Here is a 57,251-nt window from a genome sequence, read left to right as displayed (position 1 = left end):
CTGTAAACCCAGCCAGCATGTTGTCAACATGGTGGTCCTGGTCAACCCCCGCGGCCCTGGGGACACTGGGGTCATGTCGGAACTCCTTGCACGCCACCGCGCGGTCATGCCCTCCTGGTTGCCCCTCTACTACGAGTCCCCGCTGGAGATCGTGAGCGGAAAGGGCGCCCGTGTCACGGACGCCGAAGGCCGCACCTACCTGGACTTCTTCACCGGCATCGTGACCAACATGCTCGGTTACGACGTCGCCGAGGTCCGCGAGGCGGTGGAACGCCAGGTGGCCAGGGGCGTCGTCCACACCTCCACCCTCTACCTCATCCGCTCGCAGGTGGAACTGGCCGAGAAGATCGCCCGCCTGTCCGGCATCCCCGACGCCAAGGTGTTCTTCACCAACTCCGGCACCGAGGCCAACGAGACGGCCCTGCTCCTGGCCACGCACGCGCGCGGCAGCGACGAGGTGCTGGCGATGCGCGGCAGCTACCACGGGCGGTCCTTCGGCACCGTCGCGGTCACCGGGAACCGCGCCTGGAAGAACTCCTCCCTCTCCCCCCTCAACGTGCACTACCTGCACGGCACCGACCACGCCGCCCCCGCGTTCCGGCACCTGAGCGAACGGGAGTACGTCGACGTCTGCGTGGCCGACCTGCGCGCGGTCCTGGACACCGCTGCGCCCGGCGTGGCCTGTCTGATCGCCGAGCCCGTCCAGGGCGTGGGCGGGTTCGCGATGCCCCCGGACGGCCTGTACGCCGCCTACAAGGAGGTGCTCGACGAACACGGCATCCTCTTCGTCTCCGACGAGGTGCAGACCGGCTGGGGCCGGACCGGGACCAGCTTCTTCGGGATCGGCAACCACGGGGTCACCCCGGACGCCATGACCTTCGCCAAGGGCCTCGGCAACGGCTTCGCGGTGGGCGGTGTGGTGGCGCGCGGCGACCTCATGGACGGCCTGACGGCGCTGGGTGTGGCCACCTTCGGCGGCAACCCCGTGTCGATGGCCGCGGCCGGGGCCACCCTCGACTACGTGCTGGAACACGACCTCCAGGGCAACGCCCTCCGCCAGGGAGCCACCGTGATCGAGGGCCTGCGGGCCCTGCGCGAACTCGACTGCGTGAAGGACGTGCGCGGCAGGGGCCTGATGTTCGCGATCGAGATGGCCGACCCCGCCACCGGCGCGCCCTCCTCGCCCCTGGCGGGGAAGGTACTGGAGGCCACTCGCGAACGGGGACTGCTCGTGGGCAAGGGCGGCGTGCACGGCAACGTGCTGCGGATGGCGCCGCCGCTGACCCTGACGACCGAGGAGGCCGCCGAGGGCCGCGACCTCCTGCTGGACGCCGTCCGCGCCGTCGCCGCCCAGGCCTGAAGACCGCCCCAGGAGGAGCAAGCATGAGCAAGCACGTCACCCACTGGATCGGCGGCGCCGCCCACGAGGGCCCCGCCGGGCGGACCGGCGACATCCACAACCCGGCGACCGGAGCGGTCACCGGAACGGTGGCCCTGGCCGGGCCCGAGGAGGTCGGCGCCGCCGTGGCCGCGGCCAGGGCGGCCTTCCCCGCCTGGCGCGACACCTCCCTGTCGCGGCGGGTCCAGGTCCTGTTCCGGTTCCGGGAGCTACTGAGCGCGAACAGCGAGCGGCTCGCGGAGGCGGTCAGCGCCGAGCACGGCAAGGTCCTCTCCGACGCCCGGGGCGAGGTCGCCCGGGGGCTGGAGGTCGTGGACTTCGCCTGCGGCATCCCCCACCTGCTCAAGGGCGGGTACTCCGAGAACGTCTCCACGGGGGTGGACGCCTACTCGATCCTCCAGCCGCTCGGCGTGGTCAGCGGCATCACGCCGTTCAACTTCCCGGCCATGGTGCCGATGTGGATGTTCCCGGTGGCCATCGCCTGCGGAAACACGTTCGTGCTCAAGCCCAGCGAGAAGGACCCGTCCGCGTCGGTGCTCCTGGCCGAGCTGTGGGCCGAGGCCGGGCTGCCCGACGGGGTCTTCAACGTCGTGCACGGGGACAAGGCCGCGGTGGACGCGATCCTGGAGCACCCGGACGTGGCGGCGGTGAGCTTCGTCGGCTCCACCCCGATCGCGCGGTACGTGTACCGCACCGCCGCCGAGCACGGCAAGCGCGTCCAGGCGCTGGGCGGGGCGAAGAACCACATGGTGGTGCTGCCCGACGCCGACCTGGACCTGGCGGCGGACTCGGCGGTCTCGGCCGGGTTCGGCTCGGCGGGCGAACGCTGCATGGCCGTGTCGGCGGTGGCCGTGGTGGAGTCGGTCGCCGACGACCTGCTGGAGCGCGTGCGCGAACGCGTCTCGCGGCTGCGGGTCGGCCCCGGCGACGACGAGCGCAGCGAGATGGGTCCGCTGGTCACCCGTGAGCACCGCGACAGGGTGGCGTCCTTCCTGGAGTCGGGCGTGCGCGAGGGCGCGACCCTGGCGGTGGACGGCAGGGTGCACCCGGTCCTGGGCGGGGAGGCGGACGGCTTCTGGCTGGGCCCCTCGGTCCTGGACCACGTCACCCCCGCGATGTCCTGCTACCGCGAGGAGATCTTCGGTCCGGTGCTGAGCGTGCTGCGCGTGCGCGACTACGACGAGGCGGTCCGGTTGGTCAACGAGAACCCGTACGGGAACGGGACGGCCGTCTTCACCAACGACGGCGGGGCGGCGCGGCGGTTCCAGAACGAGGTCGAGGTGGGGATGGTGGGGATCAACGTGCCCATCCCGGTGCCGATGGCGTACTACTCCTTCGGCGGCTGGAAGCAGTCGCTGTTCGGTGACTCGCACGCGCACGGCACCGAGGGGGTGCACTTCTACACTCGGACCAAGGCGGTCACGGCCCGCTGGACCGACCCGGGACGGCGCCCCGAAGGCGGCGTGGACCTGGGCTTCCCTACCAACGGTTAGCCGGTGCCCAGGGGAAATAACCGGCGGATGTCTCTCACTGACGGTCGACGGCGGGCCACACGGAGTATCGTGGTCCACTGACACCCCTCGCGGGGTGCGGCCGCGACCGCGCGAGCCACGCCTAGACCATCCTGGAGAGACGCGCTCAATTCCCCTCCTCCCCATGGAAGCGGGCGCGTCTACGGAAGCGCTCCGGGTCCTCGACTCCCCCTGGACCCGGAGCGCGACCGTCTGCGACCGCCGTGCGCCTAGGGCGTGTTCCGCGGATCATTCCGGGCTCGCGACCACCAGGCTGCCTCTCGCTGCGCCGACTTCGCTCGGACAGCCAAACCCGGGCGGGCCCCCGCTGTGCGACACTGCGGAGCTTGCGGAGCAGAGCACAGTAGGGGCAGCTTCGCTCCTCGTCTTGCGAGAGATTGCCTGGAGGCCGCTCGCGTCGATCGGCGCAAGCGCCGAACCAACCGAAAGCATCAACGGAACACGCCCTAGCGCACCGCGATCAGCGAACCGCCCGCGGCGACCGGCTGGTGGCCGATGATCCCCGCGCACTCGTCGCATCCGTACACGTGGCTGCCGTCGGGCAGTTCACCCAGGACCCGGCGGGGCCGCGGCCACTTGGCGTGGCAGACGACGCAGGCATCCCCCATGCACTGCGCCCCGCTGAGCCAGCCCGGGTCGTAGACGTGGACCTCGGTCGCGCCGTCAGGCCTCGTGTCCCGTTCGCACATCGTGCTCGTTCCGCGCAATGTCCCTGCTCCCCCCGTGGTTTAGGACAGTCTGGCGGGCCGATAGTTACCGGCTCTTAATTGAATCAGAAGCTCTTGGCGCCTGGAAGGGTCTGGACCGATCTAAATCACTCCGCGCATGGAAAGCATAACCCTAAGTGACGAACCCTGGGAAGACCCCAGTTCTCAGAGGTGCCTAATGGGGACGAGTCAGACATCTCCGGGCCCGTACCGGACCGGGACTCAGTCCCGAACGCGCGGAACCACCGAGAAACGGCGCAGGGACAGTGCCGGGTTGGTGACACGAACCGCTTCCACCCGCGCGGCCGAAACCTCCGCGGTCGCCACCTCGAAGGTCTGCTCCCCCAGGGAGGCCAGCGCGGTCCCCATCGGGTCGACCACCATGCCGTTGCCCGCGCCGGTGGGCGCCGCCTGCCCCGACGCGGCCACGTAGACGGTGTTCTCGATCGCGCGGGCCCGGGCGAGCGTGCGCCAGTGGTCCTCCTTCAGCGGACCCGGAACCCACTGGGCGGCGAGCAGCACCACGTGCGCCCCCGCGTCGGCGATCCGCCGCGTCACCTCGGGAAATCGCAGGTCGTAACAGGTCTGGAGGCCGAAGACCACGTCGTCGACGGTGAAGGTCTCCGGGGCGTCGATCGGCCCGGGGGCGACCACCTCCGACTCCCTCGCCCCGAACGCGTCGTAGAGGTGGACCTTGCGGTAGAGCGCGACCCGCTTCCCCTCCGGGGAGAGCGCGACCAGCGTGTTCGTGAAGTGCGTGGCCCCCTCCCCGCCGGACTCGTTCACCCCGAGCACCAGGTGGACGCCCTCGCGGCGGGCCGTGTCCGCCGCGTCGGCCAGGAAGGGTCCGTCCAGTGGCTCGGCGGCCTCGACGAAGCGGTGGTCCGTGCGCGGAGCGGTGAACATCGCGTACTCGGGGAACAGCACCACCCGCGCGCCCCGGGCGGCCGCCCGCGCGGTGAGCTCCGCGACCGCACGCTGGTTCTCGGCCTTGTCCTGCCCCGGCGCGAACTGGGCGACCGCGACCTGCACCATCGAACTTCCCCCTCGTGACCTGGGATCGGACCGCGGGACGGCCCCGAACGTGCCCCGAGTGTACGCCCGCACGCGACGCGGCCCCCGTGCGTACACCGCCGACACCGTCGGCGGGAGAACGCACGCGGCCGCCCGGGACGCCTCCACGCCCCGGGCGTCCTCCGCCCCCCGGTACCGGCGGGGGCTACTCGTCGACCTGGATCTCCCACTCCACGTTCCCGCCGTCGACCGAGGTCACGGTGAGGGTCACGCCGAGCGTCTCACCTCCGGCGCTGAGCTCACAGCGAATCTCGGCGCCCTCCTCCGCGGGGAGGTCGTCCTCGCAGGTGAAGTCATCGGGCTCCTGACCGACCTGCTCGGCGAGCATCTCGCTCGACACCCGGGCGGCCTCGTCCGCGGACACGGAGCCCCCGAGAAGGGAGCAGCCGCTGACCAGGACCAGAGCCCCCAGGGCCGTCCCGGCGACGACACTTCCGCGTCCGACGTTGAGCATCGCGATCTCCTTGGTTCTGGATGGCAGTACACAGAAGGAGACGCGGCCCGGGTCGCCGGGGTTCCGGTGGAATCGCCCCGATACGCGCTCCGGGTCGTTAACATCGACAGACCAGTCGGTCTATTAATGAACGAACCCCCCGGGACGGCGCATGGACGAGGCGAACGGCACGACGAAGCGGGGTTCGGGGAACTCCGGGCGGAAGGGGACCCGGCGACGCTTCCTGCGCGGGCTCACGGTGGTGGGCGGTGTCGGCCTCCTCGGCGGGGCCGGGGCCGTGGGCCACTACCTCGGCACCCTGTACCGCCCGCGCGAGGAACCGCAGCGGGGCGTCCTCGCGCTGACCGGGGCCACCGTGCTGGTCGGCGAGGATCTGGAACCCCGCCAGGACACGACGGTCCTGGTCACCGACGGGGTCATCACCGGGATCACGGACGGCGGCGACCCCCTCCCCTCGGACGCCCGCACCGTGGACCTGTCCGGGCACACGCTCATGCCCGGTCTGATCGACCTCCACGTGCACCTGGGGTTCCCGCAACAGGAACCCGAGGACGAACCGGGCCTGACCGACATGCCGCGCGTGGTCTACCAGATGGCCCGCTACGCGCCCTCGGCCCGGCGGGCGCTGCTGGAACACGGCGTGACGACCGTGCGCGACCTGGGGTCCGACCACGCCTGGATCACGCAGATGCGCCGGATGCTCCGCGACGGTGAACTGGAGGGGCCACGGCTCTACACTGCGGGGCCGCTGTTCACCACCCCCGGAGGACACCCCGTGGTCACCTTCGGCGTGGAGGCCGGGTCCGGCACCGTCGAACTACCGTCCACCCCCGAGGAGGCCCGCGCCGCCGTACGCCGTCTCGCGACCGGCGACGAACCGGTGGACCTGGTCAAGGTCGTGCAGGAACGCGGTGACGCCGGGCACCTGGAACTCGACCCGATCCCCGCCGAGGTCCTCACGGCCGTCGTGGCCGAGGCGCACGGGCACGGACTCACCGTGACCGCCCACTGGGGTTCGGAGGCGGACCTGGCCGAGGCCCTGGCCGCCGGAGTCGACGGGCTCGAACACCTGGAGGCCCGGGGCGTCCTCGACGGCTGGCCCGAGGAACTGCTGACCGCGCTGGTCGAGCGTGACATCCCGGTCACCCCGACCCTGGCCGTCACCGAGGTGGCCGCGTCCCCGGAGCAGCACCGGCTGATCCGGGAGAGGCTGGCGGAGCTGCACTCCGCCGGAGGCCGGATCGTGGCCGGGAGCGACGCCGCCGTACCCGGCGTCCGTTTCGGCGACGGCCTGCACCGGGAGTTGGAACTGCTGGCGGAGAGCGGCCTGGGCGCGGACGGGGCGCTTCGGGCCGCGACCAGCGGGGCCGCCCGGGTGCTCGGCACCGACCGGATCGGAGCGATCGAGGTGGGCCGCGCCGCCGACCTGCTCGTCCTCGGGGCGGACCCGCTGACCGACATCACCCGCGTCCGCGACGTGGTCGGGGTCTACCGGGACGGTCGCGAGGTCGTGCGAGGGTAGGGCCATGCGCAAGGTCGATCCCGCCCGGCACCAGGCCCGACGCCGACACATCATGACGGCGGCGGCGCCGCTGTTCGCCGCGCACGGACTGGAGGGCACCTCCACCGCGCGGATTCGCGAGGCCGCGGGGGTCAGCTCCGGCACACTGTTCCACTACTTCCCCAGCAAGCGCGCGATCCTGGTGGCCCTGCTCACCGACGACGACGGCGACGGCGCCGCGCACCTGGCCGCGGCGCGCGAGGGCGCCGACCCCCGGGCCTCCCTGCTGGACCTGGTGGAACGTCTGGCCGCTCCGGTGGCGAGCCCGGTGTCGGCGGGTCTGGTGATGGAGGGGCTGCGCCAGGCCCAGCACGACCCCGAGCTGGCCCGTGCGCTGGAGGCGGGCAGCGCCTCCGAGTCGGAGGCCCTGACCCACCTGCTGGACCGGGTCGCCCGCGAGGGCCGCGGCCGACCCGTGCTGGGCGCGCGGGCCACCGCCGCCTGGATTCAGACCCTGATCGGCGCGCTCTTCCTCCGCGCGGCCACGGAGACCGGGTTCGACGCGACGACGCACCTGCGCGACCTGCGGCCGGTGGTGGGGCGGCTGGTGGGCGGTGATGACGGACCGCCGGCCGAACGCTGAGGGCCGCCCGGTTCAGGGCAGGAACGACATCGCCCAGGCCGGGGCCAGGACCAGGAGGAGGAAGCGCGCGAAACGGGTGGCGAAGGTGACCGCGCAGAACAGTCCGAAGTGCATGCGCACCACCCCGGCCAGCACGGAGACCACCATGAACGGGGGCACGCTCGCGAAGGAGCTCAGGGCGAGCAGTCCCGCGCCCCAGGCCGGGCGCGTCTCCGCCCTGGCCCGCCAGCGCTCCATCCGCTCCGCCCACTTTCCGGGGGTGGCGGCCCGTCGCCTCAGCCACGGTGTGGACAGGGTCCCGCGGCCGACGTAGTAGTACGGGACCTTCCCCAGAGTCTGGCCCACGGCGGCGGCGAAGGCCATGGCCACCAGGGCGCCGTCGTCCAGGAGGGCGACGGCGCCCAGCAGGTACAGCTCGATGTTGATGAGCGGGACCAGCCCGGCCGCGGTGGCCACCGCGAAGGCCAGGGCGGTCTCGACCACGTCGGGGCTACTTCTCGGCGGCGGCGAGCTGCCCGCAGGCGCCGTCGATCTCCTGGCCCCGGGTGTCGCGGACGGTCACCGAGACGCCGTGCGACTGGAGGCGCCGGACGAACTCGCGCTCGTCCTCGGGGCGCGAGGCGGTCCACTTCGACCCCGGGGTGGGGTTGAGCGGGATCAGGTTGACGTGCACCAGGTGGCCCTTGAGGAGCTTGCCGAGGAGGTCGGCCCGCCAGGCCTGGTCGTTGATGTCCTTGATCAGCGCGTACTCGATGGACACGCGGCGGCCGGTGGTCCCCGCGTAGCGCCAGGCGGCGTCCAGGACCTCGTCGACCTTCCACCGGGTGTTGATCGGCACCAGTTCGTCACGGAGCTCGTCGTCGGGGGCGTGCAGGGAGATCGCCAGGCGGACCTGCATCCTCTCGTCGATGAGCTTGTTGATCGCGGGGACCAGACCCACCGTGGAGACGGTCACGCCGCGCTGGGAGATGCCCAGCCCATTGGGGACCGGATCGGTGATCTGGCGGACGGTCTGGAGGACCCGCTTGTAGTTGGCCATGGGCTCGCCCATGCCCATGAACACGATGTTGCTGATCCGCCCCGGGCCCCCCGCGACCTCGCCGCGCGCCAGGTCGCGGGCGCTGGCCACGACCTGGTCGACGATCTCGCCGGTGGAGAGGTTGCGGGTGAGACCCGCCTGGCCGGTGGCGCAGAACGGGCAGTTCATGCCGCACCCGGCCTGGGAGGAGATGCACAGCGTGACGCGGTCCGGGTACCGCATGAGCACCGACTCGAACATCACCCCGTCGAAGGCCTTCCACAGGGTCTTGCGGGTCATCCCGTCGTCACAGGTGATGTGGCGCACCGGTGTGAGCAGGGTGGGGAGCAGCGCCTCTCCGAGCCGTTCCCGGGAAGCCTCGGGGAGGTCGGTCATCTTCGAGGTGTCCGACTCCAGCCCGCCGTAGTAGTGCTTGGCGATCTGCTTGGCCCGGAAGGGCTTCTCGCCCAGCTCCCTGACCACCTCCAACCGCTCTTCGGGGCTGAGGTCGGCCAGGTGCCGGGGCGGCTTGGCGCGGCGGGGTGCGACGAAAGTGAGCTCGGCGGGCATAAGAATCCGTAAGGAGTGGAGTCGGTGGTCTGCGCCCGGTGCGGGGAGGGATGTGACGGCACGGGTCGTTATACGACCTATACGCGACTGCGGTGCTGCTCCGACCATCAGGGCACTACCGTCGATTCTACTGAGCTCGTGGACGGGCCGGGCGGGTCCGCCCCGGGCCGACGGGCACGAGCGACACGACAGCACGTCGGCACGTGGGAGGGCCGGTGACCGAGATCGACGTCCTGCTGGACGAGGTCAGTCCCTACCAGAGCCGTCGCGTCGTCATCGAGTGCGACTCCCACACCACGGCCGCGTACCTGCTCGACGCCCGGGAGCGGGTGCGGGTGCCGGTGTGGTTGGCCAACCACGAGGCCGCCCCGCGCGCCAGCGGCTCGGCGGGCCTCCACCGGGGCCGGGCCCCGCTGATGCCGGAGGCCCACACCAAGCACCCGCAGGGCCGCCCCCGCTTCGACCCCGGCGCCCTGCGCGCGGTGTGGTTCGAGGAGGGCGACGGGGTGGCCCTCATGGACGAGGAGGGCCTGCTCGCGGTGATCCCGGGCTGGGCCGAGGCCGACAGCGGCCTGCCCGGCTACGCGCGCGAGGCCATCGGGCGCAGCGCCTACGCCTGGGAGCTGGACGCGGTCCGCGACCAGCTGTGGCCGCGCGTGGTACACGCCGAGGCCTACTGGGACTGGCGGCGGGCCTCCGGGGCCTGGCGCAGCGTGCAGCGGACCGTCCTCAGCCACCTGAACCGCCGTGTAGGCGAGCCCGGCCACTACTGGGACGTCTCCGACGGGCACCCGCCGCTGCTGCGGGTCTCGGAGCGCCCGCCCTCGGCGGAGCGGCCCTTCACGGTGCTGTCCACCGTGGGCATGTGCGGGCAGCGGATGCCCACCCTGGACCGCTACATGGCGGACACCTCGCACCACGCGCGGGTGGAGCTGGCCCTGGCCACCACGTTGCCCGCTCACCACGCCGCGCGGATCTTCCGGTGGATCGGCGCGTTCCCCTGGCGGGCGGTCACCTGGTTCGGGACCGGGCACACCGTCAAGTGGCTCGACAACCCCGAGGACCGCTCCATGCGGGGCGGGGCGGGCGCGGTCCTGCTCCTGGAGGACCCGGGCCCGCTGGTGACCGATCCCGCGCGCGTCCCGCCCGACACCTCCGGGCTGTCCTTCCAGGGCGACCCCGTGCGGTGGCTGTGGATCGTGCCGATCACCCGCCCCGAGCACCTCTTCGCCAAGGAGCACGACAGCGCCGCGCTGGTGGAGAAACTGGCCGCGGAGGGCCGTAGCTGGGTGCTCGGCCGCTGAGCGCCGGTCCCGTCAAAATCGGTTGACACCCGTCGCCGCCTCGGAGAGGGTTCCCCGGTGGGTCGGCACGGTGGAGGGCGGAACGGATGACAGGCACGAGCGGCCCCGGACCCGGGATCACGGCACCCCTGGCCCACGCTCCCTTCCGCACCCTGGTCACCGGCCGGGTGTTGATGCTCTTCGGCAACGGCATGGCCCACGTGGCCCTCGCCTTCGCCGTCCTGGACGTGACCGGTTCCCTGGCCCAGGTGGGCCTGGTGGTGGGGGCACGGTCGATCGCCAACGTGGCCCTCCTGCTGTTCGGCGGCGTGCTCGCCGACCGGTTGCCGCGCGCCCTGGTGATCCGGGGCGCCTGCGTGCTGGCCGCGGTGTCCCAGGCCCTGTTGGCGCTGGCCCTGCTCACCGGGCAGGCCAGCCTCGGGCTGATGGTGGCGCTGAGCGTGCTCAACGGGGCGGCGGCCGCCGCCAACCTGCCCGCGATCGCCGCGCTGACCCCGCAGACCGTGCCCGCCGCGCTACTGCGCCAGGCCAACGCGCTGGCGGGGATCGCCAAACAGCTGGGCATGTTCGCCGGGATGTCGTTGGGCGGGGTCGTGGTCGGCCTGGCCGGTCCGGGCTGGGCGATCGCCGTGGACGCACTGCTGTTCGCGGTCGCCGGGGCGGTCTTCCTCTTCCTGCGGGTGCCGTCCACGGCGGCGCGGAGCCGGGGGGTGCTGCGCGACCTCACGGACGGGTGGAGCGAGTTCGTGGCCCGCCCGTGGGTGTGGATCATCGTGTTGCAGTTCATGGTGGTCAACGCCGGGTGGTCGGCGGTCACGTCGGTGCTGGGCCCGGGAATCGCCGACGACACGTTCGGCCGCACCACGTGGGGCCTGCTCATGGCCGCCAACAGCGTGGGGCTGGTGGTGGGCGGGGTCCTGGCGGCGCGCTGGCAGCCGCACCGGGCGCTGTTCTACGGAACGGCCCTGGTCACGCTCCAGACCCTGCCGTTCTTCGTGATGGCCGGGCCCGACCCCCTGGTGCCGCTGCTGTTCGCCGCGATGTTCGCGGGCGGGGTGGCCGTGGAGCAGTTCACCGTGGCGTGGGAGGTGTCGTTGCAGGAGAACGTCCCGGCCGAGCGGCTCTCCCGGGTGTACTCCTACGACGCCCTGGGGTCGTTCGTGGCGATGCCGGTGGGACAGATCGCGATCGGCCCGGTGGCCGAGGCGATCGGGGTGCAGCGGTCCCTGCTGATCGTCGCGGGGCTGACGCTGGCCGCCACGCTCGCCGCGGTGGCCGCCCCCAGCGTGCGCGCGCTACGGCGTCGGTGAGGTGCGGGTGCGGCCTCCGCCGCGCCGGTCGCGCACCTGGCGGAAGACGTGGTGCAGCCGCGCCATGTCCTCGTCGCTGAAGCGCTCCACGAACCGCAGCAGGGTCGCCCCGGGGTCGGGGCCGGTCTCCAGGACCTCGCCCATGACGCGGGCCGTGTACTCGGCGTGGCTCTCCCGGGCCCAGTAGGCCCAGGCCCGCCCGTCCTTCTCCCGGTCCACCAGCCCCTTGTGGAAGAGGATGTTGGCCACGGTCATGACCGTCGTGTAGGCGACCTCGCGGTCGTAGACCATGTGGTCCCGGACCTCGCGGACCGAGAGCGGGCCCCGCGCGCTCCACAGCGCCCCCATGATGGCCGCCTCCAGTTCTCCGAGTCCCTTCATGGTCCTCCCCACCCGACTTGTCGCGTTCGTAGGGGTGATCGTAGGCATCGACGCCGTCGCCGTGGGGCGGAACGGAGAAGAGCGCGCAGATCCGTGCCCGCCCCCCGACGACGACCGGCGTTTCACGGCTCGGAACCGGCCGGTCGCCGTCGGTTGCTCTCCGGTGGCGCTGCTCACTGCGCCGGAGGGCGAACGTGGCGCGCGCCACATCGACCCCGACCGGTCGCGGTCACAGGAACGCGCACCGAAAACCCCGTCAAACACGAACAAACGCACCATGTTGACCACGCAGCGCAAAGTGACCAGCGCGTAGCGACAAGGTTCGTGTGAAAGATTGTTAGGTATCTCCCAGTTTCAACTACACCGATGTTCCCGTCAGGGAGGCCGGTACAAGTAGCCTTGTATCCGACGAGTGCTGGCCAGGTCAGATTCTCCCCTGCGAAGGGGAGCGACTCCGTGCTTCTTCGAGCCCGCCTTGCCAGCAGCCACCCGTCTTTCCTAAACATTCACAAGCGAGCTGCGGAAGTGGGCGATCTCCGCCGTGTCGTCTGAGGCGTCTCAACCCCTGACAGATTTCGGCCCGAACGAGTGGCTGGTCGAGGAGCTTTACCAGAAGTACCTCACCGACCCGAATTCGGTTGACAAGGCTTGGTGGAACTTCTTCGCGGACTACAAGCCCGCGGACTCGGCCAACGGGAAGGGTGGGGGCACTGCGACCGCAAAGGCGCAGCCCGAGAAGACCCCCGCCGCACCCGCGCCGAAGAAGAAGGCCGCCGCGGCCCCGGCACCCAAGAACACCGACGATGCACTCCGGGTCAACGAGGAGCGGCTGCGTGGAGCACCCGCCCGCACCGCGACCAACATGGAGTCGAGCCTGACCCTGCCCACCGCGACGAGCGTGCGCGCGGTGCCGGTCAAGCTGCTGTTCGACAACCGCATCGTCATCAACAACCATCTCCGGCGCGGCCGTGGTGGGAAGGTCTCCTTCACCCACCTCATCGGCTACGCCATGGTCAAGGCCCTCAAGGCCATGCCGGCGATGAACCACTCCTACACGGAGATCGACGGCAAGCCCGGCGTCGCCAAGCCCGAACACGTGAACTTCGGCCTGGCGATCGACCTCCAGAAGCCGGACGGTACCCGGCAGCTGGTCGTGCCCTCCATCAAGAAGTCCGACGAGATGGACTTCAACGAGTTCTGGAGCGGCTACGAGGACCTGGTCCGCAAGGCCCGCAACAACAAGCTGGGCGTGCCGGACTTCCAGGGCACCACGATCAGCCTGACCAACCCGGGCGGCATCGGCACCGTGCACTCCGTGCCGCGCCTGATGCCCGGCCAGGGCACCATCCTCGGCGTCGGGGCCATGGAGTACCCGGCCGAGTTCCAGGGGGCGTCGCAGGACACCCTGAGCGAGCTCGGCATCAGCAAGGTCATGACGCTCACCTCGACGTATGACCACCGGATCATCCAGGGCGCCCAGTCGGGCGAGTTCCTGCGGCGCATCCACCAGCTGCTGCTGGGCGACGACGGTTTCTACGACGAGATCTTCAACTCGCTGCGCATCCCGTACGAGCCGGTGCGCTGGGTCCAGGACATCCACGTCAACAAGGCGACCCAGCTCGACAAGACCACCCGGGTCCAGGAGCTGATCCACGCCTACCGCGTGCGCGGCCACCTCATGGCCGACACCAACCCGCTCGACCACGAGCAGCGCAAGCACCCGGACCTGGACGTGCTGGAGCACGGCCTGACCCTCTGGGACCTGGACCGCGAGTTCCCCACCGGGGGCTTCGGCGGCAAGCAGGTCATGAAGCTGCGCGACGTGCTGGGCGTGCTGCGCGACACCTACTGCCGCACGGTGGGTATCGAGTACATGCACATCCAGAGCCCGGAGGAGCGGGAGTGGATTCAGTCGCACGTCGAGCGCGAGCACGAGAAGCTCGACCGTGACGAGCAGCTGCACATCCTGCACCGGCTCAACAGCGCGGAGGCCTTCGAGACCTTCCTCCAGACCAAGTACGTCGGTCAGAAGCGCTTCTCCCTCGAGGGCGGCGAGTCGCTGATCCCGCTGCTGGACGGCGTGATCTCCAAGGCCGCCAAGGCCGAGCTGGACGAGGCCGTCATCGGCATGGCCCACCGCGGCCGCCTGAACGTCCTCGCCAACATCTGCGGTAAGTCCTACGGGCAGATCTTCGGTGAGTTCGAGGGCAACCTCGACCCGCGCAGCGCGCACGGCTCCGGTGACGTCAAGTACCACCTGGGCACCGAGGGCACCTTCCAGACCCGCGACGGCGACGCCATCCAGATCTCCCTGGCCGCGAACCCGTCCCACCTGGAGACGGTCAACCCGGTCGCCGAGGGCATCGTCCGCGCCAAGCAGGACGTGCTGGACAAGGGCCCGCACGGTTTCACCGTGCTGCCCATCCTCATCCACGGTGACGCGGCCTTCGCCGGTCAGGGCGTGGTCGCGGAGACGCTGAACCTGTCCCAGCTGCGGGGCTACCGCACCGGCGGCACGGTCCACGTCATCGTGAACAACCAGGTCGGCTTCACCACCTCGCCGACCGACAGCCGCTCCAGCGTGTACGCCACCGACGTCGCGCGGATGGTCCAGGCTCCGATCTTCCACGTCAACGGGGACGACCCCGAGGCCGTGGTCCGGGTCGCGCACCTGGCCTTCGCCTACCGTCAGGCGTTCAACAAGGACGTCGTCATCGACCTCGTCTGCTACCGGCGCCGCGGTCACAACGAGAACGACAACCCCGCGTTCACGCAGCCGCTGATGTACGACGTCATCGACGCCAAGCGCTCCACCCGCAAGCTGTTCACCGAGTCCCTGGTCGGGCGCGGCGACATCACGGTGGAGGAGGCCGAGCAGGCCCTGCGCGACTACCAGTCCGAGCTGGAGCGGGCCTTCACCGAGACCCGCGAGGTCGAGAAGAAGCCGATCGAGCCGGGCGCCGTGGTCAAGCCCGAGGTGTTCACCGAGGCGCGCCTGGACCACTCCAAGGTCGAGACGGCCATCAGCACCGAGACGGTCAAGCGGATCATCGACACCCAGGTGACGATGCCCGAGGGCTTCACGCCGCACCCGCGTCTGGCGCCCCAGCTGACCCGCCGCGCCACGATGGTCGAGACCGACGCGATCGACTGGGCCACCGGCGAGCTGCTGGCCTTCGGCTCGCTGCTGCTGGACGACCACCCGGTCCGCCTGATCGGCCAGGACAGCCGTCGCGGCACCTTCGGTCAGCGCCACGCCTCGATCATGGACCGCGACACCGGCGAGTCCTACACGCCGCTGAAGCAGTTCGACAACGGCACCACGAAGTTCCACGTCCACGACTCGCTGCTGAGCGAGTACGCGGCGCTGGGCTTCGAGTACGGCTACTCGCTGACCCGCCCGGACTCCCTCGTCATGTGGGAGGCGCAGTTCGGTGACTTCGTCAACGGCGCGCAGACCGTCATCGACGAGTACATCAGCTCGGGTGAGCAGAAGTGGGGGCAGCGCTCCAGCGTCACCATGCTGCTGCCGCACGGCTACGAGGGCCAGGGCCCGGACCACTCCTCGGCCCGCATCGAGCGGTTCCTCCAGCAGTGCGCGCAGGAGAACATGACCGTCGCGATGCCGAGCACCCCGGCGAGCTACTTCCACCTGCTGCGCTGGCAGGCGAAGTCGCCGATCGAGCGTCCTCTGGTGGTGTTCACGCCCAAGTCGATGCTGCGTCTGAAGGCCGCCACCTCGGCCGCCGACGACTTCACCTCGGGCCACTTCCAGCCGCTGATCGGGGACGACTCGATCTCGGCGGACAAGGTCCGTCGCGTGGTCATCTGCTCGGGCAAGATCTACTACGACCTGGACGCGGCCCGCCGCAAGAGCGGTGACAAGCACACCGCCATCATCCGGGCGGAGCGGCTCTACCCGCTGCCGATCGAGGAGATCCGCGAGCAGCTCAAGGCCTACCCGAACGCGGGCGAGGTCCTGTGGGTCCAGGAGGAGCCCGCGAACATGGGCCCGTGGCCCTTCGTCGCTCTGGTCTTCTCCGAGCAGCTCGACCGCCCGTTCACCCGGATCTCGCGTCCGGCCTCCTCCTCGCCCGCGGCCGGTTCGGCCAAGCGGCACGAGGCCGAGCAGCGTGCCCTGGTGGACACGGTGTTCCCGCCCGCCGAGTAGGACGGTCCCCATGTACTACACCGATCGCGGGATCGAGGAACTGGAGAGCCGCCGCGGCGAGGAGGAGGTCAGCTTCGCCTGGCTCTCCGAGCAGCTGCGGGTGTTCACCGACCTCAACCCCGAGTTCGAGACCCCGGTCGAACGACTGGCCACCTGGCTGGCCCGGTTGGACGACGAGGACGAGGAGTAGTTCACAGACGGGGGCCGCGCGGAGCGGCACCATCCGGCCGAGGGCCCGGGTCTTCACCGACCCGGGCCCTCGGCCGTCGCCGTATCCGGGCCCCGGCCCGGGTACGGACCCCGAACCTCCCCTGAACCGACCCTGAGATCCGCGACATATCTTGAGTTCGGCAGACACGCGACATATCGTGAAGTCATCGAGATCGAGCGGAAGGGATTCACGATGGCACGCTGGTCCATCGACAGCCCGACGAGCCACACCCTGGACGGCATCGTCGCCCTCAAGGTGCGCATCGTCAGCGGGCAGGTCAACATCATCCCCACGGACGACCCGGTCACCTTCGAGATCTCCGAGATCGAGGGCGAGCCCCTGGAGGTCACCCAGGAGGCGGGCATCCTCACCATCCACTACGAGGACCTCACCGGCCAGGGCCTGCTGGACCGGCTCAAGCCGATCCAGCTCGGCAGCTACCGCAACATCGCCTCGCGGCGGGCCACGGTCGACCTCCGGGTCCCCCGCGCCTGCCCCGTCGAGGTGACCACGGCCGGCGCTCCGGTGGTGGTGGCCGGGCTGACCTCGCGCACCCGCGTGCGCACCGCCACCGGCGAGGTCACCCTGGACGGCGTCTCCGGCGAGACCGAGGTGAACACCGCCTCCGCGAACGCCTCCGTGCGCACCCCGGGCGGCACCCTCTCCTTCCACAGCGCCAGCGGGCAGCTCGCGGTGGCCGGCGGAAGCCTGGCCGAACTGCGCGCCAAGACCGCCTCCGGGCACGTGCTCGTCGACACCGACCTGGCGGCCTCGGCCCGGGTCCGGGTGACCACGGTCTCCGGCGAGGTGGCACTGCGGGTTCCCTCGGAGAGTTCGGCCGACGTGGAGCTGCGCACCGTCACCGGCAAGGTCGACTCCGACTTCGGCCTGGACAGGCGCAGCGCACCCGCACGCACCGCGCTCACCGGGAAGATCGGCGTGGGCGTGGACCCCGCCTCCATCACCGTCCACACCGTCTCCGGCCGGACCGCGCTGCTGCGGCGCGCGCCCGAGGCCCCGGCCGCGATCCCCGAGGGGGCCTGAATGACCACCATCTTCGGCCACGGCAGACTCCGTCTGTACCTGCTCAAGCTGCTGGACGAGAGCCCCCGCCACGGTTACGAGATCATCAGCCTGCTGCGCGACCGCTTCCTCGGCGTGTACTCGCCCTCGCCCGGCACCATCTACCCGCGGCTCGCGCGGCTGGAGGAGGAGGGGCTGGTGACGCACACCGAGAAGGGCGGTCGGAAGGTCTACAGCCTCACCGACAAGGGCCGTGAGGAGCTGCGGGCCCGCGAGAGCGACCTGGACGACCTGGAACGGGAGATCACCGACTCGGTCCGCGACATCGCGCGCGCGGTGAAGCAGGACGTGCGGGAGACCATCAGTTCGCTGCGCGACGAACTCAAGTTCGCCTCCCGCGAGGGGTCCGACCGGGAACGGGACCGGGACTCCGCACGGGACCGGGACCGCGACCGCCGTGACGACGACGGGGTCTGGGCCCGTGAGTGGGAGCGGTTCGCCCAGGGGTTCGGGGCCTTCGGCGCCTCCTGGGGCGGACGCGGCGACTCCGAGCGCTCCGACGACGCCCCCGGGGACTCCGGGAGCTCCGGCACCGCCGGGCCCGGCGACGACACGGGGACCGCCCGCGGGGACCGCTCCGAGTTCGAGCACGCCCTGCGCGACTTCTCGGTGAAGGTCCGCGACATGGTGCGCGGAGCCGGGCAGGTGGGCGAGTCCGCCGGCAACGACCTGCGCCGCATCCTCGACGAGACCGTCGAGGTGATCCGCCGGGACATGGGCCGGTGGGGGCCGCCCGACCGCGAGGAGGGCCCCGCGTCCTCCGACGGGCCCAGGGCCGCTGACCGGACCGGGCCCGAGCCGGAGACCGCGCCCGAACCCGGGCCGGAACCACAGGCCCGACCGATGCCGCCGTCCGGCGGGGACCCCTGGTCCACCGCCACCGGCGAGGACGACCAGAAGAAGGACTGACCCCGGTACGGGGCCCGGAGGACCGCGCGGGGGCGTGGTCCTCCGGGCCCCTTCGCGCGGCCTGAGGAGGAGGAACCCCGTGTTGGTTCCCTACACGATCGAGCAGGACGGGGACGGGGTCTGGTGCGCCCGCGCCGTGCTCCGCGCGGGGGTCTGCGCCCAGGGCGAGGGAAACACCCCGGACGCCGCCCTGGCCGACCTGCGCACGGCCTTCGCCCGGCTCACCCAGGAGGTCGGCTCCCCCGCCGAGCTGCTGTGATCCGGGGCCCGCGTGAGCCACCGGCTCAGACGAGGGCCAGGGCGACCAGCAGCGCGGGCCCGGCCAGTGTGGGCGGGACAGAGGTCCAGCGTGACGGGCCCAGGTCGGCGAGGGGCATTCCCGGGAGAGCAATACACAACTGCGCTAAATTGTGTACATCGTTGAGAGGGGGTCCGCATGTCCCGAACCGTGCACGTCCCGTACACCATCGAACAGGACGAGGACGGGATCTGGTGCGCTCACTCCCAACTCCGTCCCGGAGTGGGTGCTCACGGTGAGGGCGACGATCCCGAAACGGCCATCGCCGACCTCAGAGAGGCGCTCACGCTCCTGATCGAGGAGTTCGGCCCGCCCCAGGAACTCGAACTGACCGTGAGCGTGGCCTGAGGCCCCCAGTACCGGCCCTTCCCGGAGAACAGCTCGTCAAGATCCTCGAACGCGCGGGGGTTTCGACGAGTACGGGTCCGCGGCAGCCACCATGTGCTCCGGCACCCTGACGGCCGCGGAACCACCGTCCCCGTGCATCGCGGTCGCGACCTCGCCAAGGGGACCCTCAGGGGAATCCTCAGGATTGCGACATGACCGTCGAGGAACTTCGGGAACTCATGTGAACGGCGGGGGCCCGGGGACCGTACTGGTCCCCGGGCCCTCGAACGCATGCCTAGCGGCGGGCGACGCCGTCCTCGCGGGCCTGGGCCGCGACGGCGGCCGCGACCGCGGGGGCGACCCGCTCGTCGAAGGGGCTGGGGATCACGTAGTCGGCGCTCAGGTCGTCACCGACCAGCTCGGCCAGCGCCGTGGCGGCGGCCAGCTTCATGTTCTCCGTGATGTCGGTGGCGCCCGCGTCGAAGGCGCCTCGGAACACCCCGGGGAAGGCCAACACGTTGTTGATCTGGTTCGGGAAGTCGCTGCGCCCGGTGGCGACGACGCTCGCGTACCTGCGGGCGACGTCGGGGTGCACCTCCGGGTTGGGGTTGGCCATGGCGAAGACGATGGCGTTCTCCGCCATGGTGGCCACGACCGCCTCGGGAACCTCGCCCGCGGACAGGCCCACGAACACGTCGGCGCCCTCGAGCGCGCTCTCGATGGAGCCCTGGAGCCCCGCCCGGTTGCTGATCTCGGCCAGTTCCCGCTTGACGGGGGTCAGTCCGTCGCGGTCCCGGTGGATGATGCCCTTGGAGTCGGCCACGGCGATGTCGCCGATCCCGCCGTCGACGAGCATCTTGGTGACGGCGACACCGGCGGCCCCCGCACCGGACACGACCACGCGCAGGTCGGCCAGGGTGCGGCCGGTCAGGCGGGCGGCGTTGCGCATCGCCGCGACGGTCACGATCGCCGTGCCGTGCTGGTCGTCGTGGAAGACCGGGATGTCCAGGCGCTCGCGCAGCTTGGCCTCGATCTCGAAGCAGCGCGGCGCGGAGATGTCCTCCAGGTTGACGCCGCCGAAGGACGGCGACATGCGCACGACCGTCTCGACGATCTCGTCGGTGTCGGTGCAGTTGAGCGCGATCGGCACGGAGTCGACGTCGGCGAACTGCTTGAACAGCAGCGACTTGCCCTCCATGACCGGCAGCGACGCCTCCGGGCCGATGTTCCCCAGGCCCAGCACGGCGGTGCCGTCGGTGACGACGGCGACCAGGTTGCTCTTCCAGGTGTAGGTCTCGACCAGTTCGGCGTCCTCGGCGATGGCGTCGCAGACGCGGGCGACTCCGGGCGTGTAGGCGAGGGACAGGCCCTCCTGGTCGCTCACGTCGACGGAGGAGGTCACGTGCAGCTTGCCGCCCCGGTGCATGGCGAAGGCGGGGTCCTCGTCCAGGGGGGACGTGTTCTGGGTACGCGAAGAAAAGGTGGTCACTACTCAAACCCCTCGGTCTGCTGAACGTCCGCGTCGGCCATGACGGGGACGGTGGGCCACGGATCGCGCGCGAAGACGTCAGGGTGCCAGGGGGCCCTCGTCGGCACCGGTCGGCCATGACCGGGGTGTGCGCCGGGAGGGTTGGTCTTCGCCGGACTCTTATACGAGTACTGCGCGTCCGCATCTCACGGGGATGACCCGTTACGCAATTCTCTCACAACGGTGACCGGAGGAAAATCGCGGGGCGACAGAATAGAACGTTACCGACGTGTCGCCCCACGGCACCACAGACACCCCAAGTCGCCACCGGTCGGTCGCGCGAGGCCGCGGACCCACCCCTCGACCAGGCACTCCGTGCTCCCGAAGGAGACCCCACATGGCCCTGCGCAAGCCCCTGTCCGAGCCCCGGACCTACCTCACCGCCCTCGCCACCGCCGGTGTCCTGGCCCTGGCGGCTTGCGGCGGCGGCGAGGGAGGCTCCGACGAGGCGGCCCCCCAGTCTCCCGAGGTCGACGCGGACGAGGCGCTCGTCGCGCTCCTGCCCGACGCGGTCGCCGAGGCCGGGTCCGTCACCATCGGCGTCGAGGCCTCCTACCCGCCCGGCGAGTACCTGGACGAGGACGGCCAGACCGTCCTCGGCTTCAACGTCGACCTCATCGAGGCCGCTCTCGGCAAGCTCGGCCTGGAGGCCGAGTGGGAGCCCACCACCTTCGACTCCATCATCATCGGTGTCGACACCGGCACCTACGACCTCGGCGCCTCCTCCTTCACCGTGACGGAGGAGCGCATGGAGGCCGTGGACATGGTCAGCTACTTCTCCTCCGGCACCCAGTGGTTCGCCCCCGCGGGCAACCCGGACGGCGTGGACCCCGACAACGCCTGCGGCCTGCGCATCGCCGTGCAGTCGGGCACCACCCACGACACCGACATCGAGGCCCGCAGCGAGGCCTGTGTCGAGGCCGGGGAGGACGCCATCAGCATCGAGAAGTTCCCGACCCAGCCGCAGGCCACCGAGACCATCGTCTCGGGCCTGAACGACGCCTCCCTGGCCGACCTGCCGACCTCGCTCTACGCGCTCCAGCAGACCGGTGAGCAGCTGGAGTTCATCGGGGACCAGTACGACGCCGCCCCCTACGGCGTCGTCGTCAACAAGGAGCGGGCCGAGCTGTCGGAGGCGGTCGCGGCGGCCTTCAACGCCATCATCGAGGACGGCACCTACGAGGAGGTCCTCGCGGAGTGGGGCATCGAGGGCGGCGCGCTGGAGGAGTCCGAGGTCAACCCGGCCGTCTAACGATCCGCGCACGCCGCACCACCGAGCGAAAGTCTGACTGTGTCCTCACCGAGTGAAGCGGTGGACGGTCCGGGGTCGAAGGAACCGACCCCGGGCCGTTCGGCCGCACCCGTCACCGCCGTCCCCGTCCGGTACCCCGAGCGCTGGGTGGCCGCGGGGATCATCCTGGTCCTCGCGTCCATGTTCGTGCACATGCTGTTCACGAACCCCGCGTTCAACTGGCCGTACATGTTCGACAACATGTTCTCCGAGCCGGTGCTCCGCGGTGTGTGGGTCACCCTGAGCGCGACCGTGCTGTCGATGCTCATCGGCGTCCTGCTGGGCGTCGTCCTCGCGGTGATGCGCCTGTCCGGCAACCCCGTGCTGGTCACGGTCTCCTGGATGTACACGTGGTTCTTCCGGGGGGTGCCCCGGCTCGTGCTGGCGGTCCTCTTCGGCAACCTGGCCATCCTGTACTCGACCATCCACATCGGGCTGCCGTTCGACAACTACTGGATGCCGTGGCTCGGCCTGGAGGGCGACGCCCGCTTCTTCGAGATCGACACCCGCACCCTGTTGACCGGCTACACGGCGGGCCTGCTCGCCCTGTCGCTGTCCGAGGGCGCGTACATGGCGGAGATCATCCGCGCGGGCCTGCAGTCCGTGGACAAGGGCCAGACCGAGGCCGCGCAGGCGCTCGGTATGAGCAAGAGCAAGATCATGCGGCGCATCACCCTGCCGCAGGCGATGCGGGTGGTCATCCCGCCGACCGGCAACGAGACCATCGCCATGCTCAAGGACACGGCGCTGCTCGCGTACGTGCCGGTCACCATCGAGCTCTTCTACCAGCTCCAGGCCATCGGTACCCGGAGCTACCAGATCTTCCCGATGCTGGTGGCCGCGTGCCTGTGGTACCTGGCCATCACCAGCGTGCTGATGGTGGGCCAGTACTTCATCGAACGCAGGTTCAACCGGAGCGGGCCCGGGGTCCGGTCCCGGATCGTGGGAGGGGTGCGCTGATGGCCGAACGAACCGGGGAGCCGGCTCCCGAGGACGTCGTGGAGACCGCCGAGGGCACCGAGCTGCCCGCCGACGCCCTCGTGGTGGCCGAGAACGTCCACAAGAGCTTCGGGCGCCTGGAGGTGCTCAAGGGCATCGACCTCCAGGTCAAGCGGGGCGAGGTCATGTGCGTGGTCGGCCCCTCGGGGTCGGGCAAGTCCACGTTCCTGCGGTGCGTCAATCACCTGGAGAAGCTCACCGCGGGCCGCCTGTGGGTCAACGGCGAACTCATGGGGTACCGGCAGAAGCGGGGCCGCCTGTACGAGCTGCGCGACCGGGAGATCGCGGCGCAGCGCAGCGACATCGGGATGGTCTTCCAGCGCTTCAACCTGTTCCCGCACCTGACCGTGCTCGGCAACATCGTGGAGGCGCCGACCCAGGTCAAGAAGGTGCCCCGGGCCGCGGCCACCGAACGGGCCCGTGAGCTCCTGGAGCGGGTCGGCCTGCCCGACAAGGCGGACTCCTACCCCGAACAGCTGTCCGGTGGCCAGCAGCAGCGTGTGGCGATCGCCCGCGCCCTGGCCATGGAGCCGTCGCTGATGCTGTTCGACGAGCCCACCAGCGCCCTCGACCCGGAGCTGGTCGGCGAGGTCCTCGACGTCATGCGCGACCTCGCCCGGGGCGGCATGACCATGGTGGTGGTCACCCACGAGATGGGGTTCGCCCGCGAGGTGGGCGACTCCCTGGTGTTCATGGACGGCGGGGTCGTGGTCGAGTCGGGAACCCCGGCCGAGGTGCTCGCGAACCCGCGACAGGAGCGCACCCAGGCGTTCCTGTCCAAGGTGCTGTAGGCGCCCGGCCGAGGGCACGCCGCGACGGCGCGACACCCCGGGGCCCCGCGCTCCTCCACGGAGCGCGGGGCCCCACCGTTCACGTGAAAGCACCCCCGATGCCCTTGACCCGGGGGGCTCGCGCCCCCAGAGTCGTCACGTGACATCCACCTGCCCGGGGAGAGGCATGGACGCCCGTACGGAGAAGGTCCGCGAGCTGTGGGAGAAGCGGGCGGGGGGTTATGACGCCGGGACGCGAATCGAACCGTCCAGCGTCCGCCGCACCCGCCGACTGCTGTGCGCGGGGGCGCGGGGGCGCACCCTGGAGGTCGCGGTGGGCACCGGGACCAACCTGCGGTACTACCCGCCGCAGGTCGTGCTGACGGGCGTGGACCTCAGCCCCGCCATGCTCGCCCGGACACGGGAGAGGGCCGCCGAGCAGGGTCGCCCGATCCACCTGGTGGAGGGCGACGCCCAGCGGCTCTCCTTCGCCGACCGGTCGTTCGACACCGTGCTGTGCGCGCTGGCGCTGTGCACGATCCCCGACCAGGAGCGCGCTCTCGCGGAGATGTACCGGGTCCTGGTCCCCGGCGGGCGGCTGCTGCTGGTCGACCACATCGAGTACACGCGGTTCCCGTTCCGGTGGCGCGAACGGATGCGCCGTCACCCCCGCCGGCTTCCGCGGACCGTCGCGGAGGAGGTCGGGTTCGTGGTGGGCCACCACGACCGCCTGATGATGGGCCTGGTGGAACGGCTGGTCGCGCACCGGCCGCGTTGAGCGCGCCGTTCCCGGCGGTACGACGCGTACCCTGGGTTGGCTCCTCATGGATGTGTTGACGCTCCGTCGCCCCCACGGCGACGCGCTGACCGCACTGGCTCCCGAAAGGGGCCCCTGTGGGCCATTCGTCTCGTGTTCACCCCTTGGGGGCTGGACACGATCCCTTCTCCCTGCGTCAGTGGCAGGGTGAAACGAGATACATTGCTCTCAAGCGGCAACCTCGCCCCCCGAAGGAGGGACGTGACCGAAGAAACCGCTGTGCCCACGGCCGACGCCACCGGTGTACGCGACGCCGTCACCGTCAACATGCCAGCCGACAGCGCCTACCTGTCTGTCCTGCGCACGGCGACGGCAGGGCTGGCCGCCCGGCTCGACTTCACCCTCGACGAGATCGAGGACCTGAGGATCGGTGTCGACGAGGCCTGCGCGATGCTCCTCTCCCAGGCGCTGCCCGGCACAGAACTGACCACGGAATTCGAACTCACCCCCGACGGGATGCGCATCTCGGTCTCGGTGATGACGGCGGACGGACGCCTGCCCGCCCGTGACACCTTCGCCTGGACCGTCCTGTCCGCGCTCGCCGGGGACGTCGACGCGGGGGTCGGTCCGGACGACCGCGTCTTCATCGTCCTGTACAAACGCCGTGGCGCCCTGGAGCCGGCGTGAGCGAAAGGGGGCCCGCTCTGACAGCGAAGACCGAGCACGCGGTGCCCGACCGGGCCCGCGCGAGAGAGTTGTTCGAGCGCCTTAACGACCTCGACGCGGACGCGCCGGAACGCCGGGCGATCCGCGACGAACTGGTCGAGCTCCACCTGCCCTTGGTGGAGTACCTGGCCCGCAGGTTCCGCAACCGGGGCGAGTGGCTGGACGACCTCACGCAGGTGGCCACGATCGGGCTGATCAAGTCCATCGACCGGTTCGACCTGGAACGCGGGGTGGAGTTCTCCACGTACGCGACCCCGACCATCGTCGGTGAGATCAAGCGCCACTTCCGGGACAAGGGCTGGGCGGTGCGGGTTCCGCGGCGCCTCCAGGAGCTGAAGCTCTCCCTGACCAAGGCGGTCAGCGACCTGTCCCAGCGCGAGGGGCGCTCCCCCACCGTCGCGGAACTGGCCGCGCACCTGCAAATGACCGAGGAGGAGGTGCTGGAGGGACTGGAGTCCGCCAACGCCTACTCGACGGTGTCGTTGGACGCCCCCGACAGCGGGGACGAGGACGCCCCCGCGGTGGCCGACTCCCTGGGGATCGTCGACGAGTCCCTGGAGGGCGTGGAGTACCGGGAGTCCCTCAAGCCGCTCCTGGAGCAGCTGCCGCCCCGCGAGAAGCGCATCCTGCTGCTGCGCTTCTTCGGGAACATGACGCAGTCGCAGATCGCCCAGGAGCTGGGGATCTCCCAGATGCACGTGTCGCGTCTGCTGGCGCGCACCCTGGCCCAGCTGCGGCAGGCGCTCACCACGGACGACTGACCCCGTGCGGCCGACGGCCGCGGTGACGTTACCGGCGCCCCTCGGTGTCGGAGAACAGCGCCGCGGTCGTCGGCGGCGCCAGGACCGCCGCGGCCGCCGCGACGGCCACCGCGAGCATGACGGCGCAGATCGCGTACTGCTCGCCCGTGTACATGTAGTACGCCACCACCCCCATGAAGAGCTGGGTGACGACCACCGGCGTGCGGGCCCAGTCACGCAGGTTCCAGAGGCCGTAGGCGACGAAGACCAGCAGCGCCCCGACTCCGATCCCGATCACGGTGAGCGGGAGGGCCGAGGAGACCGGGTCCGTCGCCCGGCCGGTGGCCGCGGTGTAGAGGCTGTAGAGACCGGCGAGCGCCGAGACCAGCCCGATCAGGGCCTCCAGCACGGCGGCGATGACGATGGTGATGGGACGCGAAGACACCTGACGAGCCTATACGCGCTCGCGGGGTCCGCCCCTCCGGCTCCCCCGCGGGACCCCCACCGCCTAGACTGTCGGGGTGCGAGCCCTATTCATCGTGAACCCCCAGGCGACCACGACCACCTCACGCACCCGCGAGGTGATCCTGGGCGCGCTGGCCGCCGAACTGGACGTCACCCCCGTCGAGACCGCCTACCGGGACCACGCTCGCGAACTGGCGCGGGGCGCGGCCGCGGACGGGTTCGACCTGGTGCTGAGCCTGGGGGGTGACGGCACGGTCAACGAGGTCGTCAACGGGCTCCTGGCCACCCCGGGGGAGCTGCCGCGACCCCGTTACGCCGTCATCCCGGGCGGCAGCGCGAACGTGTTCATCCGCGCCCTGGGGGTTCCCGGGGACCCGGTGGAGGCCACGGGAACGATTCTGGAGGCCATCCGGGCGGGGCGCGAACGCGAGATCGGGCTGGGCCGGATCACCGGTGAGCAGGATGACCGGTACTTCACGTTCTGCGCGGGTTTCGGGTGGGACGCCGATGTGGTGCAGCAGGTGGAGCACGAACGCGGCAACGGCCGCAAGGCCACTCCGGCCCTGTACGCGGAGACCGCGGTAAAGCTGTTCTTCCGGGGCGATATCCGCGATCCGTCACTCAGCGTGAGTGACGGCGGAAGGTCGTTGGAGGATGTCTATTTCGCGCTGGTCACCAACACCACTCCGTGGACGTACGCGGGGGCGCTGGCGCTTCAGCCCACCCCGGCCTCCCGTTTCGAGCTGGGTCTGGACGCATTCGCGCTCACCCAGTCCTCGCACGCGCTGACTGGCTGGGTTCTTTCCCAAATGTTCTTCCCCAAGGGCCTTCCCGCACACGGGGACGGGTACGTGACCTGGCACGACCAGGCGTCGCTGCGCATCTCGTCGTCGCATCCGCGGGCGTTCCAAATCGACGGCGAATACCTGGGCGAGCGTGAAGAGGTCAACTTCCACTCGGTACCGAAGGCATTACGAATCTTCTGTTAATAACGCCGATAGCGGCCATTCCCGATGACTGTGACGCACCCGACACACCGAACAGGACCTTCGGCCTCGGGAAGTCTTGCATGGTCCCGGCGATCCTGACACGCTCGACATATCGCCGCGAGTTACGGGCGAGTTAATTTGGGCGCTCCCACGTGGCCGTGGGGTGAAACCTCACTTACTCGGCCTGACGACACCCACCGGTGGACCCCCTCCGCCGGGCGCCCTTGCACATTCCGATCGTGAAAAGCTTCACAAATGATCGCCTCACTGTGAGGAGTGGACCGCATGGACTGGCGCCATGACGCAGCCTGCCGTGACGAAGACCCCGAACTCTTCTTCCCCATCGGCGACTTCGGCCCCGCACTGATCCAGATCGAGGAGGCCAAGGAGGTCTGCCAGCGCTGTCCGGTCAGCTCCGCGTGTCTCAAGTGGGCGCTGGAGAGCGGCCAGGACGGCGGCGTCTGGGGCGGCACCTCCGAGGAGGAGCGCCGCCGCATGAAGCGCCGCGGTACCGCGCTGCGCCCCATGGTCCGCAGCTAGACCGTTCCCGGCCGACGACGATCCTCCGCTGGCACGGCGGGGGCCCGGACCGCGCACCACGGCAACAGCGCCGCGGGCGCCCGTCAGGGAACCTCGCGCTCCTCGTGCTCCAGGGGCAGACCGATCGCCACCTCGGTCCCGCCGGACTCCTTCGGTCTGATCGCCAGGGTCCCCCCGAGCTCGCCCACGATGAGGGTCCGCACGATCTGCAGGCCCAGACTCGTGGTGCCCTCCAGGTCGAAGTCCTCCGGCAGCCCCCCGCCGTCGTCGGAGACGGCCAGCTCCAGACTGCTCGGCCCCGGGTGGCCCGGCCCGGTGTCGAACCGGCGCACCCGCACCTCGATCAGGCCCGGCCCCTGGCCCAGTCCGTGCTCCACCGCGTTCTGCACCAGCTCGGCCAGCACCATCGACAGCGGGGTGGCCACGAGCGCGTTCAACAGTCCGAAGTGGCCGTCGCGCCGGGGCACCACCGCGTGACCGGTCGAGGACACCTCGGCCGCCATCTGCATGACCCGGTCGGCGATGTCGTCGAAGTCCACCACCTCGTCCGGGGTGTGCGAGAGCATCTCGTGCACGATCGCGATGGACCCCACGCGGCCGACCGCCTCGTCCAGGGCCGCCCGCGCCTCGGGGATGTCCAGACGCCGTGACTGGAGCCGCAGCAGCGCCGCCACCGTCTGGAGGTTGTTCTTCACCCGGTGGTGGATCTCCCGGATGGTGGCGTCCTTGGTCATGAGCTCGCGCTCGCGCCTGCGCAGCTCGGTGACGTCGCGGACCATCACCAGCGCGCCGATCCGCACACCGTCGACGATCAGGGGGATCGACCGCAGCTGGACGGTGACCCCGCGCGCCTCGATCTCCGACTCCTGCGGGGCCCGCCCGCTCGCCGTGTAGGTGAGGTTCTCGTCCCGGGCCTCCCCCTGCGAGGCCAGCTCCAGCGTGGTGCGGTCCAGGCGCGCCCCGACGAGGTCGGCGGCCAGGCCCAGCCGGCGGTAGGCGGAGAGCGCGTTGGGGCTGGCGTAGACCACCTCGCCGTTCTGGTCCAGGCGCAGCAGTCCGTCGCCCACCCTCGGCGACCGGACCATGAGCGGCCCCTGGTCGCTGAACGGGAAGGCGCCCTCCGAGATCATCTGGGCGAGGTCGCCGGCGCTCTGGAGGTAGGTGAGCTCCAGGCGGCTCGGCGTACGAGCCGAACTCAGGTTGGTGCTGCGCTGGATGACGGCGATGAGGTTGCCCTCCCTGCGGACCGGAATGGTCTCCTCGCGCACCGGCACCCCGCCAGACCAGTCGGGGTCGCCGTCGCGGCAGATGCGCCCCTCGCTCCAGGCCCGGTCGATCAGGGCCCGGCGGCCGACCACCCGAGGGGCGGTCCGGGACGTGAGATCGGTCATGTCGTCCCTGAGCACCGCCTCCACCAGGTCGTCCTGGAAGGCGGTGGGGCCGGTGGTGGGCCGCATCTGGGCGATGGCGATCCACCCGTCGTCCTCCCGCAGGCGCACCCAGAGCACGAGGTCCGCGAAGGAGAGGTCGGCCAGGAGCTGCCAGTCGGAGACCAGCGAGTGAATCCACTCCAGGTCCGCCTGTTTGAGTGACGTGTGTCGGCGAATGAGGTCGCTGAGGTGAGGCACTCACAAATCATCCCATGAAGCCGTGCATACTCAAGGGGCACGCACTCGACCAGTGGTCCACACCAATCGACGGCCGCAAGGCGGCCGCACGACCACGACCGGGCGGGGTGCGCAACGCGGCGGAGGAGACTGATGACGGTTCAGCGCACACTGGACGGCAACCCGCGGGTGCCCAAGTACTACCAGGTCAAGAAGCAGTTGCTGGAGCTGATCGAGGCCATGCCCGCCGGGAACCCGGTCCCGCCGGAGCGCTCCCTGGCCACGCAGTTCGGCACCTCGCGCACGACGGTGCGCCAGGCCCTGACGGAGATGGTGGTCGAGGGCCGCCTCCTGCGCATCCAGGGCAAGGGCACGTTCGTGGCCAAGCCGAAGGTCGCGCAGGTCCTCCAGCTGACCAGCTACACGCAGGAGATGCGGGCGCACGGCCTGCACCCCGCCACCCGCATCCTGGACGTCAGCTACATCAACGCCGACGACCAGCTGGCGGAGCTCCTCTCGATCCGTTCGGGCGGTCGCGTGCTGCGGATCGAACGGCTGCGGCTGGCCAACGGCGAGCCCATGGCCGTCGAGACGGCGCACCTGGCCGCACGGCGCTTCCCCGGACTCCGGAGGCAGCTGGACCGCTACGCGTCGCTCTACGAGGCTCTGGCGAGCGCCTACGACGTCTCCCTCGCGGAGGCGGAGGCCTCCATCGAGACGGTGTTGGCGACCCCCAACGAGGCGCGCCTGCTCGGCGTGGACGTGGGCCTGCCGCTGGTGCTGCACTGCCAGCACAGCTTCGACGGAGACGGACACCCTGTGGAGTGGGTCCGCTCCCTGTACCGGGGGGACCGCTACAAGTTCGTCACCCGCCTGCGCCCGCCCCGGGACTGACGCGCCCCGCCCCGGTCCGGAACCCGCACGCGGGGCGCGGTCCGGGTCAGCCGCGGGCGAGCACGCTGGCCAGGGCGTCGACCACCCGCGGGTCGTACTCGCTGTCGGTGTCCATCCGCAGCCGCTCCACGACGGCGGCCCGGCGCTCGGCGTCGCCGTTCTCCCCGACGAGGTCGTCGAAGGCGTTGGCGACCTTGATGATCCGGCTGCCCAGCGGCGGCACGCCCGCCTCGCCGTCCCCGGCCAGCGGCTCGCACTGGCGGCGGACCATCTCGGCGACGTGGTCCAGCACCCCGGTCTCCCGGATGATGGCCGACCCCAGCTCCGCGATCCGCCGCTGTTCCCTGGGCGAGGACAGCACGGTCGCGCCGCCCGCGATGGGCTCCCGCAGCGAGAGCTGGCCGATGTCGTGCATGAGCGCCGCGTACTCCAGCTCCAGCAGCTCCGCCTCGGCCAGGCCCAGTTCGCAGGCGATGCCGTGCGAGAGCTGGCTGACCCGGCGGGAGTGGCCGTTCTCCACGTAGCCGCCGACCTCGGTGACCCTGGACAGCGCGCGCACCGTCTCCAGGTAGGTGCGGCGCACCTCGGCGTGCCTGCGGAAGGCCACCTGGGAGACCAGGAGCGGAGCGAGGAAGACCAGCAGGCCCACCAGGCCGGTCACCGTGCAGGCCAGGGCGATGAGCACGCCGCTGGAGGCGATCGCGCCGCCGGTCGCGACCTGGGCCCGGGCCTCGTCCCGCAGGGCCACCGCGAGCCGGGTGCGCAGGCGCTCGGCCCGCAACACGGCGGAAACCCCCACGTCCAGCGCCCAGGCCAGGGCGACCAGCACCGTCATCATCAGGGCGACCACGACGGAGGGGCCGGTCAGGGACAGGGCCTCGGCCAGTGGCCGGAAGGCCGCGGCGAGCAGGGCCGCGGTGAGCACCCGACGCGCCACGTCCTCCAGGCGGGGGGCGTGGCCCACCGCCACGTGCGGGAGCTCGCCCAGGGCCACGCCCAGCGCGACCACCGCCACGACCTGCCAGGCGGAGTGGTGGCTGGCCTCGCCGCCCAGGCTGGGCAGGAACGCGTAGGCGATCGCCCCGGCCAGGGCGATCGGCGCGGACCCCCGGTGCCCGGGCAGGGTGATCCTGGCCAGCTCGCCGACCGCGATGACCAGGCAGAAGGCCAGCGCCACGTAGGGCTGGTCGAACCCGGTGGAGGCGGTCCACACCAGGGCGGTGAGGGAGGCGGCGCCCACCCCGCCCACGAGCAGGGCGCGGAAGGGGCGCGCCGTGCGCCACACGGGCCCCCGGGCCCGCTGGTGGCCGAGCGCCCCGCCCTCGGGACCACTCGGGTGCGGACCGGGCGGGACCCCGTCCGACTGCCTCTGCGCCATCACCGCTCCTGGCCCCCCGTCACCGCGGCCGCCGAGGTGGACTCGGCCACCGGGGACGTACCGTCCCGCCGCGCGGCGGACGGTGCCGTCGCGCCCTTCTCCTCGGACTCCGCGCCGCCGGAGGCGCCGTAGCACCCGCCCGGCGGCTCCGCGATGTCCGGAGTCTCCCACCCCTCCCGGGTGACGGCGCGCACGAGGGCCTCCACCATCCGGGGGTCGAACTGGCTGCCCGCGCAGCGCCGGAGTTCGGCGATGGCGTCCTCCACGGACCACGCCTTGCGGTAGGACCGCGTGGAGGTGAGGCAGTCGAAGACGTCGGCCACGCTGATGATCCGGGCCGACTCGGGGATCTCCATCCCCACCAGGCCCATCGGGTAGCCGCGACCGTCCAGGCGCTCGTGGTGGTGCCGGATGCCCGCGAGCGCCTCGTCGAGGAAGCTGATCTCCCGGACGATCTCGTACCCGCGCGTGGGGTGCAGCTTGATCGCGGCGTACTCGTCGTCCGTGAGCTTGCCGTTCTTCTGGAGCACCTTGGTGGGCACCCCGAGCTTGCCGATGTCGTGCAGCATGCCCGCGTAGCGGATCTTCTGCACCCGCTCGGCGGGCATGCCCAGTTCGGCGGCGATCATCGCCGAGCCCTCGGCCACCCGCATGCAGTGGCCCCGGGTGTAGTAGTCCTTCGTCTCGACCGCCTGGCACAGGGTGGCCAGCGTGGCCTCGTGCGCGCGGGCCTCGGCGCTCTGCTGGCCGAAGACCCAGCGGGCGATGAACAGCGGCAGCAGGACCAGGAGCGGGGCGATGACGCCCACCGCGCCCCAGATGGCCGCGATGGCCAGGCCCAGCATCTGGTAGCCCACGGAGGCGACCTCCAGGGAGGCCAGCGGGCGCCAGCGCAGCGGCCCGACGCGCGCGGGCCGGGTGACGCCCAGACACCACACGAGCACGCCGATGAGCGCCGAGTTGAGCAGCGTGTGCGTCAGGACCGCCGCGACGTAGGGCAGGACGATGCCGGGGAAGTCGGACTGCCCCGGCACCCCCACCGTGCCCCCGAGCAGCAGGTAGACGTGTCCGGCCACGTGCGCCGCCAGGGCGAACTGTGCCCCGTTGAAGGCCCGCTTGACCAGACCCTGCCTGCGGATCACCAGGCAGGAGGCGAAACCGACCACGGCCGCGCCGGCCGGTCCCACGAGCACGACGGCGGCCAGGGCCACGGCCGAGCTCGGCGAGATTCCGGCTTCCTTGACGTCGGCGACGACGTGTGTGCTTATCGACTCCGCGACGACGAACAGGACAGCGATGAGTACCAGGGTCCCCAGGCTGATCCCCGAGTAGGGACCCACGAGCATGACGACGACAGCACTGACAACGATGATCCCGACGTAGACACGCGCGCCCCAAGGAAGAGCCCGCACCCCCGTTCACCCCCCACCGACGACGACCGGACTGTCATGGTTTCACCGGTTCTGTTCTACCACCAAGACCAACCGGTAAAAGTGGAAGCAGCAAAAACGGCGGACATCATCGGACCGAACATGGTGACGAGCATCGTCATCCCCCTTCTCCCTGCGGCGACGGCCCCCTCATCCCCCGGGTACGCCGCGCAAATGACCCTATTCGTTGGATAAGGCCTCCAGTTTAACGGGCCACGGCACCATCCTGATTACCCCCAACCCGAACCGGGGGCGCCCGATCGGCCACAGAGGGCAACAAGTTCCGGAGCGTGGAATTACTAATTCAATTAGTCATTCCAAACAACTACACAGAGTGACAATAGGCCCCAGGGGCGACTCGGGCGATCGTCGCCCCCCGGGGCGTTCCTGCGCAGGGCGCCAGCCGACCCCATCAGGCACGACTACCCATCGTGAGCATTCGAAACAAGTCCTCACGAGTTCAAGGAAATTCATTCCGACTCGGTCACGACCGAAAACCGTTTCTCCGCATCGGGCGTGTCGAACCCCACGAGAACCACCCACCGGGCACCCCCGTGACCAAAACCCCCGAAGCCCCACGGGTGTCGGCGCACTCTTTCTCCAAAAGCACGCATAAGGCCCAAAACACACCAGACCGCAACAAGCGGCCCCGAAAATACAAAAGTGGCGAAAGCTGGAATTCCAGCTTTCGCCACCCCGTCCACGCGGCCCCGGGCCGCCGACGGCTCAGCCGCGCCTCAGGCGGGCGCCCCGGGGACGTCGGCCCTGGCCTCGCGCGCCAACTGCTCGTCGCGGGCCCGCGCCAGCCTTCCCAGGACCTTGTCCCGCAGGTCCAGCGGGACCGGATCACAGCCGCAGTGCTTGGCGACGAGCTTCTTCACGGCCTCCTCGAGGCCGTACTCGTCCAGGCACGGACCGCACCCGTCCAGGTGCGCCCTGACCTCGGGGCAGTCGCTCTCCGCGAGCTCGCCGTCAAGGTAGGTGTAGAGCTTCTCCAACACCTCGCTGCACGGGGTGTCCGTCTCCGACTTGTCCTGGCCGCCGCTCATCGCCGGTCTCCTCGATCCGAACCGCTCACCTGTCCCCGGCCCCCCGCCGACGACCCCGACGCGACGGCAGCGGCCTCGGCGGCCCTGGTCGCGGGGAGGAACCCACGGTCCACCGCGTACTCCTCCAGGTGGGTGCGCAGCTGGCGCCGCCCCCTGTGGAGCCGCGACATGACCGTTCCGATGGGGGTCCCCATGATCTCGGCGACCTCCTTGTAGGCGAAGCCCTCGACGTCCGCGAGGTACACCGCGATCCGGAAGTCCTCGGGAAGCTCCTGTAGGGCCCGCTTGACGTCACTGTCGGGGAGGTGTTCGAGCGCCTCGGCCTCAGCGGACTTCAGCCCCGCCGCCGTGTGCGAGGCCGCCTGGGCGAGCTGCCAGTCCTCGACGTCCTCCGTACCGGCCTGCTTCGGTTCCCGCTGCTTCTTGCGGTAGGAGTTGATGAAGGTGTTCGTGAGGATGCGGTACAGCCACGCCTTGAGGTTGGTCCCCGCCTTGAACTGGTGGAAGGAGCCGAACGCCTTGGCGAAGGTCTCCTGCACCAGGTCCTCGGCGTCCGAGGGGTTGCGTGTCATGCGCAGCGCCGCCGAGTAGAGCTGGTCGAGGAAGGGAAGCACGTCCCTCTCGAACCGCTCGTCCCGTTCCCCGGCTGTCTCCTGGCTCTGGTCCAAGCCCTTCGGCCTCCTCGCGCTGGTCCCTGGTGGGGTGTCCGTGTCCCAAAGATACGTTCCCACACCCCCGACCTGCGCGTCGACGCCGCGTGGCGCCAACGCCGTTTCCTCGCGCTCAAGGCACGCACCAGCGGTCGCCATGTCCCGAACCCCGCCCCTTCCCTGTCGCCGTCCCGGGCTCGACTCCGGGCCCCTGCCGGGGCTCTCCCCCCGGCGGTGCTGGTGACAACAACGTCCCCCGCGCGCTGATTCCGCCGTCCGGGCGGAAGGTGGGGGCGTCCGGCCGAACTTTGTCGTTTGCGCGCGTCGGCGAAGGTGAGGCATGGCAGAGTGCGGGTAGGACTCACTGAAGGATGGAGAGGAGTGCACGTGCGACCGTCCTCGACTCCGGCCTCCGACCGACCCCGATCGCCCGCCGCCCAGTTCGCCACCACCGACCGACTCTCGGACTACTGGCGCTTCTACTGGGCGGTCGCGGAGGCGCAGATCAGCCGCTGGCTCCCCGAACGGCCCGCCCGGCTGCTCGACCTGTCCAGCCCCGACTTCCAGGGGACCCCCCGCGCCGTGGCGGCCGGTCACGACGTCGTCACCCTGCTGCCCTCCGTGGACATGGCCATGCGCCGCCCCCTCACCCTGGTCAACGGGCGGGCGGTGGTCCCGCGCCCCACGCCCCGCGGACGCCTGCGGCACGTGGTCGGCGACTCCGCGTTCCTGCGGGCCTTCGCTCCGGGGTCCTTCGACGGGGTGATCGCCGACAACCGGGTGTTCTCCCGGCAGCTGGCCACCGAGTCCTCCATGGCGGAGGTGGCCCGGGTGCTGCGCCCCGGCGGCCGGGTGCTGATCTGCGTGGACTCGGTGGTGCTGGGCATGGCGTTGCTGGCCGAGCAGGACGCCTGGCCCGAGCTGAGCCACGCCCCCAGCGCCGACGTGCTCCTGGTGCCCTGGCCGGACGGGTCGATCACCCGCTGCTTCACCGCCGAACAGCTCACGGAGATGGTCACCGAGGCCGGGCTCGAACTGGAGTGGATCAAGCCGCGCACGGTCCTGTCGGCCTCCACCGTGGAGATGATGCTGGCCCGCGACCCCCGCTCGATGGCGCGGCTCGTGGAGATGGAACTGCACGCCGCCGACTCCGACGACTACGTCGGCGTGCACCTGGTGGCCAGCGCCGTCAGGCCCCGGTAGGCCCCGCCGGGCGGCCCGGCGGGGGCTCGCCTAGGGTCGGGAGGAAGACCCCCCGTCGGATGGAGCCCCCCGTGCGTCACCCCAAGGCCTTCCGGACCCTCCTCGTCCTGCTCGCGCTGTTCGTGGTGGTGGTCGGCGCCGTCGACACCCTGTTCGGCACCGCTCCCCTGCCGGGGGAGACCGCCGTGAGCCCGGAGGTGGACAGCAACTACCGCTTCTTCTCCGCGCTGTTCCTGGCCGTGGGCCTGCTGTTGCTCTGGATCGCGCGCGACCCCCTCGCGGCGGACCGGAGCCTGACGCTGCGCTGGGTGTGCGGCGCGGTGGTGCTCGGCGGTCTGGCGCGGGTGCTGTCGTTGGCCGTGGCCGGGCCTCCCGCCGCACTGCTGTTGCTGCTGATGGCGGTGGAACTGGTGGTGCCCCCGCTTCTGCTGTGGTGGCACCACTCACTGCTCCGGCGAGCCCGCCGCCCGGTGCGGGGCGACGGGCCCGGGGCCGTCGCCCGCTAGTCGGCGAGCGGCAGGTAGACGCGGTTGCCGCCCTCCGCGAACTCGGCGGACTTGTCCGCCATGCCCTTCTCGATCGCCTCGACCGTGTCCAGACCGTTCTCCTCGGCGTACCTGCGCACGTCCTGGGAGATCTTCATCGAGCAGAACTTCGGTCCGCACATGGAGCAGAAGTGCGCGGTCTTGGCCGGCGCGGCGGGCAGGGTCTCGTCGTGGAAGGACTGCGCGGTCTCCGGGTCGAGCGACAGGTGGAACTGGTCCTGCCACCGGAACTCGAAGCGCGCCTTGGACAGCTCGTCGTCCCATTCCTGGGCCCGGGGGTGGCCCTTGGCGACGTCGGCGGCGTGCGCGGCGAGCTTGTAGGTGATCACGCCGGTCTTGACGTCGTCGCGGTTGGGCAGCCCCAGGTGCTCCTTGGGGGTGACGTAGCACAGCATCGCGGTGCCGTGCCAACCGATCTGGGCCGCCCCGATCGCCGAGGTGATGTGGTCGTAGCCGGGGGCGACGTCGGTGGCCAGGGGGCCGAGCGTGTAGAAGGGCGCCTCACCGCACAGCTCCTCCTCCAGGCGCACGTTCTCCCGGATCTTGTCCATCGGCACGTGGCCGGGGCCCTCGATCATCACCTGGACGTCGTGGGAGCGGGCGATGTGGGTCAGCTCGCCCAGGGTGCGCAGCTCGGCGAACTGCGCCTCGTCGTTGGCGTCGGCGATGGAGCCGGGGCGCAGGCCGTCACCGAGCGAGAACGTGACGTCGTACCGGCGGAAGATCTCGCACAGCTCCTCGAAGTGGGTGTAGAGGAAGCTCTCCCGGTGGTGGGCCAGGCACCAGGCGGCCATGATGGAGCCGCCGCGCGAGACGATGCCGGTGACGCGGCGGGCGGCCAGCGGTACGTACCTGAGCAGGACGCCCGCGTGGACGGTCATGTAGTCCACACCCTGTTCGGCCTGCTCGATGATGGTCTCCCGGTAGATCTCCCAGGTGAGCCGGGTGGGGTCGCCGTCGACCTTCTCCAGCGCCTGGTAGATCGGCACGGTGCCGATGGGTACCGGGGAGTTGCGGACGATGCGTTCCCGGGTCTCGTGGATGCGCTTGCCGGTCGACAGGTCCATCACGGTGTCGGCGCCCCAGCGGGTGGCCCACACCATCTTCTCGACCTCCTCGGGTACCGACGAGGTGACCGCGGAGTTGCCGATGTTGGCGTTGATCTTCACGAGGAAGTTCTTGCCGATGATGGTCGGTTCGGACTCGGGGTGGTTGCGGTTGACCGGGATGACGGCGCGGCCGATGGCCACCTCGTCGCGGACGAACTCGGGTTCGGCGCCCTCGCGGGCGGCCACGAACCGCATCTCGGGGGTGATGGTTCCGGCCCTGGCGTGGGCCAGTTGGGTGACCGCGCCGTTCACGGGGTCGAGCGCCCAGCTCTCACGGGTGCGCGGCAGCCCCCGGTGGACGTCGATGTCGGCGTGGTCGTCGGTGTAGGGGCCGGAGGTGTCGTACAGATCGAAGTGGCTGCCGTTGCTGAGATCCACCCGGCGGCGGGGGACGCGGAGGGTGGTGCCCTCGGGGGTGGTGATCTCCTCGTGGACCTTGCGAGATCCCATGATGGGACCTGTGGTCACCCGGTGCTCGTCGGTGGTGGAAACGTCACGACCGTCGATAGCCGTCATGGCATGCCTCCCTACGTCGGAATTACCCGAACAGGTTCTGCGGTCGGCGACACCGTCGAGTCGCCCTCTCAGCCCGCCATGGCGCGAGCTCCCGCGTTGCGTATTCACATGTGCGCACGTCGAACGTGCCGGGACACCTCGATCACGGTGCCCCGGGCCGGGGAAAGCACTCCCCCGTGGCCTCGCACACCATACACAGGACGTCCCCGGGCCTGTCCAGGCCTCCGGGGGTCAGAAGAGTGTCTCCAGCTGGTCGGCTCCGTCGCCCGCGGTCGGTTCCAGCAGGTCGGGGCCGTTGTTCTTGATGCTGTTGACCTCGGTGGAGACCTCGTCGACGGCGAACCGTTCCACCGGGGTCTCGTGCAGCACCCGGGCCAGTCGGTCGGGGCCGCTGGACGGGTCGAGCCAGGCGGCCCAGTCCTCGCGAGGCACCACGACGGGCATGCGCTCGTGGATGTGCGCGAGCTCGGGCGCGGCCTCGGTGGTGATGACCGCGCAGCTCCAGACCCAGGCGGCGGGGTCCCGCTCGTCGTCGACCTCGGGGTCGCGCCAGCGCTCGAAGATCCCGGCCATGGCGAGGGGTTCGTCCCCGGCGTAGTGGACGGAGAACGGCTTCTTGGCCGCCTTGGCCTTGCGCCTGCGGTGCTGCGGGTCGGTGGCGGGCGAGGTGCTGGCCTCGGCGGTGCCGTCCTTGTTGAGGAGCTGCCACTCGTAGTAGGCGTCGGCGGGGATGAGGCAGCGGCGGCTCCGGTAGGCGGTGCGGAAGGCGGGCTTGTCCGCGACGGTCTCGCTGCGGGCGTTGATCATCCGGTAGCCGACGTTGCGGTCCTTGGCCCACGAGGGGACCAGGCCCCAGCGCATCGTGTGCAGGGTGCGCGGGCCCGGCGCACCGGTGCCCTCCCCGCGCGGCGGCGGTCCGAGCACGGCGTACACGGGGCGGCCCGGCGAGATGTTGTAGTCCGGGTCGAGTTCCTCCAGCGGGGGCCAGGAACGCGGGTCGTCCTCCTGTTCCCGGGCCTCCTCGGGAAGGGCGAAGGCCAACTGGAGCTGGTGCACGTTCCGGGACTGGGCATAACGACCGCACATGGGGGGAATCCTACGTGATCCGCCCCCGGTCCTCCCCGTGCGCGCCGTCGTTCCCGCAGCCCCCGCCCGTCCCGTCCGACCCGTCCGACCCGCCGTCGGCACCGGTGAGGCGCAGGGCCAGCGCGCCGAGCAGCCCGGTGAGCAGGGCGACCGACCCGGCGGCGGCCAACAGCTCCCGGGGGTGGTCGGCGGCGAACCACCCGGCCACGAGGAAACCCGCGACGAACCCGCCGTTGACGAGCGATCCCATGAGCGCGTGGGCCCGGCCGAGCAGGGGTTCGGGCGTGTGCCGGTGCACCACCGACCTGAGCAGGACGTTGAAGGCGGAGTTGCCCGCCCCGGCCGCGACCACGCACAGCGCGGCCACTCCCAGGGCGGGGAAGGCCGCCCACAGTGCCAGCGCCGCGCCCACCAGGGCCGCGGCCAGGGCCACGGCCCGCCCGGTCGGTGCCGGGCGCAGCAGCGACACGGACAGCGCACCGGCCAGGAGTCCCGCCCCCCAGCCCGCTGTGAGCGCACCGAAGATCCCGGCCCCGTGCCCCATGACCTCCCGCACCACGAACACCATCGCCACGTTGGTGGTGGAGGTGGCCGCCACGGCCACCAGGAGGACCGGCAGCAGGACCCGGAACAACCGGGCGCGCGCCAGGTGGCGGGCTCCGTCGAGGGCGCCCGCCCACAGGGGCCCCGGAGCCCGGGCGACCGGGCGCCGCACGCCCAGGAGCAGGAACGCGGTGGCCGCCGCGAAGAAGCTCACCGCGTCCAGCAGGAGGGCCGGGGCGACCCCGAAGAGGCCGACCAGCACTCCGCCGGTGAGCGGGCCGAGCACCGTGGCCGAGGCCCGTACCCCCTCGAACAGGGCGTGGGCGCGCACCGGGGCGAGCTCACCGGCCGCGCTCGGCAGGAGGGTGAGGATCGCCGGGTTGGCGAAGGCCGCCAGGGAGCTGACCGCCAGCACGCACAGGACCAGGGCCCCCGGGTGGGGGAACCACAGCGCCGGGAGGATGGCCAGACCCTGCCCCACGCAGGACAGCACCAGTACCCGACCCGTGTCGAAGCGGTCCAGCACGACCCCGGCCAGGGGCGCGAGCAGGATCAGCGGGCCGATCTGGGCGGTGAGCAGCGCGGTGACCCACAGGGCGTTCCCCGTCTCGGCCAACCGGAGGATCGCCGCGACCAACACCACCTCGTCCCCCATCGACGAGAGCAGGATCGCGCCGAGCAGGACGGCCGCCCTCAGGCGGCGTACCGCCGGAGGGCGCGGGGCGGCGGGAGCTGGGTCCGTGGGCACGGCGTCTCCGGGGGATGCGGAGGAACGGTTCGGTGCGATCATGACCGCCCCTCCGCCGGTTCGTCACCCGGTTTTCGCGACCGGTGGCGCGTCGCCCCCCGCCTCCGGCACCGGCCCGCCGTCCTCCTCCGCGGCCGGGGAACGGGACCGCCAGGCCCCGAGCAGCCCCGCCAGGACGGCGAGCGCCCCCATGGGACCCAGCGCCATGGGCGCCCAGCGTTCCAGGCCGCGCAACAGCAGCGACCGCACGCGGGCCTGCTCCGCGTACCCGGAGACCTGTCCCTCGGCCAGGGCCAGGTCGGCGTCGAGCAGCTCCACCTCACCGGAACCGTTGGTGGGGCGCAGGGTCTCGGTCCTGCGCTCCTCCAGGTTCACCACGGTGCCGGTGACCGGCTCGACCCAGAAGGTACGCTCCACGGCGATCCACCGGGCCGCGCTGACCGTCCCCTCGGCGCCGGAGTCGAAGAGGGCGGCCGGGACGTCCCTCGCGGAGTCGGGCACCTGGGTGGCCCCCAGGCTCTGCGCGTACCGGCGCACCGCCAGCCCGGCGACCTCGTCGTCGTCCTCGAACACGACCGCGGGCGCCGCGCGCACCTCGGCGTCGTAGAAGGAGTGGTCCCCCTCGGGGACGCCGGGCGGCCAGTACAGGACCAGCCCCGCCTGGCGTACCGCGCGGTCGCCGCCGACGTGCTCGCCGCAGCAGTTGACCGCGCGTCCGGTCGCGCGGTCCACGATGACCCGGCGGCTCCAGTAGTCGAGCACCCGGTCCGCTGAGGCGGTCTCCACGGTCATCTCCCAGGCCGACCAGTCGGCTCCGTGCGCCGAGGCCTCGACACGGGTGTCACGTTCGAGGTCGGCGCCCCGCACCCGGGTCCAGGTGGCGGTGTCCAGGTAGCTGGCGTCGTCGTCGACCAGACGCAGGCCCAGGCTGGCGTCGGCGGGCAGCAGGGCGACCCGGTCGTGCACGTACAGCGGAAGCAGCAGGGCCAGGGTCAGCAGGAACGCTCCGGCCGCCACCAGGAGCGTGCCCGGGGGCGGGCTCCGGTCGGGTTCGGTTCCCCTGCCCGAGGTGGTCCTCACGGGTGCGCCTCCTCGACGTCGTGACCGGTCCCGGGCCGTTCCGGGCGTCCGTCCCGGCCATCCGGCCCGGCACCGTTCGGGGACGGGAACGGCTCGCGCCGCCTCCGCTCCCGCGTCCCGTTCGGGGACCCGGCCGCGCTCACTCCGTCGACGTCCGCGCGCACGGCACCGGTGGCGCCGGCACCGGTGGCGACCGCGTCCGGCGGGGCCTGGTCCGTGGAGGGCCGGCCGTCGTCACCGCGCTGGCCCAGGGCCAGGACGAGGCGGGCCATGGCGGGCAGGCACAGGGCCTGCGGCACCCAGCCGCGCAGGGCCGTCCCGAGGGTCTCGGTGACGTCGTGGAAGGGCAGGTTCACCACCAGGTACGTGCCCGAGGCCATGGCCGCTCCGGCCAGGGCCAGGGACGCCGTGACCACCCACGGACCGGCCAGGTACGGCAGTGCCCAGCCCCCCAGGGACGGCCGTCCGGGTTTGGCGTGGCGCAGTCTCTTCGGGGCCCGGCGGGCCAGCCACCACAGGGACAGCAGGATCAGCCCGACCACGGCCGCGCCGGACCAGCCCGCGATCCACACCCCGTAGGCCAGACCCAGCGGCAGGAGCACCCGCCGGGGCAGCCAGCCCGGCCCCGCGCCGGGCAGGTCACGCGCCCCGCGCACCGGGGCGTCCGTCGACGCCCGCCCCCCGGGAAGCCAGCGGCGCGGCCACAGCGCCAGCACCACGAGCAGCGCCGCCAGGGCGCCGCCCCCCGCCAGCACCCGGTGGTACACGGCGTCGGGGGTGTAGGTCAGGGTGACCGTGCCCGCGCTGCCCTCGGGGAGGACCCAGGCCTGTTTCCAGCCCTCCAGCCGCACCGGCTCCAGCGGCCCGTCCGCACCGTCGAGCACGGCCTCCCAGCCCTCGTTGAAGTTCTCGTTGACCACCAGGAGGCTGTCCTCGTCGACGTCCACGCCGACGCGTCGCTCACCCGGTCCCCACCCGTGCACCTCGACCCCGGCCATCCGCACCCTCGGGGCCCCGCCGATCCCGTCGGTGCCCGAGGCCGCCTCGGCCTCCACCAGCGCCGACCGCACCTGGTAGCGGTTGCCCGGGTCGACCACGACCCGGTTCTCCCCCTCGGTGAGGTCCAGGTCCGTGCAGGTCTCGTAGCGCAGCGGACGCCCGGTGAGCTGGTCGGCGAGCGTGCCCTCACTGATCCGGGACTCCACCCGCTGCCCGTTCACCCGCAGGGTCGGCCCCAGGCCGCACGCGGTGGAGGCGTCCCCTTCGGGGAGCGGGTCCACGGCGGGCACACCGGGCAGCGCGACGGTGCCGATCTCCAGGGCCTGGCCCTCGGGGGGCGCGAAGATGATCCGCAGGGACGACGCCGTCAGTTCGGCGAAGTCGACCCGGCCGCTGCCGTCCAGCCAACCCTCACGGACGGTCCCGCCGCCCTCGACCGTGACGCGGATCGGCCGCATCACGCTGTCGGCGCGGGGGAACTCGACCCGCATGTGGTCGATCGCGGTGGGGGTCCCGAGGTCGACGTCAAGCCAGGGCTCCCGTTCCTCCGGGTCCGGGTACCAGACCGTGCCCTCGTCGTCGTCGAACGCGCCCCGGCCCATGGCCGCGGGGTGGCCGACTGCGGTCGAGGACCCGGTCACCAGCGGATACCCGCCGGCCCGGTTGGCGCCGTTCTCCGCTTCGCGGGGGTCGGTGAGGACCACCTCGCCGGAGATGGCGTGCGGTCCGGCGGCCGCGTCGGCGGAGAGCTCGAAGGTGCGGTCGAGCCCGCTGGCGTCCTCACCGCTCACCTCCAGGCGGGGGTTGCACACCCAGGCGTGCGACCCCTCCATGCAGCCGGGAACGGTACCGGTGGACCCGGTGAAGAGGTGCGTTCCGGCGTCGGCGGGCCCGGGCACCCGCAGAGTCCGGGTGGGTTCCAGGCCGGGCAGGGAGATCATGGAGATCCCCACCCGGGTGCCGAAGCGGTACTCGGGCTCCCACGCCAGTTCGTCGATCCGGACGCGCAGGGTGCGGGTGGGCCCGGGCGGCGCGGCCAGGTCCTGGGGTTCGTCGGTGGCGGCCACGGTCGCCTCCGTGCGCCCCTCGTCCGTGATGAGGGTGACCCTGGAGGGCGGAGGGTCGCCGGGCAGCTGCTCGAAGGCCACGCTCAGGCCGGTGAGGTCGCGGGGTTCCTCGAACTCGACCTCGATCCACTGGCCGAGGGCGCCCGCGAAGGCGCTGGACCGCCAGGCGGTGCCGAGGTCGGCGTCCAGGGCGGCGTGCGGGGCGTGACCGGGGTCGCGGTCGCTCGCACGGGACTCCACCCCGCCCTCGGAGCTGGACGCGGTGACCCCGGCGACACCGAGGTCCTCGGCGTGGGAGACGTACTCCTCCCAGGCCGGATCGAGGATGTCGGGCGCGGGGACGTCGCGTTCCAGCTCCTGGCCTTCGGTCATGGTGGCCGAGACGTTGCGGCGCACGTCGGAGTAGACGACCTCGCGACGGCGGGCGGTGTCGGTGACGATGGTGTCCTCTGCGGGGACGGCGTCGGCACCCGGGTCGTCGCCGAGCAGGATCGGTCGGTCGTCGTTGACCAGGCCCTGTTCGGCCAGGTGCAGCACGGACTCCGGACCGCCGGTGACCCGCAGCGCGTCGGCGGAGGGCACCGTGCCGACCGTGGGCGCGGCGTCCTCCACCTTGTACACCGTCAGTGAGGGGTAGGGCTGGTCGAACCACTGCGAGGCGGACGAGTGGTCGAGGGAACCGATCACCGGCCCGAACTCCGCGGCCTCGGTGACGCCGGGTGAGTCCTGGAGCGCCTGGTGGACGCGGGCGGGCCAGCCGCCGTTGTTGCCCACGCGCTGGAGGTCGTTGCGGACCACGAGGTGGGTGACGCCCAGGCGGGCGAGGGTGTCCGCGAGCCCCTCGGAACCGCGCCCCGACGAGACGCGCTGGTCGATCTCGTGGTTGACGCGGGAGATGCCGGAGGAACCCCACGGGATGATCTGGTGGTTGGTCCACGCGCCGGAGAGCAGCGGTTGCAGGGGTTCGTCGAGGGGGCGCCCCCACTCGTACTCGCCGCGCGCCGACCCGGGCAGGGCCATGGTCATACCCCGGTCGTCGCCCTGGTCCTCCAGCCACTCCACGGCCTCGTACCAGTAGTCGGGGATCTCCTCGAACCCTCCGCGGGGGGCGATGCCCACGGTCGCGATGGGGGTGAGGGTGACCAGGAAGACGGCGGCGCTGGCCCCGGCGACGGTCCGCCGGACCCGCGCCACCTCGCCGGGGGCCGGTCGGCCGCCCCGGCGGTCGGCCCAGTCCCGGGCGACCACGACGGGCAGGTGGGCCAGACCCAGGACGATGGGAAGACGGATCAGCGCGTCGAACTTGTGGACGTTGCGGAAGGGTGCCAGGGCTCCGTCGAACAGCTCTCGCATGAGCGGCGCGAACGGCCCCGTCAGCGCGCCGGTGAAGCCCGCGACGACGATGGCGGTGCCCACCAGCAGGCAGCTGATGAGGAAGAGGCGTTCGGGGGTGCGCCGGTTGATGAGCCCGGCCAGGCCCAACCCGGCGACCAGTGCGGTGACCGCGACCAGCCAGGGCGTCAGGGAGAGTTCGGCGCCCGAGGGCAGGGCGGTGTTGCCCATGTCGGGCAGGAACCCCATCCAGTTCGAGGTGCCGCGCAGCGCGTTGAACAGCGAGGTGATCCCCGTGGTGACGGCGGCGTCCTCGGTGTAGGGCATGAACGAGTACACGTACCGCGACATCAGGAACAGCGGGGCGATGTACCAGGCGGAGGCGAGCACGAGCGCGACCGACCACCACAGGATGAGCCTCCGCTTGCGCGGCCCGCGTTCCCGGGTGAGCAGGTAGAGGCCGGGGACGACCAGGACCGCGAGCTCGGAGGCCGCGTTGGTGCCGCCGCACATCAGGAAGGCCAGCCCGGAGAGCAGCGCCATGCGCGCGGGCGGGTACCCGTGCCGGGCACCCAGGACCAGTGGGAGCAGAATCCACGGCATGAGCAGCATGGGCTGGAGCTCGGCCGAGTTGTAGGAGAGCAGGGTGAGCACGCGCGGGGCGAGCGCGTAGGCGACACCGGCGAGGATGCGGGTGTTGACGGTGCCCAGCCCCAGCGCTCCGGCGACCTTGTACACGCCGACGAACGCGGCGATGACCAGCACGGCCATCCACAGGCGCTGGATGAGCCACTCGGGCATGCCGAGCACCTCGAACAGCAGGTGGAAGGGGCCGTTCGGGAAGAAGTACCCGTAGGCCTGGTTCTGGAGCTGGCCGAAGTAGGAGGCGTCCCACAGGTGGAGGGCGCGCTCCATGAAGCCCAGGGGGTTGACCGTCAGGTCGATCTTGGTGTCGCTGACGATCCTGCCGGGGTCGATGCTGGCCGCCAGTGCTCCCAGGAGCAGACACACCGCGAGGACCTTGAGCCGCGCCAGCAGCCTCTCGTCCACTCCGCCGGGGGCGGTCGGTGTTCTGGAATCCTCCGGTTCGCGCCTGGCGGTGGATTCCGCCGAAGTCACATCGTCGCTTTCTTGCCTGCTGTGGGGTCGGGGGTGCCGATGGCGGTGCGGGCGGGGGCGTCCAGACCGAGTTCGGCGGCGACCAGGCGGGTCATGCGGGCGCCGCTGGCCTCCCAGGTGAACCGGGACGCCCAGGTGCGGCAGGCCCGTCGGACCTCCTCGGCGCGCCGGGGGTCGGACAGTTCCGAGAGGGCGCGGGAGACGACGTCCTCCAGGGTCTGGCCCTCGCGGACGAGCCATCCGGTCTCGCCGTCGCGGACCGAATCGCGAAGTCCGTCCACATCGTAGGCCACCGTGGGCACGCCGAGCCGCGCGGCCTCGATGACGGTGAGGCCCCAGCCCTCGAACTCGGAGGCGGTCACGTGGAGGTGGCAGGAGGCCAGGACGGCGTTCTTGTCCTCCTCGGAGAGGAAGCCGTGCAGGTCCACGCGCTCGTGGAGGCCGTCCCGCTCCACCTGCGCGGCGAGGTGCTCCCCCTCGGGCCCGCGACCGATGATGTGCACGCGCAGTCCGGGGTGGGTGCCGTCGAGCGCCCGGACGAGGTCGACGACGCGGGAGACGCGCTTTTGGACCACGAGGCGCCCGAGGCTGACGAGCGCGGGCGCGGCGTCGGCGGCCGGGGCGGGCTCGGCGGCGACCGGGGCGGGGGCCACACCGCCGTTGTGCACGATCTCGATGGGGGCGCGCCACCCGAGCTTGTCGCGCATGGCGGCGCGGGAGGACTCCGAGACGGTGACGGTGGTGCAGTTCCGGTACACGCGGGAGGCGACCGCGGATTCCAGGAACCGGCCGAACCAGGCCATCGGGGCCGGGAAGTAGGCGTTGAACTGGAGGTCGTGCACGTGGTGCACCACGCTGACCACGCGGGTGCGGCGGCGCAGGACCAGCCGGGAGAAGAACGGGACGCCGTTCATGCAGTCGAAGGCGAGGTGGTACTCACGTCTCCACAGGGCCAGCCAGGCCATGACGCGCGGGTAGACGGTGAACCTGCCGCCCATACGGCGGATGACGATGCCGTCCTTGGTCTCGACGCGGGCCTGGTGGGGTTCACGGCTGGTGAGGAAGGTGACGATGGCGCCGCGTTCGGCCAGGTGACGGCTGATGCGCCAGGCGTACTCCTCGGCTCCTCCCGCGGTGGACTGCCAGGGATCGCGCCAGTTGACCATGACGATCCGGACGCCGTCCAGGCGGGGGCCGAGGTCGTCGGTTGCGGACCGTGCGGGGGCCGGCGCGGCGTCGGGGGCCGCGCTGGGGGCGGGAACGGTGGCCTGGGCGGGGGCGGCCGCGGGGCGACCGGACTCCACCCGGGCCGGGACCTTCTGGAAGACCACACGCTCTCCTTCCGCGCGGTTCCCGGGCGCTGGCGCGAACGCGGAGCGCGCGCTCGGACACGTTCGGCGAGCACGCGCGGGACGCGTCGAGGGCACGCCGAACGGACCCGTGGACCGGGCGTCGTTGGGGATGGGGCGGTCACGAGGGGTGCGACCGCGGGGGGCGGGGCGGGCGCCCCACTGGCGGCGGGGCGCCCGCCTGCCTCGGCAAGAACGGACGCCTAGCGGTCGCCGTAGTTGTAGAGGGTTTCGTTCACCGGTTCCGCGGTCGCGGTCGACTCGGTGGCGAGGTTGGTGGCCACGACGGTGGCCCCTCCCGCCAGAGCCGCGCCGATCACGCAGGCGGCGATTACCTTGATCACTTGGGGATCTCCTTCCGCGCGTCCCGCTCCGTTCGTGGTCGGGGACGCTGGAACCCGAGACTAGAACCTGATCTAGCCATAGACCAGATGATTGCCCCAACTGTAACTAACCCGCTGGTAACTTCCAACCCCGGAAATGGCTCTTTGTCCGCGTTGATGTGCTGGTCATCCACACGCAGAAGGGTCATGTCAGCGCTCTCGACGACGACCGACAGGGACTCCGCCCCTGACCAGAACTGGTTCTCGACCGGGGCGGAGACCACCACGTGGCGTACCCCCAGCCCGCCCAGGAGCTCCGCGAGGGCGTCGGGGTCCGACAGCAGCGCGTCGCCCGGAAGGCCGGTCGCCGGATCGGGGTCGAGCAGCCGCGCGACCTCCCGAGCCCGGGCGTCCTCCCCGGTGACGACGACCCTGCCGCCGTCCGGGGTGCCGACGCTGAGGTCGTCGTTCCAGAGGGTGCGCCGGTCGAACAGCTTGGTCGCGGGGTCGAGCACCACGACGGGCGCCCCGGACCACTCCGGTCCCCGGTAGGCGCTCCAGGGCAGGACCAGCACGGCGCCGGGCCGGTCGTCCGCGGCCACCGCCTCCTGGGCCGCCCGCCACCCCGGCGGGTACTCCACCGGCGCCAGACGCCCCCCGGCGCCCCACAGCAGCCCCGGCAGCACCACCACGGGCGCCAAGGCCACCAACACCACTGACACCGCGCGCCACAGCGGCACTCCCGTGCCCCGTGAGGGCTCCCCGGCCGCGCCGCCGTCCGGGCCGCGTCGCCCGTTGCGCCTCCCGTCGGGCCACCGCTCACCCGTCGAGGGCGGGGCGCCCAGCAACCACAGGACCACCGCGCCCGCGCCCAGCGCCTGCACCAGGGCGAGCGGCGCCAGGAACAGCTGCCCGTCGCGCAGCGGACCGAACCCCGGCCACACGCCGATCAGCGCGGCCAGCAACTCCCTGCCCGGTGCGCTCACCCCGAGGAGAGCGACCCCGAACCCGGCCGCCGCCGACACCGTCAACCCGACGCCCACCGCCGGGCGGAACCGCCGCAGCCACCACGCCCAGCCGGCCACGGCCGCCGCGCACAGCAGGAGCCGGGCCGTGGCGGTCACCGGTTCTCCGTACCCCGGCGGCACCGCCCCCGCGTTCCACACACCGCCCAGCAGTGCCAGCGACCCCACCGTTCCGAAGGGGGTGTCCGAGCGCGCCGCGAACGCCTCGACCCCAGCCGGGTCCGTGACCGCGCCCGCCGCGCCCGCGGCCAGGGACGGCGCCAGCCACGGCAGAGACACCAGGACCAGCCCGAGCACGAACAGTCCGGCGTTCCGCCAGCGGCGCGGCCCGGTCAACGCCTGGGGTCCGGCCGTCAACGCGCTCAGCACCACCGACGAGAAGCCGCCGACCGCCGCCGGAACCAGGGCGACCACCACACCGGCCAGCCCCGCGCCCGGCCGCCCCGACCCCAGGCGTACCACCGCCCACAGCACCCACGGCAGCCCGGCGTACCCCAGCAGCACCGCCCACTGTCCGAGCAGCAGACGCTCGGCCACGAACGGGTTCCACACGTAGAGCACACCGGCGGCGGCACCGGCCGACAGCACCGCGCCCGGCGCCCGACCGCGCCCGGACGCCCCGCCCACCAGCCGCACCGACAGCCGGAAGGCGCCCGCCCCGCCCACAGCGAACACCACCAGCAGTGCGAGCGACTGCACCAGGTCTCCGGGCAGCACGAGGGACAGGGCCGCCACCACGGCGTCGCTCGGGATCGCCCTGGGGAACCCGTCCGCCCCCGCCAGCACCGTGGCCGGTGAGAGGTCGGGGACGAAGACCATGTCGTACCGGAGCACGTACCCCGGGCCCAGGGCCGGACCGAGCGCGAGCACACCCGCGGCCAGACCCACCAGCCAAGGGAGCGCCCTGGTCGTCAGGCGCGCGGCCGTCCTCACCAGCCCTCCGTGAGGACGACGCCGGCGGAGTGGCCGCCCTTCACGTAGTCGCGGTGGGAGCGCACCACCACCTCGTGGGGACCGGAGACCGACACCGTCCAGTCCGTCCGCTCACCGACGGAGCCCAGCGTGTGCCAGCCCTCGCCGTCCTCGGGCCCCCGGTCGTCCGGGGGCGCGCAGGAGGTGCCGGGCGCGGGCGCCGCCGGGGGCGGGGGTTCGGGGTCCGGTTCGGGTACGGTGACGGGCGGCTCCGGCCGCTGGGAGGGGGTCGGCCGGGGCTCCTCCACCTCGGGATCGGTGCCGCCCGGGACGTCCGGGCCGTCGGTGGCCGGGTTGGCCGGGCGCGTCACGACCCGGTCAGGGGGCGCTGCCGCCACGCGGAGCCGCCCGGGGGCGGCACGCTGGTCCGGCCCGCACTCCAGACGCCGTACCCACACCTCGTAGTGCCCGGCCTCCGGAACGTCCTCCCAGGTCACCCGGGAACCGCCCTCGTGCACGCGCACCCAGGAGGGCGCGGGCGGCGGCTCGCCGTCCCACACCAGTTTCAGCGGGGCGGACCCGGTGCCCTCGTCCCGCCCCTTGAAGGGGCGCACGACGAACTCGTAGCGGGCTCCGCTGAAGAGCGAGTCGACCAACAGGAAGCGGTCGTCGTCCTCACTCCCGACGTCGGCGGGAATCACCCCCGCCTCGTCCGGGTCGGGGTCCAGTCGGCGCTGCACCACCCGGTAGTCGGTGGCCCCGGGGACGTTCTTCCAGCTCAGCAGGAGGCCTTCGTCGGTCTCCTCGTACTCGGGCTCGGGAGCGGTCAGCGGACCGGTGGAGAGCTCGGGCAGGGGGCGCGAGAAACCCTCCCCCACCCCCAGCGGGGCGGCCAGGGCGTCGGCGAAGGCGGCGGCGATCTTGAGTTCGCCGCGCACGTTGGGGTGGGTGGCGTCCCAGTTGTCGAACGCCGGGACGTACTCCCTGGCGACCTGCGCGACCACCACGGGCGAGGCCGCGGAGGTGAGCTGGTCGGCGAGGTCGACCAACCCCATGTTGAACCGGGCGATCTCGGCGTTCACCCTGCCGTCGTCTCCGGTGCCGTCCACGTCGGGCAGCTCGCCCACCACGAACCGGGCCCCGTCGAGCACCACCCGCACCGTGGACACCGTCTCGGCGATCCCGTCGAGCGCCTGGTCGGCGCCTCCCCCGGCGAGGATGTCCTCCGTCCCGGCGAGCACCAGCAGGTACTGGGGGTCGTGTTCGGCGGCGACCTCGGCGATGTCGGCGGACAGCTCCCGGGCGGTGGCGCCCCAGCGGGCCGCGTGGTCGGTGTCGAAGCCGGGGACGGCGTAGCTGCGGTCGCCGGGCTCCTCCGTGTCGAGCGAGTACATGTCGTCGCTGGGGCCCACGAAGTCGAAGTCCACACCCTGCTCGGACAGGTGGGTCCACAGGTGGTAGCGCCAGGTGTGGTCGCCGCTGCTGCCCTGGGTCGCGGAGTCGCCGACCAGCATGATGCGCAGCTCGCCGTCCGGAGGTCCGGGAACCGGGACCGGCCCCTGGTCACCGGTGCCGCGCTCACCGCCCAGTCCTCCGGAGCCGGTCTGGAGGAGCAGCATGGTGACCGCCATGGCGGAGAGCATGACCCCGAGCAGGCCGAGCGGGCCGGGCTCGAAGCGCGATCCCCCTCGGCGCCAGACGGCGAGGCCGCGCCAGTCCCGGGCGGTGAGCCAGGCGGGCGCGCGCCGCGTCCACGAGCCGCGCCCCGTACCCGTCCCCGACCGGTCGGGGGCCGCGTCGGCGTCGGGGAGCCCTCCGTCCGCGGGGTCGCCCGGCCCTGGGGTGACGTGCTCGTCCGGGTCCTGCACCGTGCCCCATCTCTCGCCGCCGCGCGTCGCGGGTAGTTACAGGTTCCTGTTCGGCAACGGAGCGCCGTTACCCCTCGTCCATCGACCAGGGACCCGTCGCTCGCCAGACCAGACTAGAACTGGTTATATGGATGCCGTCAAGCCTCTGGCCCAGCCCGGTCCGGCGGCACCGAGCCGAAAGGCCCCTCACCGTGATCGGACTCCTGGTCGCGCTGCTCTCGGCGCTGGTCTACACGATCGGTCTGACCGTGGAACAGCGCGCGCTGCACGGCTCCGAGTCCATCTCGATCAACCGCCCCCTCCACCTCGCCAGAGTACTGCTGGGTAACCCGAGGTGGGTGTTCGGATGCGCCTTCGCCGCCCTGGGCAGCGTGGGCCTGATCGTCTCCCTGGGCCTGGCCCCCGTGTCCGTGGCCCAGCCCGCCTTCGCGGCCGGGGTGGCCACCACCCTGCTCGTCGTCACCCTGGCGCGCGGCGAGCGGATCACCCGCGGCGAGTACACGGCCCTCGGCGTCATGCCGGTCGCGCTGGGCCTGCTCAGCCTGTCGACCGTGGACGGGGCCGAGACCGGCACCACCGCCGACACTCCGGTTCTGGTTGCCGTCAGCGTGGTCACCGTCGTGGCGTGCGTGGCGGTGATGGGCTTCGTGGGAGGGAGGGGCCGGTACGTGTCGGCCGCCGCCATGGGGGCTGCCGCGGGACTCGCGCAGGGCAGCGCCGGGCTCCAGGGCAAGGGGTTGGGCGGCCTGCTCGCCGACAACGGCTTCCTCGGCGCGGTCGTGCCCGCTCTGCTGTCCCCGTTCCCCTACCTGTACGCGTTGGGTTGGGCGGTGGGGATCGTCCTCTTCCAGACCTCGCTCCAGCGCTCCCGGGCCTCGATCACCGCCCCGGTGTCGAACGTGGTCGGCAACGTGTTCGTGGTGGTGGTCGGCACCCTGCTCTTCGGCGAGCAGCTGCCCGAGGACCCGCTGCTGCTGGCGCTGCGGGTCGGGGGGTTCGCCCTGACCCTGGTCGTGGTGGTCCTGGTGCGCGGCAACGTCGCCCAGGCCGAGGCGGACACCAGCAGGCTCCGCGCCGAGGCCGACCCCGCCCACCAGGGGTAGCCCGGGGCCGCTCGGGCCCCGGGCCACCGGCGTTCGTTAGGCGGCCACGGACACGGCCTGACGCAGACCGGGAGCGGCCACGTCGGCCCAGGCGCGCACGACGCTGTCCGGGCTGTGGGTCTCGTCGGCCGCCAGGATCAGGCCGGGTTCGGCCACCCAGGCGCCCAGGTCGGCCAGGAGGACGCGCAGGTCCTCCTCGATACCGTGGCTGTTGCGCAGGTCGTCGACGACGGCCAGCGGCACCGCGACGGTGTGCCCGAGACCGAGCTCGGGGAGTCGGTCCAGGAACACCTTGAGCAGCCCGGTGTAGGTGCCGTGGACCTGCGGGGACGCCACCAGCAGGACGTCGCTGCGGCTCACCCGCTCCAGAGCGTCGTCCACCGGGGCGGAGGACTCGGCGAGCAGGTCCGGGCCGAGGGCGGCCAGGTCGATGATCTCGGGCGGCGAGGTGACCCCCGCGCGGGCGGCGACCTCGGCGGCGGCGCGCAGGGCGGCCGCGTGTACGGAGGAACGGGGCTGGGGGGCGGCGACGAGCACGGTCAGGCGAGTCATGGCGGAGAACTCCTGGGTTCGGTCAGAGCGAGCCGGGATCGACCGGAAGGAACGCGGGGGGCGGTGATCGGAAGACACCGGAGGGGAACCGCTGTTCCTCGTGGACCTCGACCGAGCGGGACCTCGTCGTCCGGGGCTCGTGTGCCGTGGTCCAGTCGGGGGTGCTCACACGGACCGAGAGAGGTGGTCCGGGACCCAGGTGGGAGTCATGAGCGTCCGGTGTCTGCGTAAGGGCACGGGGGCACGGGTCAGAACCGTGGCGGGGCGGGGCCCCGCAAGGCGCTAGCTACGACAGAGCGCGCTCGCCTGCTGTCTCAGATCGACATGCAGGCGCTGGACAAGCAGCTCACCGGCGGACATGTCTCCATCATGAGGCGCGTCGGCCGCTATCGTCAATGCGTGCCGCCGCCCCTCCCCGGGGGTGTCGGGTTCCGCGCGGGCCGGTCCACCTCGCGGACAACCGTCCCAGGGAGCGGGATCACCCTGTTCCGCTGGGGTTACGCGACGGTCCGGGGGCGCGCACGGCCCCCGGAGGAACGGCGCGTTCACAGAAATGTAATTTACGACACACAGAGCCCGACACCCGCCCCAGAGCGGCATCCGACACACAGGGAGAGCCCCAGACATGGCCCACACACCCCTCACCCTGACCGACGCGCGCGTCGTCACGGCCGACGGCGTCCACGAAGGCTGGCTCCGGATCGAGAACGGCAGGGTCGCCGCGCTCGGCACCGGCGAGCCGGGGCCGGGCGACCGGCTCGACGTCGGCGGACGGCTGGTGACGCCGGGGCTCGTCGACACCCACGTGCACGGCGGTGCGGGGCACGCCTTCCCTGAGGCGGACCCGGAGGGCGTGCGGGAGATCGTCGCCTTCAACCGCCGCGCTGGAGTGACGTCGCTGGTCGGCGGGTTGGTCGCGGCCACCCCGGAGAGCACGCTGCGCCAGGTGGCGGCGCTGGCCGACCTGTGTGAGGCGGGCGAGCTGGCCGGGATCTACCTGGAGGGCCCGTTCATCGCGCGCTCCAAGTGCGGGGCGCACGATCCCGACCTGCTGCGCGATCCGGACACCGCCGAGTTCGACGCCTGGTTGAAGGCGGGCCGCGGCCACGTCCGGATGATCACGGTGGCCCCCGAACTGCCCGGCGCCCTCGACCTGATTCGGGCGGCGCGCTCCTGCGGCGTGGTCGCCGCGGTGGGGCACACGGAGGCGACCTTCGAGCAGACCCTCGCCGCGATCGACGCGGGCGCGACCGTGGCCACCCACGTCTACAACGCGATGCGGCCGCTGAACCACCGGGACCCGGGGCCGATCGCGGCGGTCCTGGGAGACGAGCGGGTGACGGTGGAGCTGATCCTGGACAACGTGCACGTGCACCCGGGGGCGGCGCGGCTGGTGTTCGACGCCGCCGGACCCGGGCGGGTGTCGCTGGTGACGGACGCGATGTCGGCGACCGGCCTGGGCGACGGCGAGTACACGCTGGGCGACCTGAGGGTCCGGGTCCGGGACGGTGAGGCCCGGCTGGTCGAGAACGGCGCGATCGCCTCCAGCACGATCGTGCTCCCCCAGGCGGTGCGCAACGCGGTGGCCCTGGGCGTCCCCGTGACCGACGCCGTACGCTCCGCCTCCTCGGTCCCGGCGGCGGCACTGGGGCTGGAGGCCGCGGGTCGCGTCGAGGTCGGGGGCCACGCGGACCTCCTCGTCCTCGACGACGACATGACGGTCTCCTCGGTGATGTTCCGAGGCGCCTGGAATTCGGACACTTCGGTGTTCTAACGGCGTGTCGTGAGCACGGTACGGATTAGTAACTTGCCCCTGAGCGACAATTACGGACAGGGCGTCGAGGAAAGCACCGTGCCTGACACGAAAGGAACCAGCCATGGCTCAGTCGAGACAGGCCAGCGACCAGCAGCCGACGCGCGTGCCCTCCGAGGAACGCGAACACCTCTGCAAACTCGCCGGTGAGCTGACCCGCTACGGGGTCCAGGCGGAGGTGGTGGACGAACCCGCGGTGTGCCTGCGCGTACGCAACCCCTCCTCCGTCTACGCGGTCGAGGACGTGGTCTGCGAGCGGCGCGAGCACGACTTCGCCTTCCTCGCCTCGTTCGGAGTGCACCTGGGCAACAGCGGCAGCGTGTCCCTGACCGCCCACAAGGTGGCGTGGCTCGTCGGGGCCACCGAGGCGTAGGACGCGTCACACGACGGGGGCGAGGGCCTGCGGCCGCCGCCCCCGTCAGGCGTCCCGCCTCGGCTTGGTACCTTCACCAGAGGTGACCCCGGACGCAAAGGACCGCCCTCGTGACCGCCTTCCGCTACGGGCTCGACCCCGTCGACGAGACCTTCTTCGAGACCGCGCCCATGCGCTGGCGGGTGGGTTTGGAACTGGCCGCCCCACCGGACCGGGTGTGGGCGGGCCTGACCGCGCCCCAACCGCTCTCCTGGTGCCGAGCCCTGCCCGAGGTCGTCTACACCTCGGAACCGCCGCACGGAGTGGGCACCACCCGGGAGGCCAGCGTGCTCGGCACGTACCGGATGCGGCAGGAGTTCTTCCGGTGGGACGAGCCGGGGCGCCGCAAGTCGTTCCACGCCACCGAGGCCACCCTCCCCCTGTTCAGCGCCTTCGCCGAGGACTACCACGTGCTCCCCTTCGCCGACGGCAGCAAGCTGGTGTGGTCGTTCGCCTTCGCCCCCTGGAAGGGTCTGGACAGCGCCGTGCAGCTGGGACGGCCCCTCACGGAGACCCTCCTCGCGTCCCTGGTGCGGGACACCCGCAACCACTTCGGCTCCCTGACCGAAGTCCGCTGACCGCTGCTCCGCCACAACCCGCATCCCCACCCCGGACACGACAAAGCGCCCCACAGGGAGGAGGCCACAGGCCTCCACACCACCCGCATCCCCACCTCAGACACAACAGAGAGCCCCGCAGGGAGGAGGCCAGAGGCCCCCGGACCACGGGGCGCGTCGGGCGCGAGCGCCAGCGAGCGCACATCGGGGGGGCCGGGGGGTCGTCCCCCCGAAAAGACAACGAAGGCGACCCCGGCGAGCGCGTTCACGCGCGAGCAGGGTCGCCTTCGAGACAGGTGGAGGTGGCGGGAATCGAACCCGCGTCCTTCAGCATCGAGCCAGGGCTTCTCCGGGTGCAGTCTGTAGTGTCGTTCTACTCGGCCCCAGCGCTTGTACAGACACATCGCTGACGGGCCCAGCCACGAAAATGTCCCGCTCGGGCCCCGTGGCCTGATCTGAGCGGTGAGTCATCTGAATGGTGCCGGACCCCGAGCCGATGACGAGCCCGGGCCGACAGAGTCACAATCGCTTAGGCAGCGAGAGCGAACTCAGTGCGCTTGGAATTGGCACTTGAATTTACGCGAATGCAGGATTAACGAGGTCACAAACACAACCCTCGACCCGCTTCCCCTGGAACGGCTACCAAAGTCGAAACCGATCACCCCCTGTGAAGTTGTCAAGACCACCTGTCACCCGAGGGTTCCGGGTGGCCGACAAGCGAGTGAACGAGCACTCGCGTGATCGTCACTCTACCTCTTCAACGGTGTGGGCACCAAGCTGATTCCCGGTTGCGGCGGGGATGTGCCGGGCAGGGAGAAACCCCCGTGAGGCGGACTCCAGAGTGGTCGACGCGCTCACGGGGGCGGTCGGCCTGGGTCGGGGCCGACCTCCAAACGCGACGGGCCTCCCGCGGGGCGGGGTCCCGTCTCCTACCTGGTCCGCTACCCCCTGCGCGGGCCAGTCACAGGGAAAGACGCCGCCGGAGCACCCGTGGGTTGCTCCGGCGGCGCCTCGACATCGCGGACGTGGTCCGATCTTCGGTTCAGGGTCCGGTGGCGTCGGCCTCGGCACCCTCTCCGAAGCCCTGGTCCTCGACACCGGCGACGCCGGTCGGCGGGGCGGTCTCGCCGACGCCGGGGGCTCCCTCGATCCCGGTCTCGGCACCGGTCTCGGGCACGACCCCCTGGGCCAGTCCGTTCAGGAAGCTGGTCGCGGCGGTGACGGCGTACTGCTGTAGTCCGCTCATCCCGGGGTCGACCTCGGCGAGCACAGCGAAGGCGACGTC

General features: G+C 71.6%; 52 protein-coding genes, 1 other RNA gene and 1 riboswitch (1 of these 54 running past the window's edge). Of the genes, 28 read left to right on the top strand and 25 right to left on the bottom strand.

Going from position 1 to position 57,251, the window contains the following annotated elements:
* The first annotated feature begins 73 nt into the window (after positions 1–73).
* Both ACFYL4_RS04550 and ACFYL4_RS04545 read left to right on the top strand, forming a co-directional pair.
* Entirely contained in the window at positions 74–1,360 is a 1,287-nt protein-coding gene (locus ACFYL4_RS04550; RefSeq protein ID WP_357762217.1) for an aspartate aminotransferase family protein, read from the top strand.
* A gap of 23 nt (positions 1,361–1,383) precedes the next feature.
* On the top strand, positions 1,384–2,892 hold the full coding sequence (locus ACFYL4_RS04545) for a CoA-acylating methylmalonate-semialdehyde dehydrogenase (RefSeq protein ID WP_357762214.1): 1,509 nt from the start codon (positions 1,384–1,386) through the stop codon (positions 2,890–2,892).
* Between the two features lie 485 nt (positions 2,893–3,377).
* Here the strand turns inward: ACFYL4_RS04545 and ACFYL4_RS04540 are convergent, their stop codons facing one another.
* From ACFYL4_RS04540 to ACFYL4_RS04530, 3 genes are all read right to left on the bottom strand, one after another.
* The gene (locus tag ACFYL4_RS04540; RefSeq protein ID WP_357769519.1) at positions 3,378–3,620 is read right to left on the bottom strand and encodes a hypothetical protein; all 243 of its coding nucleotides are present in this window, start codon (positions 3,618–3,620) and stop codon (positions 3,378–3,380) included.
* A 240-nt stretch (positions 3,621–3,860) separates the two neighbouring features.
* Complete coding sequence (locus ACFYL4_RS04535) at positions 3,861–4,673, bottom strand: carbon-nitrogen hydrolase family protein (RefSeq protein ID WP_357769492.1); 813 nt, start codon at positions 4,671–4,673, stop codon at positions 3,861–3,863.
* 184 nt (positions 4,674–4,857) lie between these two features.
* Positions 4,858–5,166, bottom strand: coding sequence for a DUF4333 domain-containing protein (locus ACFYL4_RS04530; RefSeq protein WP_357769494.1), 309 nt, complete (start codon positions 5,164–5,166; stop codon positions 4,858–4,860).
* Between the two features lie 151 nt (positions 5,167–5,317).
* Between ACFYL4_RS04530 and ACFYL4_RS04525 the strand changes: the two genes are divergently transcribed.
* A complete protein-coding gene (locus ACFYL4_RS04525; protein WP_387516361.1) occupies positions 5,318–6,688 on the top strand; it encodes an amidohydrolase family protein in 1,371 nt (456 codons plus the stop codon).
* A gap of 4 nt (positions 6,689–6,692) precedes the next feature.
* On the top strand, positions 6,693–7,310 hold the full coding sequence (locus ACFYL4_RS04520; protein ID WP_387516359.1) for a TetR/AcrR family transcriptional regulator: 618 nt from the start codon (positions 6,693–6,695) through the stop codon (positions 7,308–7,310).
* A 12-nt stretch (positions 7,311–7,322) separates the two neighbouring features.
* Here the strand turns inward: ACFYL4_RS04520 and ACFYL4_RS04515 are convergent, their stop codons facing one another.
* Together ACFYL4_RS04515 and rlmN are read right to left on the bottom strand one after the other, a co-directional pair.
* On the bottom strand, positions 7,323–7,793 hold the full coding sequence (locus tag ACFYL4_RS04515; protein WP_387516356.1) for a hypothetical protein: 471 nt from the start codon (positions 7,791–7,793) through the stop codon (positions 7,323–7,325).
* A 7-nt stretch (positions 7,794–7,800) separates the two neighbouring features.
* A complete protein-coding gene (gene rlmN / locus ACFYL4_RS04510; RefSeq protein ID WP_387516354.1) occupies positions 7,801–8,898 on the bottom strand; it encodes a 23S rRNA (adenine(2503)-C(2))-methyltransferase RlmN in 1,098 nt (365 codons plus the stop codon).
* Between the two features lie 215 nt (positions 8,899–9,113).
* Between rlmN and ACFYL4_RS04505 the strand changes: the two genes are divergently transcribed.
* Positions 9,114–10,202 (top strand): suppressor of fused domain protein, encoded by a 1,089-nt coding sequence (locus ACFYL4_RS04505; RefSeq protein WP_387516352.1) that lies wholly within the window; start codon positions 9,114–9,116, stop codon positions 10,200–10,202.
* 86 nt (positions 10,203–10,288) lie between these two features.
* Positions 10,289–11,512 (top strand): MFS transporter, encoded by a 1,224-nt coding sequence (locus tag ACFYL4_RS04500; protein WP_357769501.1) that lies wholly within the window; start codon positions 10,289–10,291, stop codon positions 11,510–11,512.
* On the opposite strand, the gene ACFYL4_RS04495 is transcribed toward ACFYL4_RS04500, so the two are convergent.
* Positions 11,498–11,893: a BlaI/MecI/CopY family transcriptional regulator gene (locus ACFYL4_RS04495; protein WP_357769502.1), complete on the bottom strand. Its 396-nt coding sequence runs from the start codon at positions 11,891–11,893 to the stop codon at positions 11,498–11,500. The genes ACFYL4_RS04500 and ACFYL4_RS04495 overlap by 15 nt on opposite strands.
* Before the next feature lie 541 nt (positions 11,894–12,434).
* Between ACFYL4_RS04495 and ACFYL4_RS04490 the strand changes: the two genes are divergently transcribed.
* The 7 genes from ACFYL4_RS04490 (at position 12,435) to ACFYL4_RS04460 (ending at position 19,108) form a co-directional block, all read left to right on the top strand.
* Positions 12,435–16,064: a multifunctional oxoglutarate decarboxylase/oxoglutarate dehydrogenase thiamine pyrophosphate-binding subunit/dihydrolipoyllysine-residue succinyltransferase subunit gene (locus ACFYL4_RS04490; protein ID WP_357769504.1), complete on the top strand. Its 3,630-nt coding sequence runs from the start codon at positions 12,435–12,437 to the stop codon at positions 16,062–16,064.
* A 10-nt stretch (positions 16,065–16,074) separates the two neighbouring features.
* Entirely contained in the window at positions 16,075–16,254 is a 180-nt protein-coding gene (locus tag ACFYL4_RS04485; RefSeq protein WP_357769505.1) for a DUF6104 family protein, read from the top strand.
* A gap of 213 nt (positions 16,255–16,467) precedes the next feature.
* Positions 16,468–17,319 (top strand): DUF4097 family beta strand repeat-containing protein, encoded by an 852-nt coding sequence (locus ACFYL4_RS04480; protein ID WP_357769507.1) that lies wholly within the window; start codon positions 16,468–16,470, stop codon positions 17,317–17,319.
* On the top strand, positions 17,320–18,267 hold the full coding sequence (locus ACFYL4_RS04475) for a helix-turn-helix transcriptional regulator (protein ID WP_357769508.1): 948 nt from the start codon (positions 17,320–17,322) through the stop codon (positions 18,265–18,267).
* Between the two features lie 79 nt (positions 18,268–18,346).
* Entirely contained in the window at positions 18,347–18,526 is a 180-nt protein-coding gene (locus ACFYL4_RS04470) for a hypothetical protein (RefSeq protein WP_387516348.1), read from the top strand.
* A 177-nt stretch (positions 18,527–18,703) separates the two neighbouring features.
* Entirely contained in the window at positions 18,704–18,913 is a 210-nt protein-coding gene (locus ACFYL4_RS04465; RefSeq protein WP_387516346.1) for a type II toxin-antitoxin system HicB family antitoxin, read from the top strand.
* A gap of 93 nt (positions 18,914–19,006) precedes the next feature.
* Entirely contained in the window at positions 19,007–19,108 is a 102-nt protein-coding gene (locus tag ACFYL4_RS04460; RefSeq protein WP_387516344.1) for a type II toxin-antitoxin system HicA family toxin, read from the top strand.
* A gap of 79 nt (positions 19,109–19,187) precedes the next feature.
* Here the strand turns inward: ACFYL4_RS04460 and ACFYL4_RS04455 are convergent, their stop codons facing one another.
* Entirely contained in the window at positions 19,188–20,381 is a 1,194-nt protein-coding gene (locus tag ACFYL4_RS04455; RefSeq protein WP_387516342.1) for an NADP-dependent malic enzyme, read from the bottom strand.
* A gap of 376 nt (positions 20,382–20,757) precedes the next feature.
* On the opposite strand from ACFYL4_RS04455, the gene ACFYL4_RS04450 reads away from it, so the two are divergent.
* The 6 genes from ACFYL4_RS04450 (at position 20,758) to ACFYL4_RS04425 (ending at position 25,724) form a co-directional block, all read left to right on the top strand.
* Complete coding sequence (locus ACFYL4_RS04450; RefSeq protein ID WP_387516340.1) at positions 20,758–21,672, top strand: ABC transporter substrate-binding protein; 915 nt, start codon at positions 20,758–20,760, stop codon at positions 21,670–21,672.
* A gap of 39 nt (positions 21,673–21,711) precedes the next feature.
* Positions 21,712–22,671 (top strand): amino acid ABC transporter permease, encoded by a 960-nt coding sequence (locus ACFYL4_RS04445; protein ID WP_357769516.1) that lies wholly within the window; start codon positions 21,712–21,714, stop codon positions 22,669–22,671.
* Positions 22,671–23,501: an amino acid ABC transporter ATP-binding protein gene (locus tag ACFYL4_RS04440; protein ID WP_357769518.1), complete on the top strand. Its 831-nt coding sequence runs from the start codon at positions 22,671–22,673 to the stop codon at positions 23,499–23,501. The genes ACFYL4_RS04445 and ACFYL4_RS04440 overlap by 1 nt, the downstream gene beginning before the upstream one ends.
* Before the next feature lie 166 nt (positions 23,502–23,667).
* Positions 23,668–24,258 (top strand): class I SAM-dependent methyltransferase, encoded by a 591-nt coding sequence (locus ACFYL4_RS04435; protein ID WP_357769953.1) that lies wholly within the window; start codon positions 23,668–23,670, stop codon positions 24,256–24,258.
* A 240-nt stretch (positions 24,259–24,498) separates the two neighbouring features.
* Positions 24,499–24,924, top strand: a complete 426-nt coding sequence (locus tag ACFYL4_RS04430; protein ID WP_357769951.1) for an anti-sigma factor — start codon at positions 24,499–24,501, stop codon at positions 24,922–24,924.
* 41 nt (positions 24,925–24,965) lie between these two features.
* The gene (locus ACFYL4_RS04425) at positions 24,966–25,724 is read left to right on the top strand and encodes an RNA polymerase sigma factor SigF (protein WP_199776574.1); all 759 of its coding nucleotides are present in this window, start codon (positions 24,966–24,968) and stop codon (positions 25,722–25,724) included.
* 28 nt (positions 25,725–25,752) lie between these two features.
* Here ACFYL4_RS04425 and ACFYL4_RS04420 read toward each other — a convergent pair whose 3' ends face one another.
* A complete protein-coding gene (locus ACFYL4_RS04420; RefSeq protein ID WP_387516337.1) occupies positions 25,753–26,148 on the bottom strand; it encodes a hypothetical protein in 396 nt (131 codons plus the stop codon).
* Between the two features lie 76 nt (positions 26,149–26,224).
* Here ACFYL4_RS04420 and ACFYL4_RS04415 point away from each other — a divergent pair, with 76 nt between their 5' ends.
* Together ACFYL4_RS04415 and ACFYL4_RS04410 are read left to right on the top strand one after the other, a co-directional pair.
* On the top strand, positions 26,225–27,157 hold the full coding sequence (locus tag ACFYL4_RS04415) for a diacylglycerol/lipid kinase family protein (protein WP_387516335.1): 933 nt from the start codon (positions 26,225–26,227) through the stop codon (positions 27,155–27,157).
* Positions 27,158–27,442: 285 nt separating this feature from the next.
* The gene (locus ACFYL4_RS04410; protein WP_357769946.1) at positions 27,443–27,697 is read left to right on the top strand and encodes a WhiB family transcriptional regulator; all 255 of its coding nucleotides are present in this window, start codon (positions 27,443–27,445) and stop codon (positions 27,695–27,697) included.
* An 83-nt stretch (positions 27,698–27,780) separates the two neighbouring features.
* On the opposite strand, the gene ACFYL4_RS04405 is transcribed toward ACFYL4_RS04410, so the two are convergent.
* Entirely contained in the window at positions 27,781–29,325 is a 1,545-nt protein-coding gene (locus tag ACFYL4_RS04405; RefSeq protein ID WP_387516333.1) for a sensor histidine kinase, read from the bottom strand.
* 132 nt (positions 29,326–29,457) lie between these two features.
* Here ACFYL4_RS04405 and ACFYL4_RS04400 point away from each other — a divergent pair, with 132 nt between their 5' ends.
* A complete protein-coding gene (locus tag ACFYL4_RS04400; protein ID WP_357769942.1) occupies positions 29,458–30,198 on the top strand; it encodes a GntR family transcriptional regulator in 741 nt (246 codons plus the stop codon).
* 46 nt (positions 30,199–30,244) lie between these two features.
* On the opposite strand, the gene ACFYL4_RS04395 is transcribed toward ACFYL4_RS04400, so the two are convergent.
* The 4 genes from ACFYL4_RS04395 to ACFYL4_RS04380 all read right to left on the bottom strand — a co-directional run bounded on the left by ACFYL4_RS04395 (position 30,245) and on the right by ACFYL4_RS04380 (position 34,723).
* The gene (locus ACFYL4_RS04395) at positions 30,245–31,576 is read right to left on the bottom strand and encodes an HD-GYP domain-containing protein (RefSeq protein ID WP_387516331.1); all 1,332 of its coding nucleotides are present in this window, start codon (positions 31,574–31,576) and stop codon (positions 30,245–30,247) included.
* Entirely contained in the window at positions 31,576–32,922 is a 1,347-nt protein-coding gene (locus ACFYL4_RS04390) for an HD-GYP domain-containing protein (protein WP_357769939.1), read from the bottom strand. The genes ACFYL4_RS04395 and ACFYL4_RS04390 overlap by 1 nt, the downstream gene beginning before the upstream one ends.
* Positions 32,923–33,743: 821 nt before the next feature.
* Positions 33,744–34,055 (bottom strand): mycothiol system anti-sigma-R factor, encoded by a 312-nt coding sequence (rsrA, locus tag ACFYL4_RS04385; RefSeq protein WP_357770074.1) that lies wholly within the window; start codon positions 34,053–34,055, stop codon positions 33,744–33,746.
* On the bottom strand, positions 34,052–34,723 hold the full coding sequence (locus ACFYL4_RS04380; protein WP_357770075.1) for a sigma-70 family RNA polymerase sigma factor: 672 nt from the start codon (positions 34,721–34,723) through the stop codon (positions 34,052–34,054). The genes rsrA and ACFYL4_RS04380 overlap by 4 nt, the downstream gene beginning before the upstream one ends.
* 363 nt (positions 34,724–35,086) lie before the next feature.
* On the opposite strand from ACFYL4_RS04380, the gene ACFYL4_RS04375 reads away from it, so the two are divergent.
* Both ACFYL4_RS04375 and ACFYL4_RS04370 read left to right on the top strand, forming a co-directional pair.
* Complete coding sequence (locus tag ACFYL4_RS04375) at positions 35,087–35,908, top strand: methyltransferase domain-containing protein (protein ID WP_357770076.1); 822 nt, start codon at positions 35,087–35,089, stop codon at positions 35,906–35,908.
* Positions 35,909–35,979: 71 nt separating this feature from the next.
* Positions 35,980–36,414 carry a DUF4345 family protein gene (locus ACFYL4_RS04370; RefSeq protein WP_387516328.1) on the top strand — a complete coding sequence of 145 codons (435 nt, stop codon included), beginning with the start codon at positions 35,980–35,982 and terminating at the stop codon, positions 36,412–36,414.
* Here the strand turns inward: ACFYL4_RS04370 and thiC are convergent.
* The 9 genes from thiC to ACFYL4_RS04325 form a co-directional block, all read right to left on the bottom strand.
* The gene (gene thiC, locus ACFYL4_RS04365; protein ID WP_387516326.1) at positions 36,411–38,078 is read right to left on the bottom strand and encodes a phosphomethylpyrimidine synthase ThiC; all 1,668 of its coding nucleotides are present in this window, start codon (positions 38,076–38,078) and stop codon (positions 36,411–36,413) included. The two genes, ACFYL4_RS04370 and thiC, sit on opposite strands and share 4 nt — an antisense overlap.
* Positions 38,068–38,183: riboswitch (TPP riboswitch) on the bottom strand. It overlaps the preceding gene by 11 nt.
* Positions 38,184–38,309: 126 nt before the next feature.
* Positions 38,310–39,164, bottom strand: a complete 855-nt coding sequence (locus ACFYL4_RS04360) for an SOS response-associated peptidase (RefSeq protein WP_387516324.1) — start codon at positions 39,162–39,164, stop codon at positions 38,310–38,312.
* 10 nt (positions 39,165–39,174) lie between these two features.
* A complete protein-coding gene (locus tag ACFYL4_RS04355) occupies positions 39,175–40,455 on the bottom strand; it encodes an MFS transporter (RefSeq protein WP_387516322.1) in 1,281 nt (426 codons plus the stop codon).
* A gap of 63 nt (positions 40,456–40,518) precedes the next feature.
* Positions 40,519–41,535: a DUF3068 domain-containing protein gene (locus tag ACFYL4_RS04350; protein WP_387516320.1), complete on the bottom strand. Its 1,017-nt coding sequence runs from the start codon at positions 41,533–41,535 to the stop codon at positions 40,519–40,521.
* Entirely contained in the window at positions 41,532–46,052 is a 4,521-nt protein-coding gene (locus tag ACFYL4_RS04345) for an alpha-(1->3)-arabinofuranosyltransferase family protein (protein WP_387516318.1), read from the bottom strand. Before ACFYL4_RS04345 ends, ACFYL4_RS04350 begins: the two co-directional genes overlap by 4 nt.
* Entirely contained in the window at positions 46,049–47,383 is a 1,335-nt protein-coding gene (locus tag ACFYL4_RS04340) for a glycosyltransferase family 4 protein (protein WP_387516316.1), read from the bottom strand. The genes ACFYL4_RS04345 and ACFYL4_RS04340 overlap by 4 nt, the downstream gene beginning before the upstream one ends.
* Before the next feature lie 221 nt (positions 47,384–47,604).
* Complete coding sequence (locus ACFYL4_RS04335; protein WP_017542507.1) at positions 47,605–47,745, bottom strand: hypothetical protein; 141 nt, start codon at positions 47,743–47,745, stop codon at positions 47,605–47,607.
* Complete coding sequence (locus ACFYL4_RS04330) at positions 47,742–49,682, bottom strand: hypothetical protein (RefSeq protein WP_387516314.1); 1,941 nt, start codon at positions 49,680–49,682, stop codon at positions 47,742–47,744. The genes ACFYL4_RS04335 and ACFYL4_RS04330 overlap by 4 nt, the downstream gene beginning before the upstream one ends.
* A complete protein-coding gene (locus ACFYL4_RS04325) occupies positions 49,679–51,529 on the bottom strand; it encodes a GDSL-type esterase/lipase family protein (RefSeq protein ID WP_387516312.1) in 1,851 nt (616 codons plus the stop codon). Before ACFYL4_RS04325 ends, ACFYL4_RS04330 begins: the two co-directional genes overlap by 4 nt.
* 191 nt (positions 51,530–51,720) lie before the next feature.
* Between ACFYL4_RS04325 and ACFYL4_RS04320 the strand changes: the two genes are divergently transcribed.
* Complete coding sequence (locus ACFYL4_RS04320; protein ID WP_387516310.1) at positions 51,721–52,632, top strand: hypothetical protein; 912 nt, start codon at positions 51,721–51,723, stop codon at positions 52,630–52,632.
* Between the two features lie 36 nt (positions 52,633–52,668).
* Here ACFYL4_RS04320 and ACFYL4_RS04315 read toward each other — a convergent pair whose 3' ends face one another.
* Positions 52,669–53,184 (bottom strand): NADPH-dependent FMN reductase, encoded by a 516-nt coding sequence (locus ACFYL4_RS04315; protein WP_387516308.1) that lies wholly within the window; start codon positions 53,182–53,184, stop codon positions 52,669–52,671.
* 625 nt (positions 53,185–53,809) lie between these two features.
* On the opposite strand from ACFYL4_RS04315, the gene nagA reads away from it, so the two are divergent.
* The 3 genes from nagA to ACFYL4_RS04300 all read left to right on the top strand — a co-directional run bounded on the left by nagA (position 53,810) and on the right by ACFYL4_RS04300 (position 55,987).
* Positions 53,810–54,958 (top strand): N-acetylglucosamine-6-phosphate deacetylase, encoded by a 1,149-nt coding sequence (gene nagA / locus ACFYL4_RS04310; RefSeq protein ID WP_387516306.1) that lies wholly within the window; start codon positions 53,810–53,812, stop codon positions 54,956–54,958.
* Between the two features lie 103 nt (positions 54,959–55,061).
* Entirely contained in the window at positions 55,062–55,370 is a 309-nt protein-coding gene (locus tag ACFYL4_RS04305) for a hypothetical protein (RefSeq protein ID WP_387516304.1), read from the top strand.
* A gap of 110 nt (positions 55,371–55,480) precedes the next feature.
* Positions 55,481–55,987 (top strand): SRPBCC family protein, encoded by a 507-nt coding sequence (locus ACFYL4_RS04300; RefSeq protein WP_387516302.1) that lies wholly within the window; start codon positions 55,481–55,483, stop codon positions 55,985–55,987.
* A gap of 273 nt (positions 55,988–56,260) precedes the next feature.
* Here the strand turns inward: ACFYL4_RS04300 and ssrA are convergent.
* Both ssrA and ACFYL4_RS04290 read right to left on the bottom strand, forming a co-directional pair.
* Positions 56,261–56,632, bottom strand: a transfer-messenger RNA (tmRNA) gene (ssrA, locus tag ACFYL4_RS04295).
* Between the two features lie 376 nt (positions 56,633–57,008).
* Positions 57,009–57,251, bottom strand: partial view of a penicillin-binding transpeptidase domain-containing protein gene (locus ACFYL4_RS04290; protein ID WP_357767074.1) — the 3' portion only. The gene runs 1,764 nt beyond the window's last position; 243 of the gene's 2,007 nt are visible here — the last part of the coding sequence; the start codon falls outside the window, past its right edge — the gene reads right to left on this strand; its stop codon occupies positions 57,009–57,011.

The sequence above is a fragment of the Nocardiopsis sp. NPDC006938 genome (assembly GCF_042869555.1).
Lineage (GTDB): Bacteria > Actinomycetota > Actinomycetes > Streptosporangiales > Streptosporangiaceae > Nocardiopsis.
Note: the sequence above shows the minus strand (reverse complement) of the source record. Positions and strands in the feature narration are given on the sequence as shown.

Coding starts and splice junctions, on each gene's coding strand:
- rsrA (WP_357770074.1), bottom strand. CDS start 34,055: ATGAGCGGCGGCCAGGACAAGTCGGAGACGGACACCCCGTGCAGCGAG.
- thiC (WP_387516326.1), bottom strand. CDS start 38,078: ATGACGGCTATCGACGGTCGTGACGTTTCCACCACCGACGAGCACCGG.
- ACFYL4_RS04450 (WP_387516340.1), top strand. CDS start 20,758: ATGGCCCTGCGCAAGCCCCTGTCCGAGCCCCGGACCTACCTCACCGCC.
- ACFYL4_RS04550 (WP_357762217.1), top strand. CDS start 74: ATGTCGGAACTCCTTGCACGCCACCGCGCGGTCATGCCCTCCTGGTTG.
- ACFYL4_RS04400 (WP_357769942.1), top strand. CDS start 29,458: ATGACGGTTCAGCGCACACTGGACGGCAACCCGCGGGTGCCCAAGTAC.
- ACFYL4_RS04410 (WP_357769946.1), top strand. CDS start 27,443: ATGGACTGGCGCCATGACGCAGCCTGCCGTGACGAAGACCCCGAACTC.
- nagA (WP_387516306.1), top strand. CDS start 53,810: ATGGCCCACACACCCCTCACCCTGACCGACGCGCGCGTCGTCACGGCC.
- ACFYL4_RS04485 (WP_357769505.1), top strand. CDS start 16,075: ATGTACTACACCGATCGCGGGATCGAGGAACTGGAGAGCCGCCGCGGC.
- ACFYL4_RS04520 (WP_387516359.1), top strand. CDS start 6,693: ATGCGCAAGGTCGATCCCGCCCGGCACCAGGCCCGACGCCGACACATC.
- rlmN (WP_387516354.1), bottom strand. CDS start 8,898: ATGCCCGCCGAGCTCACTTTCGTCGCACCCCGCCGCGCCAAGCCGCCC.
- ACFYL4_RS04435 (WP_357769953.1), top strand. CDS start 23,668: ATGGACGCCCGTACGGAGAAGGTCCGCGAGCTGTGGGAGAAGCGGGCG.
- ACFYL4_RS04495 (WP_357769502.1), bottom strand. CDS start 11,893: ATGAAGGGACTCGGAGAACTGGAGGCGGCCATCATGGGGGCGCTGTGG.
- ACFYL4_RS04390 (WP_357769939.1), bottom strand. CDS start 32,922: ATGCTCGTGGGTCCCTACTCGGGGATCAGCCTGGGGACCCTGGTACTC.
- ACFYL4_RS04465 (WP_387516346.1), top strand. CDS start 18,704: ATGTCCCGAACCGTGCACGTCCCGTACACCATCGAACAGGACGAGGAC.
- ACFYL4_RS04315 (WP_387516308.1), bottom strand. CDS start 53,184: ATGACTCGCCTGACCGTGCTCGTCGCCGCCCCCCAGCCCCGTTCCTCC.
- ACFYL4_RS04530 (WP_357769494.1), bottom strand. CDS start 5,166: ATGCTCAACGTCGGACGCGGAAGTGTCGTCGCCGGGACGGCCCTGGGG.
- ACFYL4_RS04475 (WP_357769508.1), top strand. CDS start 17,320: ATGACCACCATCTTCGGCCACGGCAGACTCCGTCTGTACCTGCTCAAG.
- ACFYL4_RS04540 (WP_357769519.1), bottom strand. CDS start 3,620: ATGTGCGAACGGGACACGAGGCCTGACGGCGCGACCGAGGTCCACGTC.
- ACFYL4_RS04500 (WP_357769501.1), top strand. CDS start 10,289: ATGACAGGCACGAGCGGCCCCGGACCCGGGATCACGGCACCCCTGGCC.
- ACFYL4_RS04480 (WP_357769507.1), top strand. CDS start 16,468: ATGGCACGCTGGTCCATCGACAGCCCGACGAGCCACACCCTGGACGGC.
- ACFYL4_RS04535 (WP_357769492.1), bottom strand. CDS start 4,673: ATGGTGCAGGTCGCGGTCGCCCAGTTCGCGCCGGGGCAGGACAAGGCC.
- ACFYL4_RS04305 (WP_387516304.1), top strand. CDS start 55,062: ATGGCTCAGTCGAGACAGGCCAGCGACCAGCAGCCGACGCGCGTGCCC.
- ACFYL4_RS04395 (WP_387516331.1), bottom strand. CDS start 31,576: ATGGCGCAGAGGCAGTCGGACGGGGTCCCGCCCGGTCCGCACCCGAGT.
- ACFYL4_RS04360 (WP_387516324.1), bottom strand. CDS start 39,164: ATGTGCGGTCGTTATGCCCAGTCCCGGAACGTGCACCAGCTCCAGTTG.
- ACFYL4_RS04440 (WP_357769518.1), top strand. CDS start 22,671: ATGGCCGAACGAACCGGGGAGCCGGCTCCCGAGGACGTCGTGGAGACC.
- ACFYL4_RS04525 (WP_387516361.1), top strand. CDS start 5,318: ATGGACGAGGCGAACGGCACGACGAAGCGGGGTTCGGGGAACTCCGGG.
- ACFYL4_RS04545 (WP_357762214.1), top strand. CDS start 1,384: ATGAGCAAGCACGTCACCCACTGGATCGGCGGCGCCGCCCACGAGGGC.